51 protein-coding genes and 1 pseudogene (1 of these 52 cut by a window edge) are annotated in these 56,482 nt (G+C 72.3%); 28 read left to right on the forward strand and 24 right to left on the reverse strand.

Annotated features, from left to right (window positions below):
- Positions 1 to 300 (forward strand): annotated as a pseudogene (locus RYN42_RS03040) (cupin); the annotation flags it as partial.
- Between the two features lies 1 nt (position 301).
- On the opposite strand, the gene RYN42_RS03045 reads toward RYN42_RS03040, so the two are convergent.
- From RYN42_RS03045 to RYN42_RS03080, 8 genes are all read right to left on the reverse strand, one after another.
- Positions 302 to 1,948: a bifunctional 3'-5' exonuclease/DNA polymerase gene (locus tag RYN42_RS03045; RefSeq protein WP_315093606.1), complete on the reverse strand. Its 1,647-nt coding sequence runs from the start codon at positions 1,946 to 1,948 to the stop codon at positions 302 to 304.
- A gap of 123 nt (positions 1,949 to 2,071) precedes the next feature.
- Positions 2,072 to 2,968 carry a hypothetical protein gene (locus RYN42_RS03050; protein WP_315093607.1) on the reverse strand — a complete coding sequence of 299 codons (897 nt, stop codon included), beginning with the start codon at positions 2,966 to 2,968 and terminating at the stop codon, positions 2,072 to 2,074.
- A gap of 156 nt (positions 2,969 to 3,124) precedes the next feature.
- Entirely contained in the window at positions 3,125 to 3,424 is a 300-nt protein-coding gene (locus tag RYN42_RS03055; protein ID WP_315093609.1) for an antibiotic biosynthesis monooxygenase, read from the reverse strand.
- Complete coding sequence (locus tag RYN42_RS03060) at positions 3,421 to 3,822, reverse strand: DUF6157 family protein (protein WP_315093611.1); 402 nt, start codon at positions 3,820 to 3,822, stop codon at positions 3,421 to 3,423. Before RYN42_RS03060 ends, RYN42_RS03055 begins: the two co-directional genes overlap by 4 nt.
- Before the next feature lie 33 nt (positions 3,823 to 3,855).
- Positions 3,856 to 4,500, reverse strand: a complete 645-nt coding sequence (locus tag RYN42_RS03065) for a hypothetical protein (RefSeq protein WP_315093613.1) — start codon at positions 4,498 to 4,500, stop codon at positions 3,856 to 3,858.
- A 26-nt stretch (positions 4,501 to 4,526) separates the two neighbouring features.
- A complete protein-coding gene (locus RYN42_RS03070; protein WP_315093615.1) occupies positions 4,527 to 5,171 on the reverse strand; it encodes a GNAT family N-acetyltransferase in 645 nt (214 codons plus the stop codon).
- 77 nt (positions 5,172 to 5,248) lie between these two features.
- Positions 5,249 to 6,463 carry an ABC transporter permease gene (locus RYN42_RS03075; protein WP_315093617.1) on the reverse strand — a complete coding sequence of 405 codons (1,215 nt, stop codon included), beginning with the start codon at positions 6,461 to 6,463 and terminating at the stop codon, positions 5,249 to 5,251.
- Positions 6,460 to 7,395 carry an ATP-binding cassette domain-containing protein gene (locus RYN42_RS03080; protein WP_315093619.1) on the reverse strand — a complete coding sequence of 312 codons (936 nt, stop codon included), beginning with the start codon at positions 7,393 to 7,395 and terminating at the stop codon, positions 6,460 to 6,462. Before RYN42_RS03080 ends, RYN42_RS03075 begins: the two co-directional genes overlap by 4 nt.
- A gap of 71 nt (positions 7,396 to 7,466) precedes the next feature.
- On the opposite strand from RYN42_RS03080, the gene RYN42_RS03085 reads away from it, so the two are divergent.
- Complete coding sequence (locus RYN42_RS03085) at positions 7,467 to 8,567, forward strand: DNA glycosylase AlkZ-like family protein (RefSeq protein WP_315093621.1); 1,101 nt, start codon at positions 7,467 to 7,469, stop codon at positions 8,565 to 8,567.
- Here RYN42_RS03085 and RYN42_RS03090 read toward each other — a convergent pair.
- Complete coding sequence (locus RYN42_RS03090; RefSeq protein WP_315093623.1) at positions 8,564 to 8,965, reverse strand: helix-turn-helix domain-containing protein; 402 nt, start codon at positions 8,963 to 8,965, stop codon at positions 8,564 to 8,566. The genes RYN42_RS03085 and RYN42_RS03090 overlap by 4 nt on opposite strands.
- 107 nt (positions 8,966 to 9,072) lie before the next feature.
- On the opposite strand from RYN42_RS03090, the gene RYN42_RS03095 reads away from it, so the two are divergent.
- Positions 9,073 to 9,438, forward strand: coding sequence for a DoxX family protein (locus RYN42_RS03095; protein ID WP_315093625.1), 366 nt, complete (start codon positions 9,073 to 9,075; stop codon positions 9,436 to 9,438).
- Between the two features lie 208 nt (positions 9,439 to 9,646).
- On the opposite strand, the gene RYN42_RS03100 is transcribed toward RYN42_RS03095, so the two are convergent.
- The 3 genes from RYN42_RS03100 to RYN42_RS03110 form a co-directional block, all read right to left on the reverse strand.
- Positions 9,647 to 11,614 (reverse strand): beta-galactosidase, encoded by a 1,968-nt coding sequence (locus RYN42_RS03100; RefSeq protein WP_315093627.1) that lies wholly within the window; start codon positions 11,612 to 11,614, stop codon positions 9,647 to 9,649.
- Complete coding sequence (locus RYN42_RS03105; RefSeq protein ID WP_315093628.1) at positions 11,611 to 12,738, reverse strand: Gfo/Idh/MocA family oxidoreductase; 1,128 nt, start codon at positions 12,736 to 12,738, stop codon at positions 11,611 to 11,613. Before RYN42_RS03105 ends, RYN42_RS03100 begins: the two co-directional genes overlap by 4 nt.
- Before the next feature lie 348 nt (positions 12,739 to 13,086).
- A complete protein-coding gene (locus tag RYN42_RS03110; protein ID WP_315093630.1) occupies positions 13,087 to 14,133 on the reverse strand; it encodes a LacI family DNA-binding transcriptional regulator in 1,047 nt (348 codons plus the stop codon).
- A 148-nt stretch (positions 14,134 to 14,281) separates the two neighbouring features.
- Between RYN42_RS03110 and RYN42_RS03115 the strand changes: the two genes are divergently transcribed.
- From RYN42_RS03115 to RYN42_RS03155, 9 genes are all read left to right on the forward strand, one after another.
- Positions 14,282 to 15,778 carry a sugar ABC transporter ATP-binding protein gene (locus RYN42_RS03115; protein WP_315093631.1) on the forward strand — a complete coding sequence of 499 codons (1,497 nt, stop codon included), beginning with the start codon at positions 14,282 to 14,284 and terminating at the stop codon, positions 15,776 to 15,778.
- A complete protein-coding gene (locus RYN42_RS03120) occupies positions 15,775 to 16,791 on the forward strand; it encodes an ABC transporter permease (protein WP_315093632.1) in 1,017 nt (338 codons plus the stop codon). The genes RYN42_RS03115 and RYN42_RS03120 overlap by 4 nt, the downstream gene beginning before the upstream one ends.
- On the forward strand, positions 16,788 to 17,828 hold the full coding sequence (locus RYN42_RS03125) for an ABC transporter permease (protein ID WP_315093634.1): 1,041 nt from the start codon (positions 16,788 to 16,790) through the stop codon (positions 17,826 to 17,828). Before RYN42_RS03120 ends, RYN42_RS03125 begins: the two co-directional genes overlap by 4 nt.
- 35 nt (positions 17,829 to 17,863) lie before the next feature.
- On the forward strand, positions 17,864 to 18,904 hold the full coding sequence (gene rhaS, locus RYN42_RS03130; RefSeq protein ID WP_315093636.1) for a rhamnose ABC transporter substrate-binding protein: 1,041 nt from the start codon (positions 17,864 to 17,866) through the stop codon (positions 18,902 to 18,904).
- 108 nt (positions 18,905 to 19,012) lie between these two features.
- The gene (locus RYN42_RS03135; RefSeq protein WP_315093638.1) at positions 19,013 to 19,378 is read left to right on the forward strand and encodes an L-rhamnose mutarotase; all 366 of its coding nucleotides are present in this window, start codon (positions 19,013 to 19,015) and stop codon (positions 19,376 to 19,378) included.
- Positions 19,375 to 20,529, forward strand: coding sequence for an L-rhamnose isomerase (rhaI, locus tag RYN42_RS03140; protein WP_315093640.1), 1,155 nt, complete (start codon positions 19,375 to 19,377; stop codon positions 20,527 to 20,529). The genes RYN42_RS03135 and rhaI overlap by 4 nt, the downstream gene beginning before the upstream one ends.
- Positions 20,526 to 22,553 carry a bifunctional aldolase/short-chain dehydrogenase gene (locus tag RYN42_RS03145; protein ID WP_315093642.1) on the forward strand — a complete coding sequence of 676 codons (2,028 nt, stop codon included), beginning with the start codon at positions 20,526 to 20,528 and terminating at the stop codon, positions 22,551 to 22,553. The genes rhaI and RYN42_RS03145 overlap by 4 nt, the downstream gene beginning before the upstream one ends.
- A gap of 94 nt (positions 22,554 to 22,647) precedes the next feature.
- Positions 22,648 to 24,099, forward strand: coding sequence for a rhamnulokinase family protein (locus RYN42_RS03150; protein WP_315093644.1), 1,452 nt, complete (start codon positions 22,648 to 22,650; stop codon positions 24,097 to 24,099).
- 85 nt (positions 24,100 to 24,184) lie between these two features.
- A complete protein-coding gene (locus tag RYN42_RS03155; protein WP_315093646.1) occupies positions 24,185 to 24,856 on the forward strand; it encodes a class II aldolase/adducin family protein in 672 nt (223 codons plus the stop codon).
- Positions 24,857 to 24,863: 7 nt separating this feature from the next.
- Here the strand turns inward: RYN42_RS03155 and RYN42_RS03160 are convergent, their stop codons facing one another.
- Positions 24,864 to 25,778, reverse strand: coding sequence for an AEC family transporter (locus RYN42_RS03160; RefSeq protein ID WP_315093647.1), 915 nt, complete (start codon positions 25,776 to 25,778; stop codon positions 24,864 to 24,866).
- Between the two features lie 32 nt (positions 25,779 to 25,810).
- Positions 25,811 to 25,954 (reverse strand): hypothetical protein, encoded by a 144-nt coding sequence (locus RYN42_RS03165; RefSeq protein ID WP_315093648.1) that lies wholly within the window; start codon positions 25,952 to 25,954, stop codon positions 25,811 to 25,813.
- A gap of 118 nt (positions 25,955 to 26,072) precedes the next feature.
- Here RYN42_RS03165 and RYN42_RS03170 point away from each other — a divergent pair, with 118 nt between their 5' ends.
- From RYN42_RS03170 to RYN42_RS03180, 3 genes are read left to right on the forward strand one after another with little or no spacing between them, the layout of a single operon-like run.
- Positions 26,073 to 26,831: a 3-ketoacyl-ACP reductase gene (locus RYN42_RS03170; protein WP_315093651.1), complete on the forward strand. Its 759-nt coding sequence runs from the start codon at positions 26,073 to 26,075 to the stop codon at positions 26,829 to 26,831.
- On the forward strand, positions 26,831 to 28,819 hold the full coding sequence (locus tag RYN42_RS03175; protein WP_315093653.1) for an FAD-binding protein: 1,989 nt from the start codon (positions 26,831 to 26,833) through the stop codon (positions 28,817 to 28,819). The genes RYN42_RS03170 and RYN42_RS03175 overlap by 1 nt, the downstream gene beginning before the upstream one ends.
- On the forward strand, positions 28,819 to 29,952 hold the full coding sequence (locus tag RYN42_RS03180; protein ID WP_315093654.1) for an SGNH/GDSL hydrolase family protein: 1,134 nt from the start codon (positions 28,819 to 28,821) through the stop codon (positions 29,950 to 29,952). Before RYN42_RS03175 ends, RYN42_RS03180 begins: the two co-directional genes overlap by 1 nt.
- Here the strand turns inward: RYN42_RS03180 and RYN42_RS03185 are convergent.
- From RYN42_RS03185 to RYN42_RS03200, 4 genes are all read right to left on the reverse strand, one after another.
- Complete coding sequence (locus tag RYN42_RS03185; protein ID WP_315093655.1) at positions 29,943 to 30,815, reverse strand: sugar phosphate isomerase/epimerase family protein; 873 nt, start codon at positions 30,813 to 30,815, stop codon at positions 29,943 to 29,945. The two genes, RYN42_RS03180 and RYN42_RS03185, sit on opposite strands and share 10 nt — an antisense overlap.
- Positions 30,812 to 31,975 (reverse strand): Gfo/Idh/MocA family oxidoreductase, encoded by a 1,164-nt coding sequence (locus RYN42_RS03190; protein ID WP_315093657.1) that lies wholly within the window; start codon positions 31,973 to 31,975, stop codon positions 30,812 to 30,814. Before RYN42_RS03190 ends, RYN42_RS03185 begins: the two co-directional genes overlap by 4 nt.
- 97 nt (positions 31,976 to 32,072) lie before the next feature.
- Complete coding sequence (locus tag RYN42_RS03195; protein WP_315093659.1) at positions 32,073 to 33,578, reverse strand: mannitol dehydrogenase family protein; 1,506 nt, start codon at positions 33,576 to 33,578, stop codon at positions 32,073 to 32,075.
- A complete protein-coding gene (locus RYN42_RS03200) occupies positions 33,575 to 34,657 on the reverse strand; it encodes a LacI family DNA-binding transcriptional regulator (RefSeq protein WP_315093661.1) in 1,083 nt (360 codons plus the stop codon). The genes RYN42_RS03195 and RYN42_RS03200 overlap by 4 nt, the downstream gene beginning before the upstream one ends.
- A 205-nt stretch (positions 34,658 to 34,862) precedes the next feature.
- On the opposite strand from RYN42_RS03200, the gene uxaC reads away from it, so the two are divergent.
- The 4 genes from uxaC (at position 34,863) to RYN42_RS03220 (ending at position 38,405) form a co-directional block, all read left to right on the forward strand.
- Positions 34,863 to 36,326 carry a glucuronate isomerase gene (uxaC, locus tag RYN42_RS03205; RefSeq protein ID WP_315093662.1) on the forward strand — a complete coding sequence of 488 codons (1,464 nt, stop codon included), beginning with the start codon at positions 34,863 to 34,865 and terminating at the stop codon, positions 36,324 to 36,326.
- On the forward strand, positions 36,323 to 36,952 hold the full coding sequence (gene eda, locus RYN42_RS03210) for a bifunctional 4-hydroxy-2-oxoglutarate aldolase/2-dehydro-3-deoxy-phosphogluconate aldolase (RefSeq protein ID WP_315093663.1): 630 nt from the start codon (positions 36,323 to 36,325) through the stop codon (positions 36,950 to 36,952). Before uxaC ends, eda begins: the two co-directional genes overlap by 4 nt.
- A gap of 26 nt (positions 36,953 to 36,978) precedes the next feature.
- A complete protein-coding gene (locus RYN42_RS03215; RefSeq protein WP_315093665.1) occupies positions 36,979 to 38,082 on the forward strand; it encodes a sugar kinase in 1,104 nt (367 codons plus the stop codon).
- Between the two features lie 86 nt (positions 38,083 to 38,168).
- The gene (locus tag RYN42_RS03220; protein ID WP_315093667.1) at positions 38,169 to 38,405 is read left to right on the forward strand and encodes a hypothetical protein; all 237 of its coding nucleotides are present in this window, start codon (positions 38,169 to 38,171) and stop codon (positions 38,403 to 38,405) included.
- Positions 38,406 to 38,414: 9 nt separating this feature from the next.
- On the opposite strand, the gene RYN42_RS03225 is transcribed toward RYN42_RS03220, so the two are convergent.
- A complete protein-coding gene (locus RYN42_RS03225; protein WP_315093669.1) occupies positions 38,415 to 39,944 on the reverse strand; it encodes an altronate dehydratase family protein in 1,530 nt (509 codons plus the stop codon).
- A 90-nt stretch (positions 39,945 to 40,034) separates the two neighbouring features.
- Here RYN42_RS03225 and RYN42_RS03230 point away from each other — a divergent pair, with 90 nt between their 5' ends.
- Positions 40,035 to 41,057: a LacI family DNA-binding transcriptional regulator gene (locus tag RYN42_RS03230; protein WP_315093670.1), complete on the forward strand. Its 1,023-nt coding sequence runs from the start codon at positions 40,035 to 40,037 to the stop codon at positions 41,055 to 41,057.
- Here RYN42_RS03230 and RYN42_RS03235 read toward each other — a convergent pair.
- The 3 genes from RYN42_RS03235 to RYN42_RS03245 all read right to left on the reverse strand — a co-directional run bounded on the left by RYN42_RS03235 (position 41,054) and on the right by RYN42_RS03245 (position 44,472).
- The gene (locus tag RYN42_RS03235; RefSeq protein WP_315093672.1) at positions 41,054 to 41,749 is read right to left on the reverse strand and encodes a FadR/GntR family transcriptional regulator; all 696 of its coding nucleotides are present in this window, start codon (positions 41,747 to 41,749) and stop codon (positions 41,054 to 41,056) included. The genes RYN42_RS03230 and RYN42_RS03235 overlap by 4 nt on opposite strands.
- 25 nt (positions 41,750 to 41,774) lie before the next feature.
- On the reverse strand, positions 41,775 to 42,644 hold the full coding sequence (locus RYN42_RS03240) for an amidohydrolase family protein (RefSeq protein WP_315093673.1): 870 nt from the start codon (positions 42,642 to 42,644) through the stop codon (positions 41,775 to 41,777).
- 97 nt (positions 42,645 to 42,741) lie between these two features.
- Positions 42,742 to 44,472 carry a gamma-glutamyltransferase family protein gene (locus RYN42_RS03245; protein WP_315093748.1) on the reverse strand — a complete coding sequence of 577 codons (1,731 nt, stop codon included), beginning with the start codon at positions 44,470 to 44,472 and terminating at the stop codon, positions 42,742 to 42,744.
- A 131-nt stretch (positions 44,473 to 44,603) separates the two neighbouring features.
- Here RYN42_RS03245 and RYN42_RS03250 point away from each other — a divergent pair, with 131 nt between their 5' ends.
- Entirely contained in the window at positions 44,604 to 45,635 is a 1,032-nt protein-coding gene (locus RYN42_RS03250) for a diguanylate cyclase domain-containing protein (protein WP_315093674.1), read from the forward strand.
- Between the two features lie 150 nt (positions 45,636 to 45,785).
- Positions 45,786 to 47,381, forward strand: coding sequence for a beta-1,3-glucanase family protein (locus RYN42_RS03255; protein WP_315093676.1), 1,596 nt, complete (start codon positions 45,786 to 45,788; stop codon positions 47,379 to 47,381).
- Here RYN42_RS03255 and RYN42_RS03260 read toward each other — a convergent pair whose 3' ends face one another.
- Entirely contained in the window at positions 47,382 to 47,843 is a 462-nt protein-coding gene (locus RYN42_RS03260; RefSeq protein WP_315093678.1) for a tRNA (cytidine(34)-2'-O)-methyltransferase, read from the reverse strand.
- Positions 47,844 to 47,871: 28 nt separating this feature from the next.
- Here RYN42_RS03260 and mgrA point away from each other — a divergent pair, with 28 nt between their 5' ends.
- Positions 47,872 to 48,897, forward strand: coding sequence for an L-glyceraldehyde 3-phosphate reductase (mgrA, locus tag RYN42_RS03265; RefSeq protein ID WP_315093680.1), 1,026 nt, complete (start codon positions 47,872 to 47,874; stop codon positions 48,895 to 48,897).
- 96 nt (positions 48,898 to 48,993) lie between these two features.
- Here the strand turns inward: mgrA and RYN42_RS03270 are convergent, their stop codons facing one another.
- A complete protein-coding gene (locus tag RYN42_RS03270; RefSeq protein WP_315093682.1) occupies positions 48,994 to 50,061 on the reverse strand; it encodes a LacI family DNA-binding transcriptional regulator in 1,068 nt (355 codons plus the stop codon).
- Between the two features lie 247 nt (positions 50,062 to 50,308).
- On the opposite strand from RYN42_RS03270, the gene RYN42_RS03275 reads away from it, so the two are divergent.
- The 5 genes in view from RYN42_RS03275 to RYN42_RS03295 are tightly spaced (at most 52 nt apart) and all read left to right on the forward strand, a layout consistent with a single transcriptional unit that may run on beyond the window.
- Positions 50,309 to 52,624: a glycoside hydrolase family 3 N-terminal domain-containing protein gene (locus tag RYN42_RS03275; RefSeq protein ID WP_315093684.1), complete on the forward strand. Its 2,316-nt coding sequence runs from the start codon at positions 50,309 to 50,311 to the stop codon at positions 52,622 to 52,624.
- Positions 52,621 to 53,661, forward strand: a complete 1,041-nt coding sequence (locus RYN42_RS03280; RefSeq protein ID WP_315093686.1) for an ABC transporter permease subunit — start codon at positions 52,621 to 52,623, stop codon at positions 53,659 to 53,661. Before RYN42_RS03275 ends, RYN42_RS03280 begins: the two co-directional genes overlap by 4 nt.
- A complete protein-coding gene (locus tag RYN42_RS03285) occupies positions 53,655 to 54,566 on the forward strand; it encodes a carbohydrate ABC transporter permease (RefSeq protein WP_315093688.1) in 912 nt (303 codons plus the stop codon). Before RYN42_RS03280 ends, RYN42_RS03285 begins: the two co-directional genes overlap by 7 nt.
- Positions 54,567 to 54,593: 27 nt before the next feature.
- Entirely contained in the window at positions 54,594 to 56,261 is a 1,668-nt protein-coding gene (locus RYN42_RS03290) for an extracellular solute-binding protein (protein ID WP_315093690.1), read from the forward strand.
- 52 nt (positions 56,262 to 56,313) lie between these two features.
- Positions 56,314 to 56,482, forward strand: the start of a protein-coding gene (locus RYN42_RS03295) for a beta-galactosidase (RefSeq protein ID WP_315093691.1). It continues 1,847 nt past the right edge of the window; only the first 169 of its 2,016 coding nucleotides appear in the window; it begins with the start codon at positions 56,314 to 56,316; its stop codon lies off the right edge, out of view.

Genomic DNA, 56,482 nt, shown 5'->3' on the forward strand with positions numbered 1-56,482 from the left:
CTCGAGGGCTACGCCGAGCTGGTCGAGGCCGTCGACCGGGTCGGTCCGACCGCCGCGCTCGAGCCCCTGCACGCCGCCGCCGCCCGCCTCGTGCGCACGCTCGTCCCCGGGTGGCAGGACGTGTGGACGCGCACCGTGCAGGCCGAGGCCGAGGCGACCGCCGCCGCGCTCGACGGCCTGGTCCGCGGCGTCGCACCGCACCTGGGTCGGGGGTCGGTGACGACGATCGACCCCGCTCCGTCGCCGCGCCGGTACGGCATGTGCGGTCGACTGCAGACCTGGCCCACGCTGCCCGGCTGAGCTACTTCGCCTGGTCGTAGCTGTCGGCCACGGTCACGTTGAGCGCGAAGTCGACAGGCGTGTCTCCGAACAGCAACCGCCCCGCCTCCACCGCCGACTCGCGCACCGCGGCAGCAACCTCGTCGGCGACGTCGGCAGGCGAGTGCACCATGACCTCGTCGTGCAGGAAGAACACCAGGTGCGGCCGGCCCTCCATCGCCAGCAGCCGACGCCGCAGCGACGCCATCCAGCACAGTGCCCACTCCGCGGCGGTCCCCTGCACGATGAAGTTCCGCGTGAACCGCCCCCAGTCGCGGCCGCGTCGGCGGGCGGCGCGGACGTCGTCGGCCCCCGCTCCCTCCGCCGAGGCGGCGGCGTGCTCGGCCTGCCAGGCGGCGTCGGGACGCGGGGACGTGCGGCCGAGCCAGGTGGCGACGACGTCGCCGCGCTCCCCGGCGCGGGCGCCCGCCTCGACCAGCGCGACGGCGTGCGGGTAGGCCTTGGTGAGGCGCGGCATGAGGACCGCGGACGGGCCGGTGGTGGCGCCGTAGATGGCGCCGAGCATGGCGTACTTGGCCTCGGACCGGGTCTCGACGATGCCTGCGTCGACGACGCCCTGGTACAGGTCGGCCTGCCGACCGGCCGCGGCCATGGCGCTGTCGCCGGACATCGCGGCGAGCACCCGGGGTTCCAGCTGGGCGGCATCGGCGACGACGAGCTTCCACCCCGGGTCGGCACGCACCGCCGCGCGGATGCTCGCGGGCAGCTGGAGCGCACCGCCGCCGCTCGTCGCCCAGCGTCCCGTGACCACCCCGCCGGGCACGTAGTCGGGGCTGAACCGGCCGTCGTGGACCCACGCCTCCATCCACGCCCAGCCGTTGGCGCTGAGCAGGCGCGACAGCTTCTTGTACGCCAGCAGCGGGTCGCGCACGGGGTGCTCGAGCGCCTTGATCTCCCAGGTGCGGGTCGACTCGACGTCGCAGCCGGCCGCCCGCAGCCCGCGCAGCAGGTCCGGCTGGGAGTCGAGGTTCAGTGACGGTTGCCCGAGCGCGTCGCGGACCTCCTCGGCCATGGCCTCGACCTTGGCCGGGCGCCCGCTGCGGGATCGCGGTCCCAGCAGGTCGGTGAGGAGTGCATCGTGCGTCTCGACGCTCCACGGCATGCCGTCGTGCTGCATCTCGGCCGCGATGAGCGCCCCGGTCGACTCGGCCGCGAGCAACAGGCGGAGCCGGCCCGGCTCGTCGGCGCCCGCAACGGCCGCGAGCTGACGCTGGAGCTCGTCCAGCGGGTCGGCGGCGACCATCGGGCTCGGCTCGTCGAACAGGCTGCCCTCGACGGGAGCCGGTGTGCGGGGTCCGTCCCACGGGCCGGCGGGCGCCGTGGCGAGGGCTGACGACTGCGCGTAGACGCTCCGGCGCAGGATCGCGTGGCAGAGGCGCAGGTCATGGCAGCGCTCGACGCGGACGCCGGCCGCCAGCAGCGGGGGATAGCGGCGGGCGGTGTCGTCCCAGACCCAGCGCGGGCGGTCGCGTTCCCGCTCGCGGACGACCGAGGCGAGTTTGTCGGTCTGCACCTCGACTCGACCGAGCGGTTTGCCGTCGTCGGTGAGGTCCTGCAGGGCGACGACGCCGGAACGCGACGGGTCGTCGGAGAGCAGGATCAGGGGCACGACTCATCGTCGCAGGCCGAGAGGCTGCCACAAGAGTCGGGTTGCCGCCTTGTTGACAATCTGCTCAAACGTCGAAGCGCATGGCCATTAAGTGTTCGAGCGTTCCGAGCCGTCAGCCGGCCGTCAACCGCGAACCGTTTGGCGCTCATGCCGGTCTTGGCCGTCCTCCAGCCACCGCAATTCCACGTCCCACTGGCGCAGCGTGCCCATGTGCATCAGGAGTGGGAACTCGATTGTTGCCCCAGGGGCGAGGCGCCCCACCTCGTCCGCGCCGTAGAGTTGAGGCAAATCCTCATTCTCGTCAGCTTCTCCTGCGATTAGCCTGAGTGTTAATGCCTCGGCTGCGGCAGTGCCGCGGTTCTCCACGCGTAGCCAGTGCTTGCTTCGGTATCGGGGCGTTCCGCTCTTGCTGAAGCCGGAAATCTCCCGCTCGCTTTGAACGCTTGCAACGAGTTGCGACGCCGGCCCCGGCGCCGCAACGATCGAGGGTGCTGCGTCTAGCGGAATGGCGGCTCCAGAATCCTCGCGGACCACCCGAGTCAGGCTAGCCGTTACCTTTCTCCACAACTCGTTCTCGTCGGCGTACGAGTCGAAGAGCCCGCGGGTCCGGACGCTCTTCTTGAAAGCCTCCAGCGCGGAATATTGCTTGATGTCTACGCTGCTGGGCAGAACGGGCTCGTCCGAGAAGTAGAGCAGAACGCGCTTACCCGCAGCAATGAATGACTCGATTTCTTCCACCGTGCCCGACGCAGCCTCGCCGGTGCTCGAGCCCAGACGGGTCCAGAACGTTCCGATAAGGATGTCGGCACGATCTACGACCTGTCGATTGACAATGGATTGGGGTCGGTCGCCCATCTCCGGTGTGGCGTCATGCTCCCACATCGCTGGCATGAGCACCGTGCCCGAGCTCTCCGAGTGCAAGCTATTCCAGTCCCATATCAGTTCCCGCAGGAGTGTCCGGACCTTGCCCGTATCGCCGGGCGACGCGATAAGTACACGCAATACCCGTGCGTCAAACACCACTCTTCCTCCTCGAGTCGGCAGGACGTGCACGCCCGCGCGCCCTTCGAGGCGCTCTGCGGCAGGCAGTCTGTTGAGAGGCTAGTGACTCCTGGAGAGATCTCGGGCGGAATGGCGTTCTGCCGGGTTTCCGCCTGTCCCACCGCAGCGCGGTCCCTACGCCCTCAACCCGCCGACGACTCGGCCGGCCACCCCCGTGAACTCCCCGGTCAGCATGGGCATCGCCTCGGCGATCGCGGCCCGCACGGACGGCAGCTCCAACGACGCCGCATGATCCGCAGCCGACTCCCACACCTCCGACACCGCGATCAGGTCGTCGTCGTCATCCACCACCGACACCACGTACGACCGGCACCCGACCGCCGCGAGCGCAGACACGTCCCGCAGCAGGATCGCCACCACCTCAGCGCGCCGTTCGGGCAGGGTCCGCATGGTTCCCACATACGAGTGCGTCATCGTCGAGAGCTCCGCATCGCCGCCTTCACGGTCACCGCGGAACCGTCCGGCGCGGTCCCGTCCGCCAGCGCCGCGTACTCCGCGGACCCCACCGCGTACACCGCCAAGCGCCCGTCGGCGTCGGCATGAATCCCCCAGCCGTACCGCTTCCCGAGGTCGCTGGACCGCAGGCAGGCGCGGGGCGTCGCATAGAAGGTGGCCCACTCGTCGGGCGAGGCGCCGTGGCGCGCCGCCCACACCTGGAAGATCACGTCGGACGACCGCATCGTGTAGGGCGACGAAGCGATCAGCGAGAAGGTTTGCGCGGCCACGGTCGACCCGGACGGCTCCACGCCGGCGACGGCCGAGGTGTCCGGCGCGATGGTGATGAAGGTGGACGTGTAGTCGACGCTCTCCATGTGCCAGACGCTAGACCGAGCCACCGACAGCCGTCAGGCGCCGCCGGCGCGGTCGGCCCGCAGGCTCTGGTACCGGTCGACGTCGGCGGTCGTCAGCCAGGTCAGCCGCTCGTCGGCGGTCTCCAGCGCGGTCTCCGTCAGCGCGTAGATCTCCACGCAGTACGGCACGTCCTGGTAGCAGTGGACCGTGAACGACGCGTCGGCGCCCTTGTAGCCGGCGAAGCTCCCCAGGAACTCGGTCGTGTGCGCGTCCGAGTCCGGCGATCCTTCGTCGGGAGGGACCTCCGGCTCGCCCTCGGACACGGTGGCCTCGCGCCAGAACTGCAGCGCCGCGTCGGTCGTCGTGAAGCGGGAGATGACGACGTCGGCCGTGAGGTCCAGCCACCCGCAGACGTATGCGTCCTCGGCCTCGGGGTACTCGCTCTTGCGGAGCCGGTCGCAGTCGGCGACGACGACCTGGTCCGGGTCGACCGCCCACATGGCGCCCGTGAGCCCTTCGAGCGGGAGGCAGGACGGCGTCGGCGGGAGGTCGTTCCAGCAGGCCTCGGTGGTGGCGTCGTCGGCGACCGGTGTGTCGAGCAGCCGCAGGACGGCGAGGCTGGCCGCGACGGTCCCGGCGACGAGCACCAGCCCGGCTGCGATCCCGGCGACGACCCAGCGGGACGTGCCAAGCGCCATGGGACCTCCTCGACGTTGCGGAGAACCTACAGGCTCCCGACAGGCACCCGGCTCATCGGGAAGATCCACGGCCCGTCGGCCAGCGACGACTCCAGCGGCACCTTCGACCGCACGGAGGAGTACCCGAGCGCGGTGTAGTACCCCACGTTGTCCGGCTTGGTGGTCTCCAGGTAGGACGGCCCGGACGCGGAGTCGATCAGGCCGAAGACCGTCGCCATCAGCCGCTTGCCGCGGCCGGCGCGCTGCAGGTCGGGCCGGACGCCGAGCGCCTCGACGTACCAGGCGTCGCAGGGCACGCCGGACGCGGTGACGTCGCCGAACCGGATGATGCCCAGGCTGTGCTCGCGCGTGTTCACGGCGATCCGTGCGATCCGCAGGCCCTGCCGCCACCAGCGCAGCGGCGTCATGGGGTAGGTGCCGGGCGGGTACAGGGCGATCGCCCCGGTGACCGTGCCGTTCAGGCGGGTGACGAAGGCGTGCCCGTACCGCACGGCGTCGGACAGGGTCATCCGGTAGAGGGCTCGCAGCTCGCGCTCGCGGCGGGCACGGACGGGGAAGAGGTGCACGAACCCGGGGTCCTCGGCCAGCGCCGCGGCGAGCACGGTCGCCGCTTCGGCGATGTCGGCGGCGCGAAGCGTTTCGACGGTGTCGGGCGGAGGTGCGGCGGGCATGTCGCGCATCCTCTACGGGACATGCGTCCAGATGCAACCCGAACGGGTGACGCACTGCTGCTGACCTGCACTAACGCTTACCGGGCTGTCAGTGCGTCCTTCAGCTTCACCCGACCGCCGCTGCGCAGCACCGCGTTCGAGTACACCCGCCCGGCCAGCCACACCAGCACCGGGACCAGCGCCAGCGAGAGCGCGAGCGACAGGGCGACCTCCCACGCCGCCACCTCGCCGAGGGCGATCCGCATGGGCATGAGCATCGGCGAGCAGAACGGGACGTAGGACAGCCCGACGAACAGCGGGTTGGTCGGGTCCCACGGCCCGATGGTCACACCGACCAGGTACGGGATCATCATGAGCGTCAGCACCGGGGCGGTCACCGAGCCGACGTCCTCCTGCCGGGACACCAGCGCGGCCAGCGCGCCGAGCGCCAGCGCGTACATGGTGAACCCGACGACGAACCAGATCACCACCCACAGCGCGGTGACGCCGAGGTTGATCGAGCTGGCGTCGAGCAGCCCCAGGGCCAGCGCCGTCCCCGCGCCCGCCCCGACGACGAGCACCACCTGGGTCAGGCCGATGACGCCGATGCCCAGCACCTTGCCGGCCATGAGCTGCCACGGCCGCACGGTCGCCAGCAGCAGCTCGACCACGCGGCTCGACTTCTCCTCGACGACGCCCTGCGCCACCAGCTGCCCGGCGGTCATGAGCGAGATGAACAGGAGGATCCCGGACAGGAACCCGGCGACGATCTGCCCGGCGTCGCGCTCCGGCTCGGGCTCCAGCGCGGTGACGTCCGGGGCGGCCTGCGCGATCGCGCGGCCGACCTCGCCGGCATCGCCGCCCAGCCCGGTGATGGCCGAGGACAGCGCCTCCTGCTGCGCGAGCGTCGCGAACACCCCGATGAGCTGCTCCGGCATCGACGTCTGGACCGTGACCTCGAGCGGGTCGGTGGACGTGACGAGCGCGACCAGCGTCCCGTCGGTCAGCAGCGCCTCGCCGTCGTCGGCGGACGACACCTCCTGCGTCTCCACCGTGACCCCGATGACCGCCGCCGTGGCGACCAGCTGCTCGGCCGCCGACGACGCCGCGGGCAGCACGCCGACGTGCTGCGTGGGGTCCGACCGGGACTGCGTGAAGTCGAGGATCACCCCGCCCAGCACGACCGCGGCGACCAGGGCGATCGTCGTCCAGATGAACGCCTTGGAGCGGAACCGGGTGCTGATCTCCCGCCCGGCCACCAGGCGCACGGCGGCACCGTCGGAGATCTCGACGAGGTTCGGGCGCTGGCTCATGCGGACACCGTCTCCCGCTCGGCCGCGACGGCGTCGGTGGTCACGACGTGCCGGTACAGCTCGGTCAGGGAGGGCCGCAGCAGGCTGAACTCGTGCACCGGCCCGCTGGCCATCGCGGCCCGCAGGAGCTCCTGGTCCACGCCGTCCGCCGACTGACCCCGCACCTCGACCACCGACCGCCTGCCGTCCGTCGAGACGACGCGGGCCGACGGCACCGCGGAGACCCACGACGCCGCCGGCGGGCCGTCGACCACCCACCGTCTGTCGTCGGTCCGGCGCAGCTCCTCGATCCCGCCGAACTTCACCATCGACCCGCTCTTGATGATCCCCACCCGGTCGCACAGCGACTCGACCAGCTCGAGCTGGTGCGACGAGAACAGCACCGGGACGCCGGCCGCGGCCTGGTCGCGCAGCACCCCGCTCATCACGTCGACCGCCACGGGGTCGAGGCCGGAGAACGGCTCGTCCAGCACCAGGATGTCGGGGGAGTGCACCAGCGCGGCGGCCAGCTGCACGCGCTGCTGGTTGCCGAGGGAGAGCTTGAGGATCTCGTCGGCACGACGCTCCGCGATGCCGAGCACCTCGGTCCACCGCTCCATCGACGCCTTGGCCGACGCGGTGTCCAGCCCGTGCAGCTTGGCCAGGTAGACCAGCTGGTCGCTCACCTTCATGCGCGGGTAGAGGCCTCGCTCCTCGGGCATGTACCCGATGCGGCGTCGGATCCCGAGGTCGATCGGGCGGCCGTCCCACTGCACCTCGCCCGAGTCGGCCTCCAGCACGCCCAGCACGATCCGCATGGCCGTCGACTTGCCCGCGCCGTTGGAGCCGACGAAGCCGACGATCTCCCCGCCGCGCACCTCCATGGACAGGTCGCGCAGCGCGCGGACGGTGCCGTAGGTCTTGTTCAGGGACTCCATCGTCAGCGCGGGCATGGGTCGATCCAAACAGAGACCACCGACCCGCGGCGACACCCGTGTCAGTGCTCTGTCCTAGTGTCCGGATCGTGCACCACCTGTCCCGTGCCGACGCCCGCCGGATCGCGGTGCGCGCCCAGTGGCTGACCGCCGACCGGCCGACCGACCTGCACGAGACCGTGCGGCACCTGACCTTCCTCCAGCTCAACCCGACCGCCGCGATCGCCCCCAGCGCCGACCTGGTCCTCTGGAGCCGGCTGGGCTCCGCGTACGACCCGCAGGACCTGACGGATGCCCTCGACGAGCAGAGCATCATCGAGTTCCGGGGCATGCTGCGGGTCGCGCAGGACATGGCCCTGTACCGCGCCGAGATGGCCGTGTGGCCCGGCGTCGGCCCCCGCGTGAAGGACTGGCAGCGCGGCAACCGGCAGTGGGTCGCGGACAACGAGGCCTGCCGCCAGGACGTCCTCGAGCTGCTGCGCGCCGACGGTCCGCTGCCCATCAGCGAGCTGCCCGACACGTGCGTGCGGCCGTGGAAGTCCTCCGGCTGGAACAACAACCGCAACGTCACCATGCTGCTGGGTCTCATGGTCCAGATGGGCGACGTCGCACCCGCCGGCGGCACCGGCCGCGACCGGCTCTGGGACCTGGCCGAGCGCGTCTACCCGCCGGACCCGCCGATCCCGCTGGAGGAGGCGTACCGGATCCGCGACGAGCGCCGGCTCGCCGCCCTCGGCATCGCCCGCTCGAAGGGGCCCGAGCAGCCGGTCGAGCCGCTCGACGTCCGCGAGGTGGGCGAGCCCGCGACCATCGACGGCGTCCGCGGCGAGTGGCGTGTGGATCCGGCCCTCCTCGATGCCGGCCCGTTCGAGGGTCGCGCCGCCCTGCTCTCCCCGTTCGACCTGCTGCTGTACGACCGCAAGCGCATGACCGACGTCTTCGAGTTCGACTACATCCTCGAGATGTTCAAGCCGGCCGCCGCACGACGCTGGGGCTACTACGCGCTGCCGGTCCTGTACGGCGACCGCCTGGTGGGCAAGCTCGACGCGACCGCCGACGTCAAGGCCGGCGTGCTGCGGGTCCACGCGGTGCACGAGGGCGACCCGTGGGACGCCGCCACCCGTGCGGCCGTCGATCGGGAGATCGACGACCTGGCACGGTGGCTGGAGCTGGACCTGCGGCGGTCCTAGCTGCGCGACGCGTCGAAGGCCGCGCGGTGGCGGTCGATCTCGTCGGCGTTCTCCTGGCTCCACGCCACCAGCTCCAGCACGGGGCGCAGCAGCGTGTGCCCCAGCGGGGTGAGCTCGTACTCGACCCTGGGCGGCACCACTGGGTAGACCTCACGGTGCACGAGCCCGTCGCGCTCCAGGTGCCGCAGCGTCAGGGTGAGCATCCGCTGGGAGATCCCGTCGATGCCGCGCAGCAGGGTGGTGAACCGCTGCGGTCCGGTCTGCAGCATGCCGAGGATGAGCAGGCTCCACTTGTCCCCGATCCGGTCCAGCAGGCTTCGCACCTGGGCGCCCACCGAGTCCGCCCCGCAGCTGACCCGGGGCAGGCCGGCGTCGTCGTAGGTCACCGGCAGGTGCATGCGTCCTCCCTCAGGCACATCTCTGTGCCCCCTTGTGCTTCGCGCTTACTGTTCCCCATGATGCGGTCAGGCACAACTAGTAACCCACTTCGTCAGAGAGAAGCCCCATGAACCTCGCCCTCTGGGTCGTCGCCGGACTCCTCGCGGCCGTCTACCTCGGCGCCGGCCTGATGAAGGCCACGCAGCCGAAGGAGAAGCTCCGGAAGAACCTGCCGTGGGTCGACGACTTCTCCGCCCGGACGGTGCGGTTCATCGGCGTCGCGGAGATCGCGGGCGCGCTCGGACTGGTCCTCCCGCAGCTCACCGGCATCGCCCCCGTGCTCACGCCGATCGCCGCGGTCGGCCTGGTGATCGTCCAGGCGCTGGCCATCCGCACGCACCTGCGGCGCGGAGAGAAGCAGGTGCTCCCGGCCAACGCCGCACTGCTTCTGCTCGCCCTCTTCGTGGCGGTCGGCCGGCTCGCGGGCCTCTGACCCACGGGCGCCCGCGAGAACGGCAGTTCCCCGCGAGAACGGCAGGTGCACGTGCCGGTGTCGCGGGGAAACGGCCGGGGGAGGCCGCGCGCCCCCCGGCGCCCCAGCCGGGGGCGCCGACGCGCCGACCCCGGGGGCCCCCGCCCTCCCTGCTTGTCCCCGGGACACCGGCCGGTCCACGGGCGGGTCTCGCGGGGAACTGCCGTGGTCAGGCCTCGCGCACCACGGCGACCGAGCCGGGTGCGACGACGAGCAGACCGTCGGTCACCGGGGCGTCGCGCAGCAGCTCGTGCCCCGACGCCGGCACCGTGACCTCGTCGGCCGTGTGGTTGAGGACGAACAGCCACGACCGGCCGTCGTCGGCCCAGCGGCGGACCGCCTCGACGCCCTCGGGCCCGGGCGTCAGGCCCGCCTCCTCGATCAGTGCGTCGGTGACGCCCTGGAGCCCCTCGGCGTCCAGCCGCGTCGCCAGGTACCAGGCGGCACCCGCACCGACCGGTCGACGGGTCAGAGCCGGCCAGCCCGCAAGGTCGCCGTCGGCGAACCGACGGACCGCCTCGGTGCCCGGCGCCAGGTGCATCTGCTCCGACCAGACGTCGGCCGGGGTGCCGTCGTCCAGCGTCACCACCTCGCCCTCCTGCAGCGCCCAGATCTCCTCGCTGCGCACCCCCAACAGATCCCGGAACGCGCCGGGGTAGCCGCCGAGGCGGATGTGGTCGTGCTCGTCGGCGATGCCCGAGAAGTACGTGACCAGGACGGACGCACCGTCGGCGGCCGCCTGGGCGAGGTTCGCCGCGTCGGCGTCGGACACCAGGTAGAGCGTCGGCACGACGACGAGCGCGTACCCGGACAGGTCCGCCGACGGCCGCACGATGTCCACGGTCACGTTCCGCTGCCAGAGCGCGCGGTAGTGCGCCAGCACCCGGTCCGGGTAGGTCACCGCGGCGGACGGGTGGCTGTCCAGCTCGGTGCCCCACCACGCGGGGTAGTCGAAGACGATCGCGGCCTGCGCGCGGACGCGCGACCCCTCGACCTCGCTCAGTGCCGTCAGCGCGTCCCCGAGCGCGACCGTGCTCCGCCACACGTCGGTGTCGGTCCCCGCGTGCGGCAGCATCGCCGAGTGGAACTTCTCCGCGCCCGCGGCGGACTGGCGCCACTGGAAGAACATCACCGCGTCGGCCCCGCGAGCCACGTGCGCCAGCGAGTGGCGGATCATCTCGCCCGGGCGCTTGGTGCGGTTGCGGGGCTGCCAGTTCACCGCGCTGGTCGAGTGCTCCATGAGCATCCACGGGTCGCCGCCGGCCACCCCGCGCGTGAGGTCGGCGCTGAAGGAGAGCTCGACGTGCGCCTCGGGGTCGTGCGCCCGGGTGTAGTGGTCGTTGGCGATGACGTCGAGGTCGTCCGCCCAGGAGAAGTAGTCCATCCACTTGGTGCCGGTGGAGAGCATCAGGTTGGTGGTCGTCGGCACGTCAGGCGTGACCTCGCGCAGCACGTCCCGCAGCGCGCGGTAGTGGACCAGCAGCTCGTCGGAGCTGAACCGCGCGAAGTCCAGCTGCTGCGTCGGGTTCGGGTAGGTCGGGGCGCTGCGCGGGGGCAGCACCTCGTCGAAGTCGTCGTACCGCTGCGACCAGAAGGCGGTGCCCCACGCGTCGTTCAGCGCCTCGACCGTCCCGTACCTCGCTTCGAGCCAGCGGCGGAAGGCGGCCGCGGCGTCGTCGGAGAAGTCGTGCGGGACGTGGCAACCGAGCTCGTTGTCCACGTGCCACAGGGCCAGCGCCGGGTGCTGTCCGTAGCGCTCAGCCATCGTGCGGGTCATCCGCAGGACGTACTCGCGGTAGGCAGGCGACGACACCCGGTACGCCTGCCGGCCGCCCGGGTGCAGCACCGTGCCGTCCGCCAGCACGGGCAGGAACTCCGGGTGCTTCCGCGTGAGCCACGGGGGAGGGCTGGCCGTGGCCGTCGCCAGCGCGACCTTGATGCCGGCCTGGTGCAGCCGGTCGAGGATGTCGTCCAGCCAGCCGAAGTCGAACGACCCCTCACGCGGCTCCAGCTGCGCCCAGCTGAAGATGCCGACGCTGACCAGCGTGACGCCGGCCTGCTGCATGAGCTCGACGTCCTCGACGCGGGTGGCCAGGGGCCACTGCTCGGGGTTGTAGTCGCCGCCGTACTGGATCATGAGGTCCTCGTCGCTGGTCGCAGGTCTTCGATGCCGTGCAGGAAACCGTCGCGCAGGGCGCTGCCGGGCGCCAGGTCCGCCTTGGTGACCGGCCGGCCCAGGGATGCCGACGCGTAGATGGCGGTCACCAGCTCCAGCGACCGGTGCGGCTCCGCGGCCACCGGCGGCAGGGGCTCGCCCGCGCGGAGGGCTGCATAGACCGCGCGCAGCAGCGGGGTGTGCCCGGAGGGCTCGTCGTCGGCAGGCAGGGTCCAGGACGCCGGCGCCTCCACCGGTGCGCTGCCGGTCCGGTCCGGCGCCGGGGTGAGCCGCCACGCGCGGGCGTCGTGCCCGTACAGGTGCTCGACCTCGACCGTGCCGAGCGTCGTGTCCACCCGCACGTAGCTGCTCTGGCGGGGGGCGAGCGCGGTGGTCAGCACGGACACGATCGCGTCGTTGGCGAACCGGATCACCGCGGTCGACGTGTCCTCGGTCTCGATGTCGCGGTCCAGCCGGAACGCGCGCGCGTCGACCTCGGCCCAGTCGCCCAGCAGGAACCCGAGCAGGTCGAGCTGGTGGATGCCGAGCCCCAGCAGCGGCCCGCCGCCCTCCGTGGCCCACCTCCCGCGCCACGGCACCGCGTAGTAGTCCTCCTGCCTGCGGTACCAGAGCGTGTGGCAGACGCCGACGAGCGGACGCCCGAGCGTGCCGTCCGCCAACAGCTTCTGCACGTGTCCGACGGCGGTCCCGGTGCGCTGCTGGAACACCACGGCGTACTCGCGGCCGGCCTCGCGGGCCACCTCGAGCACCGCGTCCAGGTCCGCCAGCGACAGGACGGGCGGCTTCTCGCACACCACGTGCGCGCCGGCGCGCAGGGCGGCGATCGCCTGGTCCCGGTGCAGGCCGGGGGGGGTGCAGAGGTGCACGACGTCGACCGTCTCCGCGGCGAGCAGGTCGTCCAGGCTGTCGTACCGGCCGGGCACGGCGTACTCGTCGGCAAAGGCGTCACGCACGGTGGGACTGGGGTCGGCGACCGCGACGACCGTGGCGAGCGGGTCCAGAGCCAGCACCTTGACGTGCGCGTGGGCGATGGCCCCGGTCCCGACGAGCGCGACCCGCAGCCCACCCTCCGACAACTCCGTCATGTCCGCTCCCTTGCGTCCTGCGTCGACCGTGCCCGGTCACGGTAAGCGCTTGCCTGCCGATCCGTCCATCCGCCGCCTGGGGGCCGCCGCGGCGAGATCGAGGGTTCGGCACCAGATCGTGCGTCGGAACCCACGGTCTCGCGCCGAACCCACGATCTCGCGTCCGCGCGACGGAGCCGCCCGCCCGGCGCGACGCGACCGCCCGACCAACCGGCCGGCCGGCCGGCCGGCCCGAGCGCGAACTCGTCAGTTGCGGCCGAACTCGTCAGCTGGGACTGACGAGTTCGGCGGTCAGTGACGAGTTCGGCGGCGAGTGACGAGCTCATCCGCGGCACGCGACAGCCGACGTCAGGCCGACGGGTCCGACGAGCCGCGGACCACCAGCTCCGGCTGGAACTGGACGCGCTGGTGCTGGAACGACGGGCCCTCCGAGCGCTGGCGCAGGAGCAGGTCCGCCGCGGTCCAGCCCAGCTGGTGGGTGGGCTGCCGGACCGACGTCAGCGGCACGGTGAGCATCGAGGCGAAGACGACGTCGTCGTAGCCGACCACCGCCATCTCCTCGGGGATCGCGACGCCGTGCGCCCGCAGCGCGCGCAGGGCGCCCAGGGCGGTCAGGTCGTTGACGCAGAACACCGCGGTGGGCCGGGGGCCGGACCGGCCGAACAGCTGGTTGATCCCCGCCTCGCCGCCGTCCGCGTTGAGCGAGCCGATGGTGACCTCGACCAGCGCGTCGGCGGGGTCGAGCCCGGCCTCGGCCAGCGCGGCGAGCACGCCCGCGCGGCGGTCGACGCACTGCTTGATGGTCAGCGGCCCGTTGATGAACGCGATGTGGGTGTGGCCCTGGCTGACCAGGTGCTCGACGGCGAGGGCCCCGCCGCGGACGTCGTCGACCGCGACCGACGACATGTCCTCGACCGGGGAGGTCGTGTCGAGCAGGACGACGTCGATGCCCCGGTCGCGGAGGGCCAGCAGGGTGTCCAGCGACCCGGCCGACGGGGTGACCATGACGCCCTGCACGCCGTGCTCCTCGAACAGCCGCAGGTACCGGGCCTCGCGCTCGGGGTCCTCGTCGGAGGAGCTGAGCATGAGCGTGTACTCGTCGGCGGCCAGCCGGTCCTCGACGCCGCGGGCCACCTCGGTGAAGAAGGGGTTGGCGATGTCGAGCACGATGGCGCCGACCGTCTGGATGGTCCCGGCGCGCAGCTGCCGGGCCGAGGCGTTGCGGACGAACTGCAGCTCCTCGATCGCCACCAGGACGCGATCGCGCGTGGTGTCGCTGACCTGGTCCGGGCGGTTGAGCACGTTGGACACGGTGCCGACCGACACACCGGCGCGCTTGGCGACGTCCGTGATGGACGGGCGGCGGTCCGCGCGTCCCCGTGTCGTGGTCGACATCGACCGTCCTCTCGTCCGAGCCAGCGAGCGTGCGGCCCGATGCTAGTTGCCCGCCGGCGGGCGTCGGGGAGCCACCCCTTGTGGCGTTGCGGACGGGCCGGTACGGTGCAGTGTAGTGAATCGATTCATTGACCTCAAGGGAGAGGCGATGCCGGAATCGTCCACGCTCGTCGTCCGCGGACTGGTCAAGCACTTCGGTCCCGTGGTCGCCCTCGCCCGTGCCGAGCTCGAGGTCACGGCGGGCGAGATCCACGCGCTCGTCGGCGAGAACGGCGCCGGCAAGTCGACCCTGGTCAAGCTGCTCGCGGGCGTCTACCAGCCCACCGCGGGCCAGATGCTCCTGGACGGGCAGCCGTTCGAGCCGCGCACCCCGGCCGACGCCCGCGACGCCGGCATCGCGGTGATCTACCAGGAACCCACCCTCTTCCCGGACCTGTCCGTGGCGGAGAACGTGTTCATGGGCCGCCTGCTGACCGGCCGCGGCGGGCTGGTCTCGCGCCGGGCGATGCGCGACCGGACCCGGGAGCTGCTGGCCACGCTCGGCGTGCAGATCGACCCCGACCGGCCGGCGCTCGGGCTGTCCATCGCGGACCAGCAGCTGGTCGAGATCGTCAAGGCCGTCAGCCTGGACGCCCGGGTGCTGGTGATGGACGAGCCGACGGCCGCGCTCAGCGGGGTCGAGGTGGACCGGCTGTTCGCGGTGGCCCGCCAGCTGCGCGACCGCGGGGCTGCCGTGGTGTTCATCTCCCACCGGTTCGACGAGATCTTCGCGCTCTGCGACCGGATCACGGTGATGCGCGACGGTGAGCACGTCAGCACGCAGGACACCGCCGCCACCGACGTGGGGACGGTCGTGCGGCAGATGGTCGGACGCTCGGTCGACACGATGTTCCCGCACACCGACCGGACGCCCGGTGACGTGGTGCTCGAGGTCGAGGGGCTCACGCGGGCGGGCACGTTCGACGACATCGACCTGCACGTGCGCGCGGGGGAGATCCTCGGCATCGCCGGCCTGGTCGGCTCGGGCCGCAGCGAGGTCGTGCGGGCGGTGTTCGGCATCGACCCCTACGACGCCGGCACGGTCCGGGTCGACGGGCACGTGCTCGCGGCCTCCGATCCACAGGCGGCGATGCGCCGCGGCCTCGCGCTCGTGCCGGAGGACCGCCGCAAGCAGGGGCTGCACACCGACCTGTCGGTGGCCCGGAACATCGCGCTCACCCTGCGCCGCACGCTCAGCCGGCGCGGCATCCTCACCAGCTCCGCGGAGTACGGCGTCGCGCACGAGTGGGCGTCGACCCTGCAGGTCAAGGCGCGGGACCTCGACGCGGTCGCGGGGACGCTCTCCGGCGGCAACCAGCAGAAGGTCGTGCTGGCCAAGTGGCTGTCCACCCGGCCCCGCGTGCTGATCATCGACGAGCCCACGCGCGGCATCGACGTCGGCACCAAGGCGGAGGTGCACCGGCTGCTCGACCGGCTGGCCGACGAGGGCGTCGCGGTCGTGATGATCAGCTCGGAGCTGCCCGAGGTGCTCGGCATGAGCGACCGGGTGCTGGTCATGCACGAGGGCCGGGTGACCGCGGTGCTGGACCGCGCGGACGCGGACGCGGAGACCGTGATGGCCGCCGCGACGGGGTCAGCCGCATGATCGGGCGCCTGCTCCGACGCCGCGAGACGAGCATCGCGCTCGCGCTCGTGCTGGTGGTCGTCGTCGCGACCGCGAAGAACGACAGCTTCCTGCTCAGCAGCGACGGCTTCCGCGACCTGCTGCTGGCGCCGTCCCTGCTGGTGCTCCTGGCGGTCGGCCAGGCCGCGGTCATCATCACGCGCAACGTCGACCTGTCGGTGAGCAGCACGCTCGGGCTGGTGGCGTTCGCGACGGGGTCGATGTTCGTCGCCGGACTGCCCGTGCCGGTGGTCATCCTGCTCGGCATCCTGCTCGGCGCGGTGCTCGGCGCCGTCAACGGGGTGCTGGTCACCAGCGCCCGCGTGCCGTCGCTGGTCATCACGCTGGGCACCCTCTACGCCTTCCGCGGCATCACGGTGATCTGGGCGGGCAGCGACCGGGTCAACGCCGGAGACATGCCGCGCAGCTTCCTCGCGCTCGGCACGGGCAAGGTCGGGGGCATCCCGGTCCTGGCGATCGTCGCGCTGCTGGTCGTCGTCGCCGTGGGCGTCTACCTCGGCTACGCCCGGTCCGGTCGCGAGCTGTACGCCATCGGCTCCGAGCCCGACGCCGCCGTGCTGAGCGGGCTGTCCGTGGGTCGTCGCGTGTTCGTCGCGTTCGTCCTGTCCGGCACCCTGGCCGGCCTGGCGGGCGTCCTGTTCGCGGCCCGCTACGCGACGATCGCCTCCAACGCCGGCACCGGCCTCGAGCTGCAGGCCGTGGCGGCCGCGGTGATCGGCGGCGTGGCCATCTTCGGGGGCAGCGGCACGGTCGCCGGGGCGGCCCTGGGGGCCGTGCTGCTGGCCACCATCGACCGGGCGCTGCCCATCCTCGGCATCCCCGACTTCTGGCAGCAGGCCGTGGTCGGCGTGCTCATCATCGGCGCGATCGTCCTCGACCGGGTGCTCGCCCTGCGCACGGCGAGGCGGCTGCGCTCCACCGGCGTCGCGGAGATCGTCAGACCCCTGCCGCCCGAGAGGGTGACCGCGTCATGACCGTCGACCAGGTCCGCACCGTCCCCGGGGCACCGACCGCGCAGGCGCGCGCCCGGAAGCTCCTGCTGGGTCGCGACGCCGCGATCATCGGGCTCTTCCTCGTCGTCGTGCTCGTCGCGTCCCTCACCGTGGACAACTTCTCGACGTCGACCACCTGGTACTTCCTGTTCCTCGACGTCTTCCCCATCCTGCTCATCGCCCTGCCGATGACCCTCATCATCGTCGCGGCGCAGATCGACCTGTCCGTGGCCAGCATGCTGGGGCTGAGCAGCGTGCTGGTCGGGGCCCTGTACGAGCAGGGCTGGTCGCTGGGCGCGGCCGCGCTCGCGGCGCTGGCGGTCGGCGCGCTCGGCGGGGCGCTCAACGGGTTCCTGGTCACGGTGGTGGGGCTGCCCTCGCTCGCGGTGACCATCGGCACGCTCGCCCTGTTCCGCGGGCTGGCGGTCGGCATCCTGGGCACACGCGCGGTGACCGGCTTCCCGTCGGAGGCGCAGGACCTGGTCAGCGCGCGGTTCGCCGGCACCGGGATCCCGGTCGTCATGGCGGTGTTCGTCGTCGCGGCCCTGGTGTTCGGGGTCGTGCTGCACGCGACCGCGACCGGCCGGCTCGTGTACGCGGCGGGCCTGAACGCCGAGGCGGCCCGGTTCGCCGGCGGTCGGGTGAACCGGCTGACGTTCTGGCTGTTCGTCGCGAGCGGCGTGATGTCCGCGCTGGCCGGCGTGTACTGGACGCTGCGCTACGGCTCCGCACGCGGCGACAACGCGGTCGGTCTGGAGCTGTCGGTCGTCGCGGCCGTGCTGGTCGGCGGCGTCTCCATCTTCGGCGGCCGGGGCGCCCTGCCCGGCGTGATCGCCGGGGTCCTGCTCATCGGGGCGCTGCGCAGCGCGCTGCGCCTCGCGGACGTGTCGTCCGACGTGATCAACGTCGTCACCGGCGTCCTGCTCATCGCGACCGTGGTCGGTCCCGGCCTCGTCGCTCGCGCCCGGGGGGCCGTCCGCCGCCCCGGCACCCGCTCGTCGCCCGGCGTCGCCGGCTGACACCCGTGCACCACCACGAAAGAAGGAGCCCCACGATGACGTGGTTCTCGCGTCGTTCCGTCCGGGCGGCCACGGCCGCCACGGCCCTGGTCCTCGCCCTCGCGGCCTGCACGTCCGGCTCGCCCGACTCGGAAGAGACCGCGGGCGGGGCCTCCGAGGGAGGCGACCTGTCCATCACCTTCCTGCCGAAGAACCTGGGCAACCCGTACTTCGACACCTCGAGCAAGGGCGGCCAGGCGGCGGTCGAGGAGCTGGGCGGCACGTTCAAGGAGGTCGGCCCGACTGAGGCCACCGCCGACGGCCAGGTCAGCTTCATCAACACCCTCACGCAGCAGGGCGTCAGCGCGATCGTCCTGTCCGCCAACGACCCGTCGGCACTGTGCAGCTCGCTCGACTCCGCCCGCGAGGCGGACATCACGATCGTCACGTTCGACTCGGACGTGGACGCCGAGTGTCGCGACCTGTTCATCAACCAGGCCACCGCGGAGGGCATCGCGAAGGCGCAGATCGACCTCATCGCCGAGCAGATCGGCGACGCCGGGCAGATCGCCATCCTGTCCGCGACGGCCAACGCCACCAATCAGAACGCGTGGATCGAGCTGATGAAGGAGGACCTGTCGGCCAACCACCCGGACATCGAGCTGGTGGACACCGTCTACGGCGACGACGACGACCAGACCTCGTTCGACAAGACCGCCGCGCTCCTGCAGTCCTACCCGGAGCTCAAGGGGATCATCTCGCCGACCACCGTCGGCATCGCCGCCGCCGCCCGGTACCTGTCCACCTCCACGTTCAAGGGCACGGTCGCGCTCACCGGGCTGGGCACCCCGAACGACATGCGGGACTACGTCGAGGACGGCACGGTCACGGCGTTCGCGCTGTGGAACCCGGAGGACCTGGGCTACCTCGCCGCGTACGCGGCAGCCGCCATGGTCGACGGCACGATCACGGGCGCCGAGGGCGACACGTTCGAGGCCGGTGAGCTGGGCGAGTACACCGTCGGGGCGGACGCGACGGTGCTGCTGGGGGACCCGTACGTCTTCGACAAGGACAACATCGGGGACTTCGACTTCTGAGTGCCGCGGGGGCCGGGCGCGTGCTTCCGCCCGGCCCTTGACACACTGGTAAACGCTTACATAGAGTGCGTGAATCGTTTCAAAGGCGATGCGACGGAAGGCAGCCGCATGACTCGCGTGTGCTTCATCTCCCGCGTCCGACCCGACCGGTTGGACGAGTACCGGTCGCGGCACGCCGCCGTGTGGCCCGAGATGCTCGAGGCCCTGCGGGACACCGGCTGGCGCGACTACTCCCTGTTCCTCGCACCGGACGGCCTGCTCGTCGGCTACCTCCAGACCGACGACTACGTCGGCGCCCAGGAGGCCATGACCCGCACCGCGGTCAACCCGCGCTGGCAGGCCGAGATGAGCGAGTTCTTCGTCGCCGACGGCAACCCGGACGAGGGCTTCGCAGTCCTCGACGAGGTGTTCCACCTGGAGGACCAGCTGCGTGCGGCCGGCCTCGCCACCCACTCCCAGGAGCTCCCCGCATGACCATGTCGGACGTCCTCTCCAGCCAGACCATCGAGCTCCCCTCCTGGGCGTTCGGGAACTCGGGCACCCGGTTCAAGGTGTTCGCACAGCAGGGCGTCCCGCGCGACCCCTACGAGAAGATCGCCGACGCCGCGCAGGTGCACCGGTACACGGGCGTCGCGCCGCGGGTCAGCCTGCACATCCCGTGGGACCTGGTCGACGACTACGACGACCTCGCCGCGCACGCCGCCGGGCTCGGGGTGTCCATCGGGGCGATCAACTCGAACCTGTTCCAGGACGACGACTACATGCTGGGCTCGCTGACGCACCCGTCGGCGGTCGTCCGGAAGAAGGCGATCGCGCACCACGTGCAGTGCATCGACGTCATGCGCGCCACGGGCTCGACGGACCTCAAGATCTGGCTGCCGGACGGCCTGAACTACCCCGGCCAGGACTCGCTGCGCGCCCGCCAGGACCGGCTCGCCGACTCCCTGGCGGAGATCTACGCAGCGCTGGACCCGAACCACCGGTTGATCCTCGAGTACAAGTTCTTCGAGCCCGCGTTCTACGCCATGGACATCCCGGACTGGGGCACGTCGCTGCTGCACTGCCTCGCGCTGGGCGACCGGGCCTTCGTCGTGCTGGACACCGGGCACCACGCGCCCGGCACCAACATCGAGTTCATCGTCGCGCAGCTGCTGCGTGCCGGACGGCTCGGGGCGTTCGACTTCAACTCGCGGTTCTACGCCGACGACGACCTCATGGTCGGCTCCGCGGACCCGTTCCAGCTGTTCCGGATCATGCACGAGATCGTGCAGTCGGGAGCCCTGGCGCCCGACTCGGGGGTCAACTTCATGCTCGACCAGTGCCACAACATCGAGCCGAAGATCCCCGGGCAGATCCGCTCGGTCATGAACGTGCAGGAGGCCACGGCGAAGGCGCTGCTGGTCGACGCGGACGCGCTGCTCGCGGCGCAGACGGCCGGCGACGTGCTCGGCGCCAACGGTCTGGTCATGGACGCGTACAACACGGACGTGCGGCCGCTGCTCGTCGAGCTCAGGGAGTCGCAGGGGCTCGACCCCGACCCGATCGCGGCCTACAAGGCGTCCGGGTACGCGGAGAAGATCGTCGCCGAGCGGGTCGGCGGGACGCAGGCGGGGTGGGGCGCATGAGCACGGTCGCGGAGCAGCTGGTCGCACGGTCCAACCGGCTCGGGGCTGACCCGCGCACGACGAACTACGCGGGCGGCAACACGTCCGCGAAGGGCGCGGCGAAGGACCCGGTCACCGACACCGACGTGGAGCTCCTCTGGGTCAAGGGCTCCGGCGGTGACCTGGGCACGCTGACCGAGAAGAACCTGGCCGTGCTGCGCCTCGACCGGCTGCGCGCGCTGGTCGACGTCTACCCGGGGGTGGAGCGCGAGGACGAGATGGTCGCCGCGTTCGACTACTGCCTGCACGGCAAGGGCGGCGCCGCTCCGTCGATCGACACGGCGATGCACGCGCTGGTCGATGCGGCGCACGTGGACCACCTGCACCCGGACTCCGGCATCGCGTTCGCGACGGCCGCCGACGGTGAGGCCCTGACCCGGCAGGTCTTCGGCGACTCGGTGGTGTGGGTGCCGTGGCGTCGGCCCGGGTTCCAGCTGGGGCTGGACATCGCGGCGATCAAGGACGCGAACCCGCAGGCGATCGGCTGCATCCTGGGCGGGCACGGCATCACCGCGTGGGGTTCCACCTCGGACGAGGCCGAGCAGCGCTCGCTGCACATCGTGCGGACGGCCGAGGAGTTCATCGCCTCCCAGACCGGCACGCACCCGTTCGGTGAGGTGGTGAACGCCCCGCTCCCCGACGACGAGCGCCGCGCCCGCGCCGCCGCCCTGGCGCCGGTGATCCGCGGGCTGGCCTCGACGGACAAGCCGCAGGTCGGTCACTACACGGACTCGGACGTCGTCCTGGACTTCGTGTCCCGCGCCGCCCTGCCGCGCCTCGCGGAGCTGGGCACGTCCTGCCCGGACCACTTCCTGCGCACCAAGGTCAAGCCGCTCGTCGTGGACCTGCCGCCGGACGCGCCGGTCGACGAGGTCGTCGGCCGCCTCAAGGAGCTGCACGCCACGTACCGCGCCGACTACCAGGCCTACTACGACCGGCACGCCACGCCGGACAGCCCGGCGATCCGCGGCGCCGACCCGGCGATCGTGCTGGTCCCCGGCGTGGGCATGTTCTCGTTCGGCAAGGACAAGCAGACCGCCCGGGTGGCCGGCGAGTTCTACGTCAACGCGATCAACGTCATGCGCGGCGCCGAGGCGATCAGCACCTACGTGCCCATCGACGAGGCCGAGAAGTTCCGGATCGAGTACTGGGCGCTCGAGGAGGCCAAGCTCGCGCGGATGCCGAAGCCCAAGCCGCTGGCCACCCGGGTCGCCCTGGTGACCGGCGCGGGGTCGGGCATCGGCAAGGCCATCGCCGAGCGGCTCGCCGCCGAGGGGGCCTGCGTGGTCGTCGCCGACGTCAACCTCGACGGTGCTGCCGAGGTGGCCGCCTCCCTGGGTGGTCCGGACGTGGCGATCGCGGTCAAGGCCGACGTGACCTCGGAGTCCGATGTGGCCGACCTCATCGCGTCGACAGCGCTCGCGTTCGGCGGCGTCGACCTCGTGGTGAACAACGCCGGGCTGTCCATCTCCAAGCCGCTGCTGGAGACCACCACCCGCGACTGGGACCTGCAGCACGACGTCATGGCGCGCGGCTCGTTCCTGGTCGCCCGGGAGGCGGCGCGGGCGATGATCGCGCAGGACATGGGCGGCGACATCGTCTACATCGCGTCGAAGAACTCCCTGTTCGCCGGCCCGAACAACATCGCGTACTCGGCCACCAAGGCCGACCAGGCCCACCAGGTGCGGCTGCTCGCGGCCGAGCTCGGGGAGCACGGGATCCGCGTCAACGGGGTCAACCCCGACGGCGTCGTGCGCGGGTCGGGCATCTTCGCCGGCGGGTGGGGCGCCAAGCGTGCCGCCACCTACGGCGTGCCGGAGGAGGAGCTGGGCGCCTACTACGCGCAGCGGACCATCCTCAAGAAGGAGGTCCTGCCCGAGCACGTGGCCGCCGCGGTGTTCGCGCTGACCGGCCCCGACCTGGTGCAGACCACCGGCCTGCACGTCCCGGTCGACTCGGGCGTGGCGGCGGCGTTCCTCCGGTGAGCGCCCTGGAGCCCGAGATCGTGGGTTCGGCACCACATCGCGGGTTCGCACCCACGGTCTCGTGCCGAACCCTCGATCTCGGCGGGGCGCTCCGGTGAGCGCGTTCGCTGCCGTCGATCTTGGGGCCTCCAGCGGCCGGGTGATCGTCGGCACCGTCGGCGACGACCGGGTCGCGCTGCGGGAGGCCAACCGGTTCCCCAACGGGCCGGTGCGGGTGGGCGGGTCGTTGCACTGGGACGTGCTCGGCCTCTACCGCGGGGTCCTGGACGGGCTGCGTGCCGCCGGGCCGCTGGACGGCGTCGGCATCGACTCGTGGGCGGTGGACTACGGCCTGCTCGACGGCGACGGAGAGCTGCTCGGCACCCCGTTCCACTACCGCGACGCGCGCACCGACGGCGTGCCGGACAAGGTTTTCGCGACGATCCCCGCGCCGCAGCTCTACGCCCGCACGGGCCTTCAGGTGCAGCCGTTCAACACGGTGTTCCAGCTGGTGGCCGCGCAGGGCACCGCGGCGCTGGCGGCAGCCCGCGGCATGCTGCTGGTCCCGGACCTGCTCGGCTACTGGCTGACCGGCGTGCGGGTTGCCGAGGTGACCAACGCGTCGACCACCGGGCTGCTGGACGCGACCACACGGACGTGGGCGTCGGACGTGGTGTCCGCCCTCGGTCTCCCGGAGCACCTCCTCCCGCCGCTGCGCGACGCCGGGGTGCTGCTCGGGCACGTGCGGGACGACGTCGGCCTGCACGGGTCGGTCCCGGTGTGGACGGTGGGCTCGCACGACACCGCCTCGGCGGTCGTGGCCGTGCCCGCCACCGGCACCGACTTCGCGTACATCTCCTGCGGCACCTGGTCGCTCGTCGGGCTCGAGCTGGACCACCCGGTGCTCACCGAGGAGAGCCGCGCGGCGAACTTCACCAACGAGGCCGGCGTCGACGGCACGGTCCGCTACCTGCGCAACGTGATGGGTCTGTGGGTGCTGCAGGAGTCCATCCGCACCTGGAACGAGGCCGGCCTGCCCGCCGACCTGCCCGACCTGCTGGCCGCCGCCGCCCGCGTCCCCGCCCTGACCACCGTGGTCGACATCGACGGACCGGCGTTCCTGCCGCCCGGAGACATGCCCGCGCGGATCGCCGACGAGGCCGCGCGGGCGGGCCAGACGCCCCCGCAGTCGCAGGCGGAGACCGTGCGCTGCATCCTCGACTCGCTGGCGCTCGCGTACCGCAGGGCGGTCCGGCAGGCGGCACACCTTGCTGGCCGGTCCGTCAGCGTGGTGCACGTGGTCGGCGGCGGGGTGCGCAACGAGCTGCTCTGCCAGCTGACGGCGGACGCCACGGGCCTGCCGGTGGTCGCAGGGCCGGTCGAGGGCGCGGCGCTGGGCAACGTGCTGGTGCAGGCGAGGGCCGCGGGCGTGCTGTCCGGCGGCCTGGAGGACCTGCGGGCGGTGGGCGCTCGCGGGCTGGACCTGAGGCGCTACGAACCGGGTGCCACCGGTGGTCCGAGCGACCGCCAGTGGGCCGCCGCGGAGCGCCGGGTCGAGCGCACGTAGCCGCTGAGGACCAAGGTCCCTCGCTGCGGGCGGCCGGTCGCGGAATCCTGATGAAAGGATTCAATCGATCGACCGAGAGGGTGCCATGAGCATCGACACGTCCATCCGATCCCTCGCGAGCGTGCAGCTGCGGGAGGAGATCCTCTACTACTGCCGCGAGTCGGTCCGCTGCGGCCTGAACTTCAACACGCAGGGCAACATCAGCGTGCGGCTCACCGCCGACGACGGCACCGAGGCCATCGTCATCACGCCGTCCGACGTGCGCTACGACGCGATGTCCCCGCAGGACATGGTGGTCGTCGCCATGGACGGCACCGTGCTCGAGGGCGACCTGCTCCCGTCGACCGAGCTGCCCGTCCACCTGGCCCACTACCGCCGCCGCCCCGACGCCCGCGCGATCGTGCACACCGAGTCGACGTTCGTGAACGTGCTCGGCGTCCTCGGCCGGCAGATCGACCCGGTGCTGCTGAACATGGTCCTGTACGCCAAGGGCACCATCCCGGTCATGCCGTTCGAGTTCTCCACCAACGCCGACTTCGGCCGGCGCAGCGCCGAGCTGATGGGCGACGACGTCAACGCGGTGGTGTGGGCCAACCACGGGCTGCTCGCCGTGGGCGTCTCGCTCAAGCTCGCGTTCAAGGTGGCCGTCGCGGTCGAGGAGAACGCCGAGGTGCTCCACCTCGCCGGCCTCGCGGGCGTGCCGAACGTGCTGGCGTACGACCAGATCGAGATCCCCGAGGGCGCGCGCCTGCCCTGACCCGGCCTCACCCGAGCGTCGCGGCCACCACCAGCAGCACGGGCACGCACAGGATCGTGGTGACCAGCCCGGCGTCGCGCGCGAGCGCCTCGCCGTGCCGGTACTGCATCGCGTACACCAGCACGTTCTGGGCCGTCGGCAGCGCCGCCATCGCCACGACCGCGAGGAGCGCGTGCGCGGGCAGTCCGAGGGCGGTGCCCAGACCCCAGGCCAGCAGGGGGTGGACCAGGGTCCGCAGCCCGACGGCGAGCGCGAGGTCCCGCCGCGGTGCCGTCGTGTCCACCGTCCGCGGGACGGCGAGCGACATGCCGAACGTGAGCAGGGCCAGCGGCGCGGCGGCGGCGCCGACCAGCCGGAACGGCTCGTAGACCACCTCGGGCAGGTCCCACGGCAGCGCCGCCAGGAGCAGCCCGACGAGCGTGCCGACGATGATCGGGTTGCTCAGCGTCCGTCGCAGCACGGCCCGCGCCTGCAGGGGACCCGCTCGCGCGTCGAGCACCGCGAACGCGACCGGCGCGAGGACCAGCAGCTGGAACAGGAGGGTGGGCACCACCGCGACGGCGTCGTCCAGCAGGTAGACCGCCAGCGGCAGCCCGAGGTTGCCGGCGTTGACGTAGGACGAGGCGAGCGTGCCGACCGTGACGTCCGCCGCGGACCGGTGCCACGCCGCGCGCAGCACCACGACCGCCACCAGGGCGACCGCTGCGGTCGAGGCCCAGGTGACCACCGCGGTGCGGGACAGGAGCAGGTGCAGGTCCGCGTGCGCGACCGTGGTGAGCAGCAGCGCCGGCGTCGCGACCGCGAACACCACGCGGGCGAGCACCGGGGCGGCGCGGTCGCCGACCACCCGGCGGCGCGCGAGGAACCAGCCGAGGGCGACGACGAGCCCCATCGTGCCGAGCGCGGTCAGCACCGCGGTCATCGGGGGATCACGCCCCCGATCCTCGCAGCCTGCTAGACCCGGGGCGGCGAGCCCGTACGTGCGTGCGCGTCGACCATCCCGTCCCGGACCGCCAGCCGCACGGTCCAGTACAGGACGACCAGCACGACGACCGGGACGACGATGTAGAGCAGGAGCACGAGCAGGCTTCCCATCATGGGCCGCACGGTAGCGGCAGGTGCGCCTCCGCCTTCGACCCTTCGGCTGGAAAGCGCTTGCCCTCATCCTCGTCGCCGTGGCACGATCGGGGCACGCACTCACGATGGGAAGGCAACGATGCCGGCAGTCGCACTGGTCACCGGGGGCAATCGCGGGATCGGGCTCGGGATCACGCAGCGGCTGCTCGCCGACGGGTTCGCGGTCTCGATCCTGGCGACGCGCGAGGAGCCGACCGAGCTGCTGGAGTCGCTCGACGCCCCCGGCCGGGTCCGCTACGTGCAGGGCTCGGTGGCGGACCTGCACGACCATGCGCGGTTCGTCGACGACGCCGTGGACGCGTGGGGCCGGCTCGACCTGCTGGTGAACAACGCCGGCGTCGCGCCGACCGTGCGGGCGGACCTGCTCGAGGCGGGCGCGGAGAGCTTCGACCGGGTGCTCGGCATCAACCTGCGCGGGCCGTACTTCCTCACGCAGACGTTCGCCAACCGGGTCATCGCGCTGGGCAGCGACTCCCTCCCGCGCGCCACGGTGATCAACGTCTCGAGCATCTCCGCGACCGCCGTCTCCACCAACCGCGGTGACTACTGCATCTCGAAGGCCGGCGTCGCCATGGCCACCCAGCTGTTCGCGGTCCGCCTGGCCCCCGAGGGGATCGTCGTCTACGAGGTGCGCCCGGGCGTCATCGCGACCGACATGACCGCCGGCGTGACCGAGAAGTACGACGCCCTCATCGCCGAGGGGCTGGCGCCCATCAACCGCTGGGGCCGCCCGTCCGACGTCGCCGGCGCGGTGGCGATCCTGGCCTCCGGGCAGACCCCGTACTCGACCGGCGAGGTGTTCCACGTCGACGGCGGCCTGCACATCCCGGTGCTCTGATGGAGACCCTGCACGGCGTCCCCGTCGTCACCGTCAACACTGTGGTCGTCGGCACCGGCTCGGCGGGGTTCTGCGCAGCCGACCGGCTCTGGGAGCTGGGGCAGACGGACCTCGTCATGGTCGCCGACAAGGTCAACGCGGGCTCGTCGCGCAACGCCGGCTCCGACAAGCAGACCTACTACAAGCTCACCCTCTCCGGCGGCGACGGGGACTCCGTGCGGGAGATGGCCGAGACGCTCTACTCCGGCGGCGCCATGGATGGTGACAACGCCCTGGCCGAGGCCGCCCTGAGCGCCCGTGGGTTCCTGCGCCTGTGCGACCTGGGCGTGCCGTTCCCGCAGAACCGGTACGGGGAGTTCATCGGCTACAAGACCGACCACGACCCGCGTCGTCGCGCCACGTCCGTCGGGCCGTACACCAGCCGGTCGATGGTCGAGCAGCTGGAGAAGAAGGTCCACCGCAACGGCACCCGCATCTACGACGAGTGCCGGGTGGTGGACGTCATCGTCCACGACGGCGCGGTCGCGGGGCTGCTGGTCCTGCGCACCGACGTGCCGCACGACGGAGCGGAGTCCCCGTTCCTGCTGTTCCGCTGCACCAACCTCGTCTACGCGACCGGCGGGCCGGCCGGGATGTACGCGACGCGCGTGTTCCCGCATGGCCAGTGGGGTGCGTCCGGGGCGGCGTACCGCGCGGGTGTGCACGGCAAGAACCTCACCGAGTGGCAGTTCGGCCTGGCCTCCACGCACCCGCGCTGGAACGTGTCGGGCACCTACATGCAGGTCATCCCGACGTTCGTCTCGACGGATCCCGACGGTGGCGACGAGCGGGAGTTCCTGACCGAGGCCATCCCCGACTACGGCCAGCTGATGTCGCTGGTGTTCCTCAAGGGCTACCAGTGGCCGTTCGACATCCGGAAGGCGCTCGACGGCTCGTCGCTGATCGACCTGCTGGTCTACCGCGAGACCGTGCTGCGGGGGCGCCGGGTGTTCCTCGACTTCCGTCGGAACCCTGTCTCCGAGGTGTTCGACCCGACCGCCCTGAGCCCCGAGGCCCACGAGTACCTCGACCGTGCGGGTGTCCTGTTCGGCACGCCCATCGAGCGGCTGCGGCGCATGAACGAGCCCGCGTACCAGTTCTACCTGGGCAAGAACCCGTACGTGGACCTCGAGACCACCATGCTCGAGGTCGACGTCTGCGCCCAGCACAACAACGGCGGGCTCGTGGTCGACGCCTGGTGGCAGTCGAACATCGCGGGCTTCTTCCCGGTCGGGGAGGCCGGCGGCGCGCACGGGGTCTACCGGCCCGGTGGCGCGGCGCTGAACAGCGGGCAGGTCGGCGCGACGCGGGCGGCGCAGTTCATCGCGGCGCGACGTTCCGACCACCCGGCCCCGTTCGACGACGCCGCGGCGCCCGTGGTGGACGCCGCCCTCGCGCTCGTCGAGGCGGCCTCCGCACGCGCCGCCTCCGGCACCCCCGACAACACCGGCGACCTGCTGGACGAGGTCCAGGTGCTGATGAGCGCCAAGGCCGGGCCGGTCCGCTCGGCCGAGTCGATCCAGGAGGCCCTCGTGCAGGTGCACGAGTGGCTCGCCCAGTACGAGTCGACGGTCTCCGCCGACGCCTCCTCTCGCCGCTCGATCAACCGCACGTTCCTGGTCCGCGACATCCTCACGAGCGCGTACGTGTACCTGTCCGCCATGGCCGACTACGTCGCGCACGGGGGCCGGTCCCGCGGCTCGGTCCTCTACACCGACCCGTCGGGCACCATCCCGCATGGCCTGACCGATCTGCCCGAGGTGTTCCGGTTCACGCTCGACGGCGGGGCGCTCGACGACGAGGTGCAGGAGACCTCCTGGGAGCCGTCCGCCGACGACCCCGCCGGTCGGACGAGCTTCCGCTGGCGGCCGCGTCGGCCGATCCCCGAGGACGACGACTTCTTCGAAAACGTCTGGCGCGAGTTCCGCGAGCACGGGAACATCCCCTGATGCGACTGGACCCCGAGGTGGAGATCCGGGGGGCCAGCTGGTGCGAACAGACTCCCGACGGTCTGCTCCCGCACCGGCTCCCCGCGTGGGCGCGGCACCAGTTCCCCGACGACTTCATGGCGATGGTCGAGTCGCAGCCCTCCGGCGTACGCCTGCGGTTCCGCACCGCGGCGCGATCCGTACGCCTCGACGTGAACGTGCTGCGCGTCGCGGTGGACCCGCAGCCGCCCGGTGACCCCCAGCCGTACGACGTGCTCGTCGACGGTCGCACAGTGCCGCCGGGATGTGCCTCCCAGGCCGGGGTGATCGCGCTGGAGCCGAACGCCGGCACCACCGTGCAGCGCCCCGGTCCGCCGGGCGTCGTGCACCTCGGGCTCGGCGGCGACGGGTCGGTCGAGCGCGATGTCGAGATCTGGCTGCCGCCCCGGGAGACCACCCGCCTCGTCGCGGTGACCGCCGACGCACCCCTGTCCGCCCCGCACCCGGTCACCGCGCCGCGCTGGGTGCACCACGGCTCCTCGATCAGCCACGGCGCCGGCGCCGCGAGCGCGCTCGGCGCGTGGCCGATGGTCGCCGCGCGCGCCGCCGGGCTCGACCTGGTCAACCTCGGGTTCTCCGGCAACGCGGTGCTCGACCCGTTCGTCGCCCGCGCTCTGAGGGACCAGCCCGCCGACGTCATCACCCTCAAGCTCGGCATCAACGTGGTCAACCACGACGCGATCCACCTGCGCGCCTTCGCGCCCGCGGTGCACGGCTTCCTCGACACGATCCGCGAGGGGCACCCGACCACTCCTCTGGTGGTCGTGTCGCCGCTCCTGTGCCCGCTGGTCGAGACCACCCCGGGGCCGACGTCCCTCGACCCCGCGGACCCTTCGGTCTTCCGCACCACGGGCCACGCGTCCGAGGTCGCCGACGGGAAGCTGACCCTGACGGTCATCCGGTCCGTGCTCAGCGCGGTGGTCGACGCCCGTGCGGACAGCGCGCTGACCTACGTCGACGGCACGTCCCTCTACGGCTGGCCCGACTGGGACGACCTGCCGATGCGCGACCTCATCCATCCGGACGCCGAGGCCCACCGCCTGATCGGCCGGCGGTTCGCGGCGGTGCTGCGGGAGCTGCCGGTCTACAGGTAGGGCTCGACCAGCTGCGTGTAGCGCTCGGCCAGCGTCGCGACCGTCTCGTCGCCCGGGGTGTCCCAGATCGCCTGGTTGAAGATCTCCACCTCGACGTCGCCGGTGTACCCGGCCTCGGCCACCCACCGGGTGATCGTCGCGAAGTCGATGTACCCGTCGCCGACGTGCCCGCGGGACAGCAGCGGGTCGGCGGCCAGCGGCAGGACCCAGTCGCACACCTGGAAGCTCGCGATCCGTCCGGCCGCGCCTGCACGCGCGATCTGCCGCTGCAGGTCCGGGTCCCACCACACGTGGTAGGTGTCGACGACGACTCCGACCACGTCCGCGGGGAACGGCTCCGCGAGGTCGAGCGCCTGCCCGAGCGTCGAGATCACGGCTCGGTCGGCCGCGAAGATCGGGTGCAGCGGCTCCAGGACGAGTCGGACGCCGTGCCCGGCCGCGAACGGGGCGAGCTCACCGATCCGGTCCGCGACCCGCTGCCGCGCGCCGACGAGGTCGCGTCCGGCCGTCCCCGGACGTGCGGGTCCGCCCGGTGCGGTCGCGGCAGGCAGGCCGCCGACGACCATGATCAGCTCGCGCGTGCCGAGCGTCGCGGCCTCGACGATCGCACGGCGGTTGTCGTCGAGCGCGGCCTTCGCGTCGCCGTCGTCCTCCGCCGTGAGGAACCCGCCGCGGCACAGGGACGAGACGCGCAGCCCGGCGTCGGCGATGATCTTCGCGGCCTCGGTGACCCCGGCCTCCTGGACGCGGTCGCGCCAGACGCCGATCGCGGGCAACCCGGCGCGGACGGCCCCGTCGACCGCCTCCTGCAGGGTCCAGCGCTTGGTCGTCGCGGTGTTCAGCGACAGCCGGTCGAGGCTCACAGCGCGATGGTCGGGACGTCGAGGCGACGACCTTCTGCCGACGACTGCAGCCCCAGCTCGGCCAGCTGCACGCCCCGGGCGGCCGAGAGCAGGTCGAACCGGTGGGTGCGCCCGGCGACGACGTCGCGCAGGAACTCCTCCCACTGCAGCTTGAACCCGTTGTCGAGGTCGCCGTTGGCGGGGACCTCGAGCCACTGGTCGCGGAACGACTCGGTGACCGGCAGGTCCGGGTTCCACACCGGCTTCGGAGTGTGCGCGCGCTGCTGGGCCACGCACTTGTTCAGTCCCGCGACCGCCGAGCCGTGCGTGCCGTCGATCTGGAACTCCACCAGCTCGTCGCGGTACACGCGCACCGTCCAGGACGAGTTGATCTGCGCGATCACCGGGTCGCCGCCCGGCGTCTCGATCTCGAAGATGCCGTAGGCGGCGTCGTCGGCGGTGGCGTCGTACGGCGTGCCCTGCTCGTCCCAGCGCGTCGGGATGTGCGTCGCGGTCTGCGCGTTCACCGTCCGGACCGTGCCGAGGATGCCCTCCAGCACGTAGTTCCAGTGGCAGAACATGTCGACGACGATGCCGCCGCCGTCCTCCTTGCGGTAGTTCCAGCTGGGGCGCTGCGCCTCCTGGCCGTCGCCCTCGAACACCCAGTAGCCGAACTCGCCGCGCAGCGACAGGATCCGGCCGAAGAAGCCTTCGTCCACGAGCCGGCGCAGCTTGACCAGGCCGGGCAGGTAGAGCTTGTCGTGCACGACGCCGGCGGTGACTCCCGTGCTCTCGCGCAGCCGGGCCAGGTCGATCGCCTCGGCCAGCGTCTCGGCCGTCGGCTTCTCGGTGAAGATGTGCTTGCCGGCCTTCATCGCCGCCGTGAGCGCGCTGTAGCGGCGGCTGGTCACCTGGGCGTCGAAGTAGATGTCGACCGTGGGGTCGTTGATCACCGAGTCGGCGTCCGTGGTCCAGTGCTCGACCCCGTGCAGCTCTGCGAGCTCGCGCACCTTCTCGGCGTTGCGGCCGACGAGGATCGGCTCGACCTGCACGCGCGTGCCGTCCTCGAGCGTGACGCCGCCCTGGTCGCGGATGGACAGGATGGAGCGGACCAGGTGCTGGCGGTAGCCCATCCGGCCGGTGATGCCGTTCATCCCGATGCGCAGGGTGCGAGTGGTCATGGGTGCTCCGAGTGTTCTGGACCGCGGTGTCGGTCGGAGGAGGGAATGCGCTTTCCACGATAGCGCACCGCGGCGCTTGCCCGTCAAGACCCGGCGCTCAGGCGCGGGTGGTCAGCAGGTCCGCGACCGCAGCACGCACGGCGGACCGGAACGGCTCCGAGTCGGCCAGGTCGTCCCCGAAGACCGGGCGCACGTCGAGCATCCGGTCGGCGAGCCTGTCGAGGGGCCCGGCGGCAGCGTCCGCGAGGACGGACGCCATCGGGTCGTCGAGCGTGACGCGGCGGCCACCGACCTCCAGCTCGCCCTGCGTCGTCGCGCGGACGTAGGCGATCCAGGCGGCGACCGTCCCCGCAGCCGCGGTGGGCACCGACCCGCTCGCCAGCCGGTCGCGCACCGTGCCGAGCAGACGCTGTGGGAGCTTCTGGGATCCGTCCATCGCCACCTGCACGGTGGTGTGACCGGTGTTCGGGTTGGCGAACCGGGACAGGACGTCGTCGCGGTAGCGCTCGAGGTCGAGGCCGTCCGGCGCGACCAGCGTCGGCAGCACGTCGTCGTCGACCAGCGCGCGCACGGCGGCGGCGAGGTCGGGGTCGGCGACTGCCTGCGCGATCGTCGTGTGGCCCCGCAGCGCGCCGAGGTAGGCGAGCGTCGAGTGGCTGGCGTTGAGGACGCGGAGCTTGGCGCGCTCGTAGGGGGCGACGTCGGCGGTCAGCGTGGCGCCCGCGCGCTCCCACGCGGGGCGTGGACCGGCGAAGCTGTCCTCGATCACCCACTGCGTGAACGGCTCGCCCACCACCAGCCCCGCGTCGGCCAGCCCGAGCAGCGCCTGCGCCTGCGCGCGGTGCGCGTCGGTGGTGGCCGGGACGATCCGGTCGACCATCGTGCCCGGGAAGCGCACGGACGCCCCGATCCACTCCCGCAGCCGGTGCCCGTGGGGGACGGCGTTCAGGGTGGCACCGACCAGGCCGTCCAGCACCGTTCCGTTGTCGGCGAGGTTGTCGCAGCACACGACCGTCAGCGGTCCGGCGTCCTGCCGCCCCCGCAGGGCGAGCCCCCGCAGCAGCAGGCCGAGAGGGGAGCGCGCGGGGGAGTCCCGGTGCCCGCCGCGCAGCTCCCCGGCCAGCGCGTCGAGGTCGGCCGCGAGGTCCGGGTCCGTCAGGTCCGGACCGCCGTCGGCCGCCCGCCGGTAGCCCTTCTCGGTCACGGTGAGCGTCACGACGTGCGTCGTGGGGGCGGCGATCGCGTCGAGCACGCGGGCGGTGCCGGTGCCGGGGAAGGCCACGTCGCGCAGCGACCCGACGAGGCGCAGCGACGTCTCCTCGGTGCCCTGGGTCAGGACTCCGTACAGGCCGTCCTGCGGGGCCAGCTGCTCCACGACCCGGGCGCTGCGCTGCGTGACGCCCAGGATGCCCCAGCCGTTCTCGCCGGTCGCGGCGGCGGCATCCTCGGTGAAGACCGCCTGGTGCGCTCGGTGGAACGCCCCCAGCCCGAGGTGGACCATCCCGACGCGCACCTCGCCGGGGTCCACCGCGGGCAGCTGGACGCCCGCGGGCCGCCCGACGCCGGCGAGCGTCGACCGCGACAGGCGCGGGGCGTCGCTCATGCGCCCGCTGCCGACGACTGCGCCGGGGCGACACCCGTGGACGCGCGGACCACGAGCTCCACGCCGATGAGCACGGACGTCGGTGTGCCGGTCGGGTCCTTCGCGCCGCCGGCCGTGCTCACGGCAGCGGCCAGCGCGCTCTCCGTCGCGGTCGGCACCGAGCCGGACTCCACCAGCAGGTCGACCGCGGCCCTGCCCAGCCGAGCCAGCGGCACGGTCACCGTCGTGAGGGACGGCGAGACGAGGGTCGCCGCCGGGATGTCGTCGTACCCCACCACCGACACGTCCTCGGGGACGCGCACGCCCCGGGCCCGGAGCCGGCTGAGGATGCCCAGGGCCAGCAGGTCGTTGTGCGCCAGCACCGCGGTCACGCCGCTCGCGGCGACCAGGTCCCCGGCGGCGACCCCGCCGCCGAACAGCGGCGGGAAGTGGCCGAGGTCCACCACCTCGATGCCGCGCAGGCCGTGCGACGCGTGCTCCAGCCCGCGGCGGCGCTGCGCGTCGGACCAGGAGCCCACGGGCCCACCGGCGTACCCGATGCGCCGGTGGCCCAGGGCGTGCAGGTGGGTCACGGCCTGGCGCACGCCGTCGGTGTTGTCGATCACCACGGACGGCAGGGACGCGTGCAGGCGGTTGACCAGCAGCAGCGGCACGTCGTCGTCCAGCACGTCCCGGCTGAGCCGGTCCAGCTCGAGGTCCGACATGCGCGGCGAGCAGAGGACGACGCCGTCCACCTGAGCACCCAGGTGCCCCACCAGCTCGCCCTCCAGGCGCGGGTCCTCCTCGGCGTCGGCCACCAGCAGGGCGAAGCCGAGCGCCCGGGCGCGGGCCTGCACCCCCTTGGCGACGGCGGCGAAGAACGGGTTCTCCAGGTCCGGCACGACCAGGCAGAGGTTGCCGGTGCGGCCCGTGATCAGCTCCCGGGCGGCGCGGTTGGGCCGGTACCCCAGCTCGCGGGCGACCTGCTGGACGTGCTCGCGCCGGGCGGGCGCGACGAGGTCGGGCGCACTGAGCGCGCGGGAGGCCGTCGCCGGGGAGACCCCGGCGGCTCGCGCGACGTCGCGCAGCGTGACCACCACGGGCCCTCCTCGATCGATGCCGTCATCGGATGAAAGCGATTGCAGCACGGTTCGACGAACGCCCGCAAGGACGATCCCGCCATGCGGGACGATGGCGCGTAGGGACTTGTGGCGGGCCGGATGACCTGGTTGGCTGCGATGAATGCGTTTGCAGTGCGCGTCATCGGAACCTGTCCGCCGGCGCCGCCTGGTCGAGGAGGGCACGATGGCGAGCGAGACCGGGTGGACGCTGCACCCCGACCGGGCGCTGCCCAGCGACCCCGTCGTGCGTCCGATCGCCCGGGACATCCTCGCGGCCACGGCGGGCCTGCCGATCGTCTCCATGCACGGGCACGTCGACGCGGCGGTGCTGGCGCGGGACGAGCCGTTCCCGGACCCCGCGTCGCTGCTCGTCACGCCCGACCACTACCTGGTCCGGATGCTCGTCTCCCAGGGCGTGCCGCACGACGCGCTCGGCGTCCCGCGCCGGGACCGGCCGGGGGTCGTCGCCGATCCCCGGGAGGTCTGGCGCACGTTCGCCACCCACTGGTCGCTGTTCCGCGGGACGCCCACGCGCTACTGGCTCGAGCACGTCCTGGTCGAGGTGTTCGGACTCGACGAGCGGCCGTCTGCCCACTCCGCGGACCGGCTCTACGACCAGCTCGCCGAGCGGTTGGAGAAGCCGGCGTACCGGCCGCTCGCGCTCTTCGACGAGTTCGGCATCGAGATCCTGGCCACCACCGACGCACCGACCGCGACCCTGGCCGACCACGCCGACCTGGCCGGGCGCGGCTGGGGCGGGCGGATCGTGCCGACGTTCCGCCCCGACGCGCTGCTGCACGTGGACCGCCCGGGGTGGCGTGCCGACGTCGCTCTGCTGGAGGAGCGCTCGGGGGTCACGATCGGCGGGTACGGCGACCTGGTGCGCGCGCTGGAGGAGCGCCGGCGCGCGTTCGTCGCGGCCGGCGCCCGGGCCACGGACCACGGGCACCTGTCCACCGGCACGACGCCGCTGAGCGCGACGGAGGCGGACCGGATCGTCACGGCGGCGCTGCGCGGGGACGTCAGCGCGGCTGACGCGCAGGCGTTCTCCGGGCACATGCTGTTCGAGATGGCGCGCATGTCCGCGCAGGACGGGCTCGTGATGCAGCTGCACCCGGGCGTCCTGCGGGACCACGACCGCGGGGTGGCGGAGCTGCGCGGAGCCGACGTGGGCTACGACATCCCCGTGCCGACCGACTATGTGCACGGCCTGCGCCCGGTGCTCGAGGCGTTCGGTCACCACCCCGGTCTGCGGCTGGTGCTCTTCACGGTCGACGAGGACACGTTCAGCCGCGAGCTCGCGCCGATCGCCGGCGTGTATCCGGCGGTCCGGCTCGGGGCGCCCTGGTGGTTCCTGGACACCCCGGACGGCATGCGGCGGTTCCGCGAGGCCGTGACAGACACCGCCGGGTTCGCCAACACGACGGGCTTCGTCGACGACACCCGGGCCTTCTGCTCGATCCCCGCGCGGCACGACCTGGCGCGGCGGATCGACGCCGGGTTCCTGGCCCGGCTCGTCGCGGAGCACCGGCTGGACCTCGACGAGGCCCTCGAGACGGCGATCGACCTCGCCTACCGGATCCCGCGCGAGGCGTACGCACCTCCGACGGCCACCGCTTCCCCGATCAGTGCGAAGGAGCACGAGTGAGCGACATCCTGCAGCGCCTGGCGGCGCACCGTCTGGTCCCGGTCGTCGTGATCGACGACGCCGCGCACGCGGACGCGCTGGCCCAGGCGCTGGTCGACGGCGGACTGCCGGTCGCCGAGGTCACCTTCCGGACGCCGGCCGCCGCCGACGCCATCCGCGCGATCGCCGCCCGCGGCGACGTGCTCGTCGGCGCCGGCACGGTGCTGACCGCACAGCAGGTCGACGCGGCGGTCGCCGCGGGTGCGTCCTACGTGGTCTCGCCGGGCACCAGCCGCGCGGTGGTCGAGCGCTGCCAGGAGCACGGCATCCTCGCCCTGCCCGGCGCGGTGACGGCCACCGAGGTGCAGGCAGCCCTCGAGCTCGGGCTGACCACGGTGAAGTTCTTCCCCGCCGGCACGTCGGGCGGTGCCAAGGCGGTCGCGGCCCTCGCGGCTCCGTTCGGCGACGTCGGCTTCGTCCCCACCGGCGGCATCGGGCCCGGCAACCTCTCCGAGTACCTGGCCCTGCCGTGCGTGCGGGCCGTCGGCGGCTCGTGGATGGTCCCCCGGGACCTCGTGCGCGCCGGTGATCTCGACGCCGTCCGCGACCTCACGGCCGAGGCCGTGAGCCTCGTCGCCCACCCCTGACCCTGAGCTGCCGAGGAGTGCCACCCATGTCCGACCTGGTCATCCGTCCCGCGGGTGAGACGCGCTACGACGCGGTCTCGCTCGGCGAGGTCATGCTCCGCCTGGACCCCGGCGAGGGCCGCATCCGCACGGCCCGGTCGTTCCGGGTGTGGGAGGGCGGCGGCGAGTACAACGTGGCCCGCGGCCTGCGTCGCGCGTTCGGGCTGCGGACCGCGATCGTCACCGCACTCGCGGACAACGAGGTCGGCCGACTGGTCGAGGACTGCATCCTCACGGGCGGCGTCGACACCTCCTTCCTGCGCTGGCTGCCGTACGACGGCGTCGGGCGGGCCGTGCGCAACGGGCTCAACTTCACCGAGCGCGGCTTCGGCGTGCGCGGCGCCGTCGGGGTCAGCGACCGCGGCCACACCGCGGCCGCGCAGCTGGCCCCCGGGGACGTCGACTGGGAGCACCTGTTCGGCGAGCTCGGGGTGCGGTGGTTCCACACCGGCGGGATCTTCGCCGCCCTGTCCGACAGCGCCGCCGAGACCGTGATCGAGGCCGTCACGGTGGCCCGCAAGCACGGGACGATCGTCAGCTACGACCTCAACTACCGGCCGAGCCTGTGGAAGGCGGTCGGCGGGCAGGCCCGTGCGCAGGAGGTCAACCGCGCCATCGCGCCGCACATCGACGTGATGATCGGCAACGAGGAGGACTTCACGGCCTCGCTCGGCTTCGAGGTGGAGGGCGTCGACGAGAACCTCAGCGCCCTCGAGCTGGACTCGTTCGCGGCGATGATCGACCGCGTGGCGCAGGCGTACCCGAACTTCCAGGTCATCGCGACGACGCTGCGCACGGTGCACTCGGCGACGGTCAACGACTGGGGCGCCATCGCCTGGTCGAAGGCGACCGGCGTGGTCAGCGCGACGCACCGGGAGCGCCTCGAGATCCTCGACCGCGTCGGTGGCGGCGACTCCTTCGCGTCCGGCCTGGCCTACGGCCTGCTGGCGGGCGAGGACCTCCAGACGGCGGTCGAGTACGGCGCCGCGCACGGTGCCCTGGCCATGACCACGCCGGGGGACACCACGATGGTCAGCAAGGCCGAGGTGCTCAAGCTCGCCGGCGGCGGCGGTGCCCGGGTGGACCGCTGACCTGCGCCCGACAGGCGACGCCCGCCTCCGACGTGGTGCACTGAGCCCTGCACCCCGCACCGTCTGCACCACCCGGAGGTCCCGCCGTGAGCCACTCGATGTTGCCGTCCGCGATGCCTGGAGCCTCACTCGAGCTGGACCCCGAGGGCCGGCTGTTCTGCCCGGCATGCCGCGCGACCACCCTGGACGTGGCCGGGACCGACCAGGTCGACGGTGTCCTCTGGGTCAACCACACGCTGGTCTGCCGGTCCTGCGGCACCACCTCGCGGCTCGCCGTCGTGGGCGCGTTCGGCCAGACCGTGCTGCGGTGGCTGGACGACTGAGCGAACCGGTCAGGTCACCGCGCCCAGCTGCCAGGGCACGAACTCGTCGGCGCCCAGGTCCAGCTCCTCGGACACGGTCTGCCGCCCGGACGCGACGGCGATGATCAGCTCGAACAGCTCCTCGCCGACGGAGGTCACCGTGGCGGTGCCGTCCACGATCCGCCCGGCGTTGAGGTCCATGTCCTCGGTCATCCGCAGGTAGGTCGCGGTGTTGGTCGCCACCTTGATGGACGGGGTCGGCTTGCAGCCCAGCACGGACCCGCGGCCGGTGGTGAACACGACGACCGTGGCACCGCCGGCGACGAGGCCGGTGACGGAGACCGGGTCGTAGCCGGGGGTGTCCATGAAGGTGAACCCGCGGGCGGTCACGGGCTCGGCGTACTCGTAGACCTCGACCAGCTCCGCGGTGCCGCCCTTGGCCACGGCGCCGAGCGACTTCTCGAGGATGGTGGTCAGCCCGCCGGCCTTGTTGCCGGGCGACGGGTTGTTGTCCATGGTCCCGCCGCCGGCCGCGGTGTACCCCTTCCACCAGTCGAGGCGGTCGAGCAGCTTCTGGCCCACCTCACGGGAGACCGCGCGGCGCAGCAGCAGGTGCTCGGCGCCGAACACCTCGGGCGTCTCGGCCAGCACGGAGGTGCCGCCGCGGGCGACCAGCAGGTCGGACGCGTGCCCGAGCGCGGGGTTGGCGGTGATGCCGGAGTAGCCGTCGGAGCCGCCGCAGTTGAGGCCGAGCACCAGCTCGGAGACGGGTGCGGGGGTGCGGCGCAGGGCGTCGAGAGAGGGCAGCATCGCCTCGATGGCCGCGACACCGGCGCGCACGGTGGCCCGGATGCCGCCGGACTCCTGGATGACGAGCGTGGTCACGGGCTTGTCCGCGGGCAGGTCGAGCCCGTCCAGCAGCGACTGCGCCGGGATCATCTCGCAGCCGAGGCCGAGCACCAGCAGGCCGGCGATGTTCGGGTGGTCGGCGTACCCGCGCAGGGTGCGCCGGGTGATCTGCGCGCCCTCGCTGGTGGGGACCAGGCCGCAGCCCGTGTCGTGGGTCAGCGCGACGACGCCGTCGACGTGCGGGTAGGCGTCGAGCACCCGGCCGCGGAACTGGTCTGCGATGAGCCGTGCGGTCGAGGCCGAGCAGTTCACCGAGGTGACGATGCCGACGTAGTTGCGGGTGCCCCAGCGGCCGTCGCCGCGCTGGTAGCCGTCGAAGGTGCGCACCTCGCCGGGAGGCGTCGGCAGGGTGACGCGGGCGGTGCCGAACTCGTAGGTGCGCTCGGCGTCGTCCATGCCGAGGTTGTGCGAGTGCACGTGGTCGCCGACGGCGATGTCGCGCGTGGCGCGACCGATCGACTGCCCGTACTTGTGCACGGGGGCACCCGCCGCGACGGCGCGGACCGCGAGCTTGTGACCGCGCGGGACGCTCTGGGTGACCGTGAGCGAGCCGAGCAAGGTGCCGGACTGCAGGTCCCGCGTGGCCACGCCGACGTCGTCGTCGGGGCGCAGCACCAGGACGGCGTCGGCCAGCCGGAGCGTCGTCGTCACCGCGTCAGGATACCGCTTTCCCGACGAACTCACCCGCGAGCCCGCCCGGAACCCGCCGCCGATCTGCGGCAAGCGCCTACCCTCCTCACCATGGCTGCATCCGTCACGCTCAGCGACGTCGCCCGCGAGGCCGGGGTCTCCCTGGCGACCGCCTCCCGCGCGATCAACGGCAGCGCCAACCGCACCGTGCGCGCCGACCTGCGCGACCGCGTGCTCGCCGCGGCCGAGCGGCTGCGCTACACTCCGGACGCCAACGCGCAGGCCATGGCCCGCGGCCGCACCACCTCGCTCGGCCTCGTGGTGCACGACATCGCCGACCCGTACTTCTCCTCCATCGCCGCCGGTGTCGCCCGCGCCGCCGACCGTGCCGGGCTCCAGGTCACCCTGGCCAGCACCCAGCACGACCCCAGCCGGGAGAGCGGGCTGGTGGACCTGCTCAAGCGGCAGCGCGCCCGCGCGATCGTCATCGCCGGCGGACGCCTCGACGACGAGGCCACCAACGACGAGCTGCGCGCCGCGCTCGCGGACTACCGTGCCGTCGGCGGTTCCGTGGCGCTCATCGGGCAGCCGATCCTGGGCGTCGACAGCGTGGTGGTCGACAACGCGCAGGGAGCCGGCGACCTGGCCAAGGCGCTGCACGGCCGCGGCTACCGGCGGTTCGCCGTGCTGGCCGGACCGGCCGACCACCTGACCGCGCGCGAGCGGGCGGAGTCGTTCCGGGGCGCGCTGGCGGAGCTCGACTGCCCGGTCCCGGACGACGCCGTGTTCACCAGCGCGTTCACGCACGAGGGCGGCGAGGACGCGATGCGCACGCTGCTGCGCGCCGGGGAGCTGCCCGAGCTGGTGTTCGCGGTCAACGACGTCATGGCGCTCGGCGCGCTGGCGGTCGCCCGCGAGGCGGGGGTCCGCGTGCCCGAGGACCTGGCGCTGGCCGGCTTCGACGACATCGCCACCCTGCGCGACGTCGTCCCGGGGCTCACCACCGTCCGGATCCCGCTGGTCGAGGTGGGCATCGCCGCCACGGAGCTGGCCCTCGCGGACGCCTCCGACGAGCCCCGGCTGACGCACGTCCCCACGCAGGTGGTGCTGCGCGACTCGACGCCCGGGCGCTAGTCGTCCCAGGGCGCGCGCACGCCGGTCGCGGAGTCCTCCAGGCCGAGCAGGTGCGTGGCCATCCGCAGCCGTGCGCGGTCGGGGTCGCGCGCCGCGACGGCCGCCAGGATCGCCTCGTGCTCGACGAACGCCCGGTCCTCCGCGCCCTCGTCGCTCAGTCCCCGCCACAGCCGGGTCCGGGACGCGCGGCCGGCGAGGCCCTCGATCAGCGCGGCGAGCACGGGGTTGCCGGACGCACGCGCGACCTCCTCGTGGAACGCCAGGTCGGCGTCGACCAGCCGCTCGTGGTCGAGCGGGACCTCCACCAGGGCCCGGGCCGTCTCGTCGAGCGCGGTGCGGAGCCGGCCGAGGCAGGCGTCGTCGACGTGCAGGGCCGCCAGGCCGGCCGCCTCGGTCTCGAGCAGGCGTCGGACCGCGTGGAAGGCGGAGGCGTCGTCCTGCAGGTCAGCGACGAAGCCGACCGGCGCGAGCAGCAGCGCCGGGTCGAGCGTCGTGACGTAGGTGCCGTCGCCGTGCCGGGACTCGAGGATGCCGAGGGTGCCGAGCGCGTGGACACCCTCGCGCAGGGACCCCCGGGACACGCCGAGGGTCGCCGCCAGCTCCTTCTCCGCAGGGAGACGCTCGCCGGCCTGGAGTCGTCCGTCGAGGATCATCTGCTTGACCCCGTCGACGACGTCGTCGGAACGTGACACGGTGCGAACCTAGCCGGTCGGTAGGTCAGAACGTGTCGAACGGGAGGCCGTACACCCGCGTCGCGGTCCCGCCGAGCACCGCAGCCCGGTCGTGCTCGCCCAGCTGGTCCACCGTCGAACGCAGCCCGTGCCAGACGTGCGCGTAGGAGTCGCCCTCGAGCAGCGCGTACGGCCAGTCGCTGCCGAGCATGAGCCGGTCGGGCCCGAAGACCTCCAGCGCGCGGTCGACGGCCGGTCGCAGGTGGTCCGGGGTCCAGCCCGCGCCGGCCGCGGTGGTCAGGCCGGAGAGCTTGGCCACCACGTTCGGCATCTGCGCGACCGCACCCAGCAGCGCCGACCAGCGGGTCCACCCGTCCCGGTCGCCCGCGCGCAGGACCGCCAGCGGCGGGTCGCCCAGGTGGTCGAGGACGATGGTCAGCTTCGGGTGGTTCTCGGCCAGCGTCGCCACGTGGGCCAGGGCCGTCGGGGTGTGCGCGGTCAGGTCGAGGGTGAGCCGGCGCTCGGTGAGCAGGGTGAGGCTGGCGTCCACCCTGCGGTCGAGCAGCCAGTCCGGGTCCCGGGCGTCGTGGCCGCGGTGACCGATGCCGACGATCGGCTCGCGGCGCCAGGTGTCCAGCTGCGCGGCCGCGTCGTCGGGCGAGTCCAGCGGCACCCACGCCACGACGCCGGCGACGCGGGAGCACGACAGCGCCTGGAACAGCATGCGCTCGGAGTCGGCGCGGTTGTCGGCGGCCTGGACCAGGACCACCCAGGGCACGCCCTCGTCGGCGAGCTGGTCCTCGATGTCCGACACCCGGAACGGGCGGTGCACGGCCGAGTTCTCCGGCGTCATCCACGGGTAGTGCACCGCGTCCGGGTCCCACACCTGCAGGTGGGCATCCACGACATCGGGCATGGCAGCGACGCTAGCAGTGGTCCGATGTCTGGGCTCCGCGCAGGTACCGTTCCTCATCGAACCCTCATCAATCGCTTAATTCATCGGAGGACTTCGCTCACCGGCCCACCGCGTAGCCCTGCATGCCTCGGGGGTTGGCCGCCGCGACCAGCATCCCGTCGGGCCGCACGCCCGCCGCGCTGAGCCGCCCGAGCTCCCACGGTCCGACGGTCTCCACCTGGTGACCGCGCGCGGCGAGCGCGGCGAGCACGTCCGCGCCGAGCCGCGACTCGGCCACCAGCCCCCGCGGGGTGTGGGTGCGCGGGTAGAACGAGCCCGGCACGTGCGACGAGTGCCACATGGGGGCGTCGATCGCCTCCTGCAGACCGGCCCCGCCCACCAGGTGCCGCAGCAGGAACGGCACCGTCCACTGGTCCTGCTGGTCGCCGCCGGGTGTGCCGAACGCGATGCCGGTGCCGTCGTCGTCGAGCAGCAGGCCCGGGCTGAGCGTGGTCCGCGGTCGGGTGCCCGGGGCCAGGCTGGCCGGCAGCCCGGGCTCCAGCCAGAACATCTGCGCCCGCGTGGGCAGCGCGAACCCCAGGCCGGGCACCACGGGGCTGGACTGCAGCCACCCGCCCGACGGGGTCGCGGAGACCCGGTTGCCCCAGCGGTCGACGACGTCGACGTGGCAGGTGTCGCCGGGACTCAGCCCCTGGGGCGAGACCGTCGGCTCCCCGGTGCCGGGCGTGCTGGCGGCGGCGGGTGCCCCCCACAGTGCCGACGCCAGCCGCGGGACCCGCCCGTCCGGCGAGCCGGGCAGCAGCCCCTCGGCGGCGGTCCGCCCGACCAGGCGGGCACGCTCCGCCGCGTAGGCCGGGGACAGCAGGGTGTCGAGGGGGACGTCGGCGGAATCGCCGTACCAGGCTTCCCGATCGGCGAACGCGAGCTTGGTCACCTCGACGACGGCGTGCACCAGCGCGAGCGTGTCGTCGGCGCGCACCAGCTCGTCCACGCCCAGGGCGTCGAGCATCGCGAGCTGCTGCAGCAGGACGGGCCCCTGCCCCCAGGCGGCGGTCTTGTGCACGGTCCGGCCCGCGAACCGCAGGGAGACGGTCGGCTCCTCGGTCACCCGCCAGCCCGCGAGGTCGTCGGCCCGCAGGAGGCCGGTGTGACGTCGGCCCGAGGAGTCGCGGACCGCGACGGTGGACTGGAAGGTGTCGACGGCCTCGGCGACGAACCCCTCGTAGAACGACCGCCGCGCGGCCTCGATCTGCGCCTCGCGGGTGCCGCCCGTGACCAGCAGCCGCTCGAACGTGTCGGCCAGCGCCGGGTTGGTGAAGCGTGCTCCCGCGGTCGGCACCGCGCCGTGCGGGAGGTAGACCTCCGCGGACGTCGGCCAGTGCTCGGTGAACATCTCGGCGACCGTGGCGATGGTCCGGGACGCGGCGCGCACCAGCGGGTAGCCGTCGCGCGCGTAGCCGATGGCGGGAGCCAGGACGTCGGCCAGGGGCAGGGTGCCGTACCGCGCGAGCAGGTCGAGCCAGGCGCCGAACGCGCCGGGCACCACGGCGGCCAGGTGGCCGGTCCCGGGGACCAGGTCGAGGCCCAGGTCGCGGTAGGCGTCGACGGTCGCCGCGGCCGGCGCGGTGCCCTGCCCGCAGACGACGAACGTGTGCCCGTCGGCCGCCCGGTACCCGATGATCGGCGCGTCGCCCCCCGGTCCGTTGAGGTGCGGCTCCACCACCGAGAGCGTGAACCCGGCGGCGACGGCCGCGTCGAACGCGTTCCCGCCGGCCTCCAGCACCCGCATGCCGACCGCCGACGCCAGCCAGTGCGTCGAGGCGACCATGCCGAAGGTGCCGGTGAGCTCGGGGCGGGTGGTGAACACCCGTCGATCCTGCCGCACACAGGTGGCGAACGGTTCGTGAACAACGGCCGGTTCGGGCCGATACGTCGCTGACCTGCGCGGATACTCGCCCGGTGCACGCTGACCTCACGCTCCTGACCCAGCGCCTCGGCACCGCCGTCGGCGGCTACCGGGCGACCGCCGGTGCCACGGTGGCCGACCTGGCCCACCCGGTGGACGTGGTCGACGCCGGCCTGCCGGTGGCGCAGCTCGAGCTGATCTTCCGGTCCCCGCACGTGGCCAGCGTCGCGGTGCGGGACCCGCACGACGAGAGCCGGATCGGCCTGGTGACGCGTCCGCGCTTCACCGCCGCGATGACCGGGCGGCTCGGCTTCGGCCGCGCGGTCCTCGCCCGCCGGGGGACGCACGAGCTGACCGACTGGGGCCCGATGGTCGTGGCGCCGGCCGCACCGGTCTCGGAGGTCGCCGTGCGCGCCATGCAGCGGTTCGACGAGCGTCGGTACGACGACGTGCTCGTGGCCGACGAGTCCTGGCGCGTGGTGAGCACCGCCGACCTGATGCGGTCGCTGTCCACGCTCCTGGCGGTGCGGTCGTTGCACGACGCGCTGACCGGCCTGCCCCACCGGTCGATGGCGATGCACGAGCTGGCCCGCCGGTGCGCCGACGTCGCCGGCACCCGCTCCCGCGTGGTCGTGGTGCTGCTCGACGTCGTGGGCTTCTCCCGGCTCAACTCGGCGTACGGCCAGGGCGTCGGTGACGTCGTCCTCGCGGGGATCGGTGCGCGGCTGACCGGGGGACTGCCGGCGGGGTGGCAGGCGGCGCGGACCGCCGGCGACGAGTTCGCTGTCGTCGCCACCCTTCCCGCAGCAGCCTCCGACGAGCACGCCACCGCGCTGGCCGACGGGCTGCGGCGCGACGTCGTCGCGCTCCTGGCGGCGCCGCAGTCGGGGATCGACCCCCGGGCGTGGCCGTCGCTCCACTCGGCCGTCGTGAGCTCCGGTGCCGGGACGGCCGACGCGGAGCGGCTCTTCGGTGCCGCCCAGAGGGGTCTGCGCGCGGCGAAGGAGTCGGCATCGGTCGGCGAGGGTCTGGCCGAGGAGCTCCGCGCGATCCTCACGGGGGACGTCGAGATCTCGGACATCTGACCCAGGTGCTGGCCGGTACGGGGTGCAGTGCCCCTTGCGGTACGGAATGCGTTGGTCATAGGGTCCTGCGACTGTGGTTGACACGTGTCAACACAAGGCGCGGGGATCTCTCTCCGTTGCCGCCGGCGCAGTGACGTGAGGAGCGGGTCAATGAGGACCAGCAGGTGGATCGGGGCGCTCAGCGCGCTCGCGGTCGCGGTGACGACGGTGGTCGCCGCCGCAACAGGAGCGCAGGCGGTGGGCCCCGACCGGCTCCCGCTGACCATCACCAACTCGAGCGGCCGGGGTGAGGCCGTCTACGTGTACGTGCTGGGCACCAACCTCAGCACCGGGCGCCTCGGGTACGTGAACGCCGCGGGCACCTTCACGGCGTGGCCCGCGGGCAACAACCCGCCGTCGGCGGCGCCGGACGTCGCGATCGCGGGGCCGGGCAACGGTGGCAGCACCACGATCCAGGTGCCGCGCGGGATCTCCGGCCGCGTCTACTTCTCGCTCGGGGAGAAGCTCAAGTTCTTCCTCACGCCCGACGGCCTCGTGCAGCCGGCGCCGTGGGCGAGCGGCGACGCGAACCACAACATCCTGTTCGACTGGAGCGAGTTCACCTACAACGACGCCGGCCTCTGGCTCAACAGCTCGCAGGTCGACATGTTCGCCCTGCCGCACGCCGTGACGGTCACGGGTGCGTCCGGCACCCGGCGGACCGGTGACCTCGTCGCCAACGGCCGGGACAGCACGATCAACCAGATCGCCGCGCAGCCCGGCTGGGCGAACACCGTGGTGAAGCGCGCCGACGGCACCGTCCTGCGGGTGCTCGCGCCCGGCAAGGCGGCGGGCGCCGGCCTGATGAGCGCCACGTACCTCGACCCGTACATCGCCTCGGCGTGGGGCGCGTACGCGGGCAAGACGCTCACCGTCGTGCCGTTCGGCGACCAGCCGAGCATCAGGTACTTCGGCCGCACCTCGGGCACCACGATGACGTTCACCAACAGCTCCGGCCAGCAGGTGGCCTCCTTCGCGCGGCCCAGCAGCGCGGACGTGTGGGGCTGCGACGGCGCGCTGCACGCCCCGAACGACCAGGTGGTCGGTCCCATCGCCCGCACCCTGTGCGCGGCGCTGAACCGCGGCACGCTCGGCACGGTCGACACCCAGCCCAGCACCGACGCGTCCGCGTTCTACAAGAGCAACCCGACCAACCAGTACGCGCGGATCGTGCACGCCAACATGGCCGACGGCAAGGCCTACGCGTTCGCGTTCGACGACGTCGGCGCCTTCGAGTCCCTGGTGCACGACGGGTCGCCCACCGCGGCCGGCCTGATCATCCAGCCGTTCACGGGCGGGGGGACGACGAACCCGCCGCCCACCGGCAGCGGCAGCGCGCTCGTCAACGCGAACGGCATGTGCCTGGACAACAGCGCGCAGAACACGGCCAACGGCAACAGGATCCAGATCTGGGGCTGCAACGGCACGGTCGCCCAGAAGTGGACCTTCGTGCAGGCCGGCACCACGCTGCGGGTCCAGGGCAAGTGCCTCGACATCGCCGGCGGCGGCACCGCCAACGGCACCAAGGTGCAGCTCTGGGACTGCAACGGTACCGGCGCCCAGGTCTGGATCCCCCAGAACGGCGGGTACTACAACCCGCAGTCCAACCGCTGCCTCGACAACCCCGGCCACTCGACGACGCCGGGTACCCAGGTCCACATCTGGGACTGCAACGGCGCGAACGCCCAGAAGTGGAAGCTGGGCTAGCTAGACCCCACCCTCGAAGCCCAGCTGTCGCCACGCCTCGTACGTGGCGACAGCTGCGGCGTTCGAAAGGTTCATCGACCGCCGGCCGGGGAGCATGGGGATCCGCAGCTGGGCGGTGATCCGGGGGTGCGCGAGGACCTCGTCGGGGAGCCCGGTCGGCTCCGGGCCGAACAGCAGGACGTCGTCCGCGCGGTAGGCCAGCTCGGTGTGGTGCTGGGTGGCGTGGGTGGTGAACGCGAACACCCGCCCCGGGACGGCCGCGAGCAGTGCCTCCAGGTTCGCGTGCACCACCACGTGCGCGAGGTCGTGGTAGTCCAGTCCCGCGCGGCGCAGCTTGGCCTCCGACAGGTCGAACCCGAGGGGCTCCACCAGGTGCAGCGTCGACCCCGTGCCGGCTGCCAGCCGGATGGCGCTGCCAGTGTTGCCGGGGATGCGGGGCTCGAAGAACGCGACATGCAGCACCCGGTGATCCTACGGATAGCGTGCTGCCATGCCCTATGACGCCGACGCCTCCCGCTACGACTCCATGACCTACCGCCGCACCGGTCGCAGCGGACTGGACCTGCCCGCGCTGTCGCTCGGCCTGTGGCACAACTTCGGTGACACCACCCCGCTGGACACCCAGCGGGCCGTCCTGCGCCGGGCGTTCGACCTGGGCATCACGCACATCGACCTGGCAAACAACTACGGCCCGCCGTACGGCTCCGCGGAGGAGAACTTCGGCCGCGTGCTGGCCTCCGACCTGCGGCCGTACCGCGACGAGCTGGTCATCTCCTCCAAGGCCGGCTACGACATGTGGCCGGGCCCGTACGGCGACGGCGGCTCCCGCAAGTACCTGCTGTCCTCGCTGGACCAGTCGCTGACGCGCATCGGCGTGGACTACGTCGACATCTTCTACTCCCACCGCCCCGACCCGTCCGTGCCGGTCGAGGAGACGATGGGCGCCCTGCACACCGCGGTGACCAGCGGCAAGGCGCTCTACGCCGGCATCTCGAACTACTCCCCGGAGCAGACCCGGACCGCGCAGCAGGTGCTCGCGGACCTCGGCACGCCGCTGCTCATCCACCAGCCCAGCTACTCGATGTTCAACCGGCACATCGAGAACGTCGGCGAAGGTCAGACCGAGAACCTGCTCGACGTCGTCGGCGACCTGGGCATCGGCACCATCGTGTTCTCCCCGCTGGCGCAGGGCCTGCTGACCGGCCGCTACCTGTCCGGCGACGTGCCCGCCGACTCCCGCGCGGCCGTCGGCCACTTCCTCAAGCCGACCGCCCTGTCCGAGACGTACCTGTCCCGCGCGCGAGCGCTGAACGAGGTCGCCGCCGGTCGCGGTCAGTCCCTCGCCCAGCTGGCCCTGTCCTGGGTCCTCCGCGACGACCGCATCACCTCGGCCCTCGTCGGCGCCAGCTCGGTCGCCCAGCTGGAGGACAACGTCAAGGCGCTCAGCGCCCCGCCGCTGACCGAGGACGAGCTGTCGGCCATCGAGCCGCACGCGGTCGACGGCACGGGCCGCTGACCGCGTCCGACCGAGGGCGCCAACTCGTCAGTTGCAGCCGACATCGTCCGCTCTAGCAGACGAACCCGGCCGGAGCTGACGAGTTCGGCGTCGGGGTCAGACCACCCGCGCCGGGGGGGCGGTGCTTTCCCGGATCACCAGCTCCGTGGCCAGGTCGATGCGCGGGTTGGTGGGCGCCTCGCCGCGGGCCATCGCCAGCACCATGCGGGTGGCCGTCGCGGCCATCTCCTGCAGGGGCTGGTGGATGGTGGTCAGCGGGGGGCCGATCCACTCGGTGACGGGCAGGTCGTCGTAGCCGACGATCGACAGGTCCTCCGGGATGCGCAGGTTCAGCTCACGGGCCGCGCGCATCACGCCGAGCGCCTGGAAGTCCGAGCCGGCGAAGATGGCGGTGGGCCGGTCGGGACGGTCCAGCAGGTCCATGCCGTGGGTGTAGCCGCCGCCGACGAAGAAGTCGCCGTACCGCACGAGCGTCGGGTCCACGGCCACGCCGGCCTCGTCCAGCGCGGTGCGGTACCCGTCGATCCGCGCGCGGCTGCACAGCACGTCGACCGGGCCGGAGATGACGGCGATCTTGCGGTGCCCGAGCCCCAGCAGGTGCCGGGTCGCGGCCAGGCCGCCCGCCCAGTTGGCGGACCCGACGGTCGGGACACCGGCGGGCTGCTCACCGGCCGTGTCGACGACGACGAACGGGATGGACCGCGTCTCCAGCTGCCGCCGCTGCGCCGGGTCCAGGTCGGACAGGACGAGGATGACGCCACGGGGCCGGCGCGCCAGCACGTCGTCGAGCCACTCCTGCCGGGGTCGGTGCGCACCGCCCAGCTCGGAGAGCACGACGCCCATCCGCTCCGGGCCGGCCACGGACTCGACCCCCTTGATGATCTGCACGGCCCAGCCGGCGTCGAGCTCGTGGAAGACGAGGTCGAGCAGCCCGGGGCCGGACTGGGAACGGCCACGACGGCGGCGGTACTGGTACCGGTCGATGACCTCCTCGACGCGAGCACGGGTCACCGCGGCGACGTCCGTGCGCCCGTTGAGCACCTTGGAGACCGTGGGGATGGACACCCCGGCCTCGGCGGCGATGAGGGCGATGGTCGCCGTGGTCCCAGGTAGCTCGGGGACGACGTCGTCTTCGGGGCTCGCGGAGGCGCTGGTGGTGGTCATCGAGGCTGAGGGTCCGGTCTGCTCGTCGCAACTATCGGGCAGAACGTAGCACCGACCGTGGACCCCGCCCAGAACAGCGGCCGGATCTCATCCGGTCCCTGCTCGATGATGAGAAACGTTTGCCAAAATTCGCATCACGATTGCCATCGCCGCCCGAGGGGCCTAGCGTCCACCTCCGGCAGATATCGACAAAGCGGTCGATACTTTCGACTCTCACAGGGCCGTGAGACGGAGGTGGACAGGTCGGATGACAGAGCAGATCGCACGCCCGGACGGCGTCGTCGACGACCTGGTCGCCCGCATGACCCTGGAGGAGAAGCTCTCGCAGCTGGTCGGCCTCTGGGTCGGTGCGGACGCCACGGGCGGCGGCGTCGCCCCGCACCAGTCCGAGATGACGGCCGACGGGCTCGGCTGGTCGGAGGTCATCCGCGACGGCCTGGGCCAGCTCACCCGCCCGTACGGCTCCGCGCCCGTGCACCCCGCCGCGGGTGCTCGCTCGCTGGCCGCGTCGCAGGCGGAGATCGTCGCCGCCAACCGCTGGGGCATCCCGGCCCTCGTGCACGAGGAGTGCCTCACGGGCTTCGCCGCCTGGGGCGCCACCGCGTACCCGGTCCCGTTGTCCTGGGGCGCCAGCTTCGACCCCGTGCTGGTCGAGGCGATGGCGCACCGGATCGGTACGTCGATGCGGTCGGCCGGCGTGCACCAGGGACTCGCGCCCGTGCTCGACGTGACTCGCGACTACCGGTGGGGCCGCACCGAGGAGACCATCGGCGAAGACCCGTACCTCGTCGGCACCGTGGGGACCGCCTACGTGCGCGGCCTCGAGAGCGCGGGCGTCGTCGCCACCCTCAAGCACTTCGCCGGGTACTCGGCCAGCCGCTCCGGGCGCAACCTGGCACCCGTCTCGATCGGTCCGCGGGAGCTGGCGGACGTCATCCTGCCGCCGTTCGAGATGGCGGTGCGCGAGGGCGGCGCACGGTCGGTCATGCACTCCTACGCCGAGCTCGACGGTGTGCCGTCGGCCGCCGACGCCACCTTGCTCACCACGACCCTGCGCGACCGGTGGGGCTTCGCCGGCACCGTCGTCGCCGACTACTTCGGCATCCGGTTCCTGCAGACGCTGCACGGCGTGGCCGGCTCCGAGGCCGAGGCGGCCGTGCTCGCCCTCACGGCCGGCGTGGATGTCGAGCTGCCCAGCGTGCACTGCTACGGCGAGCCGCTGCGTGGTGCGCTGGCCCGCGGCGAGGTCGACGAGGCGCTGGTCGACCGGGCGGTCCGCCGCGTCCTGCTGCAGAAGGCCGAGCTGGGCCTGCTCGACCCGGACTGGTCCCCGACGCCGACCGCCGAGCCCGTCCTGGACGACGACGAGAGCCGCGACCTCGCCCTGCGGCTGGCGCGAGAGGCGATCGTCCTGCTGGCCAACCCGGCGGACACCCTCCCCCTGCGCGCCGGCGCGCAGATCGCGCTGGTCGGGCCGCTGGCGGACGACCCCATGGCGATGCTCGGCTGCTACTCGTTCCCCGCGCACGTGGGCGTGCACCACCTCGAGCACGGGCTGGGCATCGAGATCCCGACGCTCCGGGACGCCCTGCGCCACGCCCGGGCCTCCGTCGCCTACGCCCGCGGCTGCGACGTCACCGACCCGAGCCGCGAGGGGTTCGGCGAGGCGGTCGACGCCGCGCGGGCCGCCGACGTCTGCGTCGTCGCCGTGGGCGACCGGGCCGGCCTGTTCGGCCGCGGCACCTCCGGCGAGGGCTGCGACGCCACCGACCTGCACCTGCCCGGTGTCCAGGAGGACCTCGTGCGGGAGCTGCTCGACACAGGCACCCCCGTCGTGATCCTGCTGCTCACCGGCCGGCCGTACGCGATCGGCCCGCTCGCGGCCGACGACGCCGCCGTGGTGCAGGCCTTCTTCCCCGGGCAGCTCGGCGGGCAGGCGCTCGCGGAGGTGCTCGCGGGGACCACCAACCCGTCGGGGCGCCTGCCGGTGAGCATCCCGGCGGACGCCTCGGGCCAGCCGGGGACCTACCTGTCCGCGCCGCTGGGCCGGCGCACGGGCGTGTCGTCGGTGGACCCGACGTCGCCCTTCCCGTTCGGCCACGGCCTGTCGTACACGACGTTCAGCTGGTCGGCCCGCGCGACGAGCGAGGTGTGGCCGGTCGACGGCGAGGCGACCGTCGAGGTGCTGGTCACCAACACGGGGGACCGCGCGGGCGCCGACGTCGTGCAGCTGTACCTGCACGACCCGGTCGCCCAGGTGACCCGGCCCGTCGTGCGCCTGGTCGGGTACGCGCGCACGGAGCTCGAGCCCGGGCAGTCCGCCCTGGTGACGTTCACCGTGCCCGCCGACGTCACCGCCTTCACGGGACTCTCCGGCGCCCGCGTCGTCGAGCCCGGTGATGTGCAGCTGCGGGTGGCCCGCTCCAGCGCCGACGACTGCGAGGTCCTGGCGTTGCGGCTCACGGGCGAGCTGCGCGAGGTCGACCACACGCGCCGCCTGACCACGGAGGTGTCCGTCCTCCCGCTCGGCGCCCACGACCTGATGGAGGTGACGAGCGCATGACCCTGCAGGAACCCGCGGTGGCCGACCCGGTCCCACCCCCGGCGCTCCTGGTGCCGGCACCCAGGAAGAGGAACAAGCGCAAGCCGCGCAAGGAGACGTGGGTCGCGCACGACGGGACGGTGATCCACGCCGTGCACCAGAGCTGGGCGGCGGCGCTGCGCAAGGACTGGCGGCTCTACTCGTTCCTGGTGCTGCCGCTCGTCTTCCTGATCATCTTCCGGTACGTGCCGATCCTCGGGAACGTCGTCGCGTTCCGCCGGTTCCGGCCGGGCGGCAGCATGTTCGGCGACGAGTGGGTGGGCCTCTACTACGTCCGCATGTTCATCAACGACCAGCAGTTCTGGCACGCGTTCACCAACACGGTGGTGCTCGGTTTCCTCACCCTGCTGGTGGTGTTCCCGCTGCCGATCGTCCTGGCGCTCATGCTCAACGAGGTCCGGTCCCGGACGTTCAAGCGGAGCATCCAGACGATCTCCTACCTGCCGCACTTCATGTCCGTCGTGATCGTCGCGGGCATCGTGTTCCAGCTCACCTCCGTCAACGGCACGGTCAACCAGATCATCGAGGCGGCCGGCGGGCAGGCGGTCACCTTCATGCAGGAGCCGTCCTGGTTCCGCACGATCTACCTGACCTCCGAGGTCTGGCAGACCGTCGGCTGGGGCACGATCCTCTACCTCGCGGCGCTCACGACGATCGACGACCAGCTCTACGAGGCGTCGCGCATCGACGGCGCCAACCGGTGGCAGCAGACCTGGCACATCACGCTGCCCGGCATCCGGCCGACGATGATCGTGCTGCTCATCCTCAACGTCGGCACGTTCATGGCGGTCGGCTTCGAGAAGATCCTGCTGCTGTCCAACCCGCTCATCTACTCGACGGCCGACGTCATCTCCACGTACCTGTACCGCGTCGGGATCGTGTCCAACTCCATCAGCTACGCCACGGCGATCGGCCTGTTCGAGGCCCTCATCGGCGTCACCCTGATCCTGTCGGCCAACGCGATCTCCCGGAAGACCGTGGGGGCCAGCCTGTGGTGACCACCGACCTCACCCGCGTCCCCTCCACCGGCGTGAAGGACACCCGCGGACTGCGCGTCTTCCGCCTGGTCAACGGCGCGGTCCTCCTCGTCGTCGCGGCCCTCGTCCTGTACCCGTTCGTCAACATCGTGGCCCAGGCCTTCAGCTCCGAGGGCTACATCAACTCGGGGCAGGTCAACCTGGTCCCGCGCGGGTTCAACCTCACCACGTTCCAGGTGGTGTTCGGCGACTCGATGTTCTGGCGCAACTACCGCAACACCATCGAGTACACGGTGATCGCCACGGCCATCGCGATGGCCCTGACCACCACGTACGCATACGCCCTGTCCAAGCAGCACCTCAAGGGCCGCAAGTTCTTCATCGGCGTGGCCGTGGCCACCATGTTCTTCAACGGCGGCCTGATCCCGAACTACATCCTCATCAGCCAGCTCGGCTTCCGGAACACCCTGTGGGCGATCGTCCTGCCCAACGCCATCAGCGTGTTCAACCTGCTGGTGATGAAGTCGTTCTTCGAGAACTTCCCGAGCGAGCTCGAGGAGGCCGCCTCGATCGACGGCATGAGCACCTACGGCGTGTTCTTCAAGGTGGTGCTCCCGCTGAGCAAGGCCGTGGTGGCGACGATGCTGCTGTTCTACGCGGTCTCGTTCTGGAACGGCTGGTTCGGCGCCTTCCTCTACATGGACGACCCGAACCTCTACCCGGTGACCGTGTACCTGCGCAACCTCATGGCCGGCGTCACCGGCGGCACGTCGATCCAGGGCGGCGGCACGGACAACCTCACCCAGATCGGCGCCAACGTGCAGTCCGTGACCATGCTCCTCACGGTCCTGCCCATCATCTGCCTCTACCCGTTCCTCCAGAGGTACTTCGTGTCGGGCGTGATGCTCGGCGCGGTGAAGCAGTAACCCCCTTCCAGCTCTCCAAGGAGAATCATGAGGACCACCAGAAAGCGCGCCGCCGCCGCCGCGTCGGTCGCGGTGCTCGCGCTCACGCTCACGGCCGCGTGCTCGTCGGACGGCGACCCGGCGGACGAGCCGTCGGCCAGCGCCAGCGGCATCCCCGACGCGCAGCGCGTCGGCGCCATGGAGGACTTCGAGGTCGGCACCGACTTCGTCGCGACGGAGCCGGTGACGCTCGGCGTCCTGTACCGCGACCACCCCAACTACCCGCTGAACAAGGACTGGCTGTTCTTCTCGCACCTGGCGGAGAACAACAAGGTCAGCTTCGACCTGACCAGCGCGCCGCTGTCCGACTGGGACGCCAAGAAGTCGCTGATCATCAGCGCCGGCGACGCCCCGGACCTGATCCCGGTGACCTATCCCGGTCAGGAGACGCAGTTCGTGTCCGGCGGAGCCCTCCTGCCGATCAGCGACTACGTGCAGTACATGCCGAACTTCCAGCAGAAGATCGAGGAGTGGGGGCTCCAGCCCTACATCGACAACCTGGTGCAGGCGGACGGCAAGTACTACATGCTCCCGGGCCTGTACGAGTCGCCGCAGCCGCAGTACTCCATCGCGATCCGCCAGGAGCTGTGGGAGAAGGCGGGGATCACGGACGACCCGCAGACGTGGGACGACCTGCGTGACGACCTCGAGACGCTCAAGGACGCGAACCCGGGTGTCTGGCCGATGTCGGACCGCTGGTCCACGACGAACAACAGCCCGCTCGGGGCCACGCTGAACCTCGCCGCGCCGAACTTCGGCACGGTCGCCGGCTGGGGCTTCGGCAACGGCCTGGTCTACGACGAGGACTCGACGACGTTCTCGTACGCCGCGTCGGGCGACGGCTACAAGGAGCTCGTGTCGTACTTCGCCTCGCTGGTCGAGGACGGCCTGCTCGACCCGGAGTCGGTCACCCAGGACGACGACACCGCGAAGCAGAAGTTCGGCAGCGGCCAGTCGCTGGCGATCTCCGGCAACACCCAGGAGATCACCAGCTACGCCAAGACGTTCACGGACGCCGGGAACACCGAGGCCAAGGTGCACCTCATCCGGGTGCCCGAGGGCCCCGCCGGGGACAACGTCGCGTCCGGCAGCCGGGCCGCGTCGGGCTTCATGCTCTCGTCCGAGGTGGCCGAGAAGCCGCACTTCCTCGCGCTCCTGCAGTTCGTCGACTGGCTCTACTACTCGGACAACGGCCTCGAGTTCGCCAAGTACGGCGTCGAGGGCACCACGTTCACCCGGGACGGCGAGACGCGGACGCTGGCCGCCGACGTCGACTGGAACGGCGTCAACCCCGCGGGCACCAAGAAGCTGAACGCCGACTTCGGCTTCAGCAACGGCGTGTGGATGCTGGCCAACGGCACGACGGACGAGCTGATCCGCGGGCTGAACACCGAGGCGACGAACGAGTTCATCGACGCCATGGCGGACAAGACCGAGCTGCCGCTGGTCCCGTCCGCACCGCTGGACGAGATGCAGCAGGAGCAGATCACGCTCTGGCAGGCCGCCCTGAACGACTCGGTCACGCAGAACACGGCCGCGTTCATCCTCGGCCAGCGCCCGATGTCCGAGTGGGACGCGTGGCAGACCGAGCTCAAGGGTCTGAACGTGGACCAGTACGTGGAGACGTTCAACACCGCTCTCGCCGCCAAGGGCTGAGCACCTCGGCCGGCCCCGCGTTCCCGCGGGGCCGGCCTGTCCCTGGAGGACCATGAGCGACCAGATCCTGTACGGCGGCGACTACAACCCCGAGCAGTGGCCGCGCGAGGTGTGGGACGACGACCACGCGGCGTTCGACCTGGCGGGGATCACGGCGGTGACGGTCGGCGTCTTCGCGTGGGCGCACCTGCAGCCCGCGGAGGACCGCTACGACTTCACGA

The organism is uncultured Cellulomonas sp. (assembly GCF_963527515.1).
In the GTDB taxonomy this organism is placed as follows: Bacteria; Actinomycetota; Actinomycetes; order Actinomycetales; family Cellulomonadaceae; genus Cellulomonas.

What these genes read in the sequence shown, in the direction of transcription:
- RYN42_RS03055 (WP_315093609.1), bottom strand. Translation starts at nt 3,424, where the DNA reads ATGACGCACTCGTATGTGGGAACCATGCGGACCCTGCCCGAACGGCGC.
- RYN42_RS03060 (WP_315093611.1), bottom strand. Translation starts at nt 3,822, where the DNA reads ATGGAGAGCGTCGACTACACGTCCACCTTCATCACCATCGCGCCGGAC.
- RYN42_RS03065 (WP_315093613.1), bottom strand. Translation starts at nt 4,500, where the DNA reads ATGGCGCTTGGCACGTCCCGCTGGGTCGTCGCCGGGATCGCAGCCGGG.
- RYN42_RS03070 (WP_315093615.1), bottom strand. Translation starts at nt 5,171, where the DNA reads ATGCCCGCCGCACCTCCGCCCGACACCGTCGAAACGCTTCGCGCCGCC.
- RYN42_RS03075 (WP_315093617.1), bottom strand. Translation starts at nt 6,463, where the DNA reads ATGAGCCAGCGCCCGAACCTCGTCGAGATCTCCGACGGTGCCGCCGTG.
- RYN42_RS03080 (WP_315093619.1), bottom strand. Translation starts at nt 7,395, where the DNA reads ATGCCCGCGCTGACGATGGAGTCCCTGAACAAGACCTACGGCACCGTC.
- RYN42_RS03090 (WP_315093623.1), bottom strand. Translation starts at nt 8,965, where the DNA reads ATGCACCTGCCGGTGACCTACGACGACGCCGGCCTGCCCCGGGTCAGC.
- RYN42_RS03095 (WP_315093625.1), top strand. Translation starts at nt 9,073, where the DNA reads ATGAACCTCGCCCTCTGGGTCGTCGCCGGACTCCTCGCGGCCGTCTAC.
- RYN42_RS03100 (WP_315093627.1), bottom strand. Translation starts at nt 11,614, where the DNA reads ATGATCCAGTACGGCGGCGACTACAACCCCGAGCAGTGGCCCCTGGCC.
- RYN42_RS03105 (WP_315093628.1), bottom strand. Translation starts at nt 12,738, where the DNA reads ATGACGGAGTTGTCGGAGGGTGGGCTGCGGGTCGCGCTCGTCGGGACC.
- RYN42_RS03110 (WP_315093630.1), bottom strand. Translation starts at nt 14,133, where the DNA reads ATGTCGACCACGACACGGGGACGCGCGGACCGCCGCCCGTCCATCACG.
- RYN42_RS03115 (WP_315093631.1), top strand. Translation starts at nt 14,282, where the DNA reads ATGCCGGAATCGTCCACGCTCGTCGTCCGCGGACTGGTCAAGCACTTC.
- RYN42_RS03120 (WP_315093632.1), top strand. Translation starts at nt 15,775, where the DNA reads ATGATCGGGCGCCTGCTCCGACGCCGCGAGACGAGCATCGCGCTCGCG.
- RYN42_RS03125 (WP_315093634.1), top strand. Translation starts at nt 16,788, where the DNA reads ATGACCGTCGACCAGGTCCGCACCGTCCCCGGGGCACCGACCGCGCAG.
- rhaS (WP_315093636.1), top strand. Translation starts at nt 17,864, where the DNA reads ATGACGTGGTTCTCGCGTCGTTCCGTCCGGGCGGCCACGGCCGCCACG.
- RYN42_RS03135 (WP_315093638.1), top strand. Translation starts at nt 19,013, where the DNA reads ATGACTCGCGTGTGCTTCATCTCCCGCGTCCGACCCGACCGGTTGGAC.
- rhaI (WP_315093640.1), top strand. Translation starts at nt 19,375, where the DNA reads ATGACCATGTCGGACGTCCTCTCCAGCCAGACCATCGAGCTCCCCTCC.
- RYN42_RS03145 (WP_315093642.1), top strand. Translation starts at nt 20,526, where the DNA reads ATGAGCACGGTCGCGGAGCAGCTGGTCGCACGGTCCAACCGGCTCGGG.
- RYN42_RS03155 (WP_315093646.1), top strand. Translation starts at nt 24,185, where the DNA reads ATGAGCATCGACACGTCCATCCGATCCCTCGCGAGCGTGCAGCTGCGG.
- RYN42_RS03160 (WP_315093647.1), bottom strand. Translation starts at nt 25,778, where the DNA reads ATGACCGCGGTGCTGACCGCGCTCGGCACGATGGGGCTCGTCGTCGCC.
- RYN42_RS03165 (WP_315093648.1), bottom strand. Translation starts at nt 25,954, where the DNA reads ATGATGGGAAGCCTGCTCGTGCTCCTGCTCTACATCGTCGTCCCGGTC.
- RYN42_RS03170 (WP_315093651.1), top strand. Translation starts at nt 26,073, where the DNA reads ATGCCGGCAGTCGCACTGGTCACCGGGGGCAATCGCGGGATCGGGCTC.
- RYN42_RS03175 (WP_315093653.1), top strand. Translation starts at nt 26,831, where the DNA reads ATGGAGACCCTGCACGGCGTCCCCGTCGTCACCGTCAACACTGTGGTC.
- RYN42_RS03180 (WP_315093654.1), top strand. Translation starts at nt 28,819, where the DNA reads ATGCGACTGGACCCCGAGGTGGAGATCCGGGGGGCCAGCTGGTGCGAA.
- RYN42_RS03190 (WP_315093657.1), bottom strand. Translation starts at nt 31,975, where the DNA reads ATGACCACTCGCACCCTGCGCATCGGGATGAACGGCATCACCGGCCGG.
- RYN42_RS03195 (WP_315093659.1), bottom strand. Translation starts at nt 33,578, where the DNA reads ATGAGCGACGCCCCGCGCCTGTCGCGGTCGACGCTCGCCGGCGTCGGG.
- uxaC (WP_315093662.1), top strand. Translation starts at nt 34,863, where the DNA reads ATGGCGAGCGAGACCGGGTGGACGCTGCACCCCGACCGGGCGCTGCCC.
- RYN42_RS03215 (WP_315093665.1), top strand. Translation starts at nt 36,979, where the DNA reads ATGTCCGACCTGGTCATCCGTCCCGCGGGTGAGACGCGCTACGACGCG.
- RYN42_RS03230 (WP_315093670.1), top strand. Translation starts at nt 40,035, where the DNA reads ATGGCTGCATCCGTCACGCTCAGCGACGTCGCCCGCGAGGCCGGGGTC.
- RYN42_RS03240 (WP_315093673.1), bottom strand. Translation starts at nt 42,644, where the DNA reads ATGCCCGATGTCGTGGATGCCCACCTGCAGGTGTGGGACCCGGACGCG.
- RYN42_RS03245 (WP_315093748.1), bottom strand. Translation starts at nt 44,472, where the DNA reads ATGGTCGCCTCGACGCACTGGCTGGCGTCGGCGGTCGGCATGCGGGTG.
- RYN42_RS03255 (WP_315093676.1), top strand. Translation starts at nt 45,786, where the DNA reads ATGAGGACCAGCAGGTGGATCGGGGCGCTCAGCGCGCTCGCGGTCGCG.
- mgrA (WP_315093680.1), top strand. Translation starts at nt 47,872, where the DNA reads ATGCCCTATGACGCCGACGCCTCCCGCTACGACTCCATGACCTACCGC.
- RYN42_RS03270 (WP_315093682.1), bottom strand. Translation starts at nt 50,061, where the DNA reads ATGACCACCACCAGCGCCTCCGCGAGCCCCGAAGACGACGTCGTCCCC.
- RYN42_RS03275 (WP_315093684.1), top strand. Translation starts at nt 50,309, where the DNA reads ATGACAGAGCAGATCGCACGCCCGGACGGCGTCGTCGACGACCTGGTC.
- RYN42_RS03280 (WP_315093686.1), top strand. Translation starts at nt 52,621, where the DNA reads ATGACCCTGCAGGAACCCGCGGTGGCCGACCCGGTCCCACCCCCGGCG.
- RYN42_RS03290 (WP_315093690.1), top strand. Translation starts at nt 54,594, where the DNA reads ATGAGGACCACCAGAAAGCGCGCCGCCGCCGCCGCGTCGGTCGCGGTG.